Origin of the sequence: Shewanella jiangmenensis (genome assembly GCF_018596335.1) — a bacterium.
GTDB lineage: Bacteria > Pseudomonadota > Gammaproteobacteria > Enterobacterales > Shewanellaceae > Shewanella > Shewanella jiangmenensis.
Genome location: NZ_JAHEPS010000007.1, coordinates 57,672 through 115,342, shown reverse-complemented (window position 1 = coordinate 115,342; position 57,671 = coordinate 57,672). Strand labels below are relative to the sequence as shown.

Sequence of the window (57,671 nt, the reverse complement as noted above, 5' to 3'; positions counted from 1 at the left end):
CCCCAAACCGGTTATCCGGTCCCCACTGCGCCGCGCTCAGTCACTGTGCTTGCACCAAGCGCATCGGCGGCGGGGATGCTGTCAACCTTGGCGATGCTTAAAGGTGAGGGCGCAGAGGCGTTTTTGGACGCCGAAGGGCTGGTGTTTATGGTGCAGCGCGGCGAAGCCGTCTCTAATTAATTCAGCACAAATAAGCTCATCAAAAAATCCAGGCACAAAAATCGTCTAAAAAGATCTTCATCAGAACGCGCCGATAAAAACACAGCGATAGAAAAATAGCTTATAAAACAGCGCTAAAGAAAAAGCAGCCCTGGGGCTGCTTTTTGCTGGCGGAGCACTGAGTTTTATATAGTCCCGAGCTGAGTGTTTGGCACAGTCTTGAACCCTGAACCCTAACGCTAAGCAGGAACCAGAAGTTAACTGCCTCGTGCTATCGCATTCAACTGCCTGATTTGGATGAATTCACCATCACGGTCAGTGTCTGGCCCGGGGTCAGATTGTTGCCTGACAACTGGTTCCAGTGTTTCAAATCCGATACCCGCACATTGAATTTATCGGCAATCACCGACAGCGAGTCGCCGCGCTTAACCTTGTAGGTCATGGCGCTTGCTTTGGCTGCGCCTGCGCTGGCGCTGGTTTTGGTAGCCGCATTGGCGACCTGCAAAACCTGGCCCGGACGAATGACACTTGCTGACGATAATCCGTTCCAACGCAGCAAATCGGCAGTTTTAACCTGATGCTGTTTGGCAATTTTCGACAGGCTGTCGCCGGACTTTACCTGATAGGTGCTGTTGGCGGCCAACTGGGTTGTGGCTGAGTCCAGCAATTCGGTAGCGCTGTTCGCCGGCACCATCAGGGTTTTACCCGCTGACAGGTTATTGTTTTTCATGTTGTTGGCCTGCTTGAGTACCTGTGGTGTGGTACCAAAGCGGCTGGCAAGCATGTTCAGGCTTTCCCCGCGCTTAACTTCGTATTTGCGCCATTGCACCCGCTCTTCAGGCGGCACCTGCGACAGGGCTACCACAAAGTTTTCGGCCTTTTCTACAGGCAACACCAGACGAAATGGCCCCTTGGGCGCCGTTGCCCATTGGTTGAAGCCGGGGTTTAGTGCCTTGATTTCGGACACAGGTAACTCGGCAAGCTCGGCGGCAAGCTTAAGCTCAATCTGGCTGCCGACGTCGACCACATCGAGGTAAGGCTCGTTGCTGACAGTGGGCAGGGTAATGCCGTATTTGTCCGGATCTTTAATCAGATCGGCAAAGGCCAGCAAATTCGGTACGTATTTGCGGGTTTCCTTTGGCAGTGGCAGTGCCCAAATGTCGGTGGATTTCCCTTCACGCTCGTTGCGCTTGATGGCGCTCAGCACCCGACCTTCACCGCTGTTGTAGGCGGCGATGGCGTAATACCAGTTGTTACCGGTTTTATCGTACAGGTATTCGAGTAAATCGGCGGCGGCCTTGGTGGAGGCGACTATGTCGTTGCGACCGTCGTACCACCAGTTCATCTTCAGGCCAAAATAGCGGGCCATGGGCGGCGTTAATTGCCACAGGCCTGATGCGCCGGCATGGGAAGTGGCTTCGGGGTCGAAGGCACTTTCAATAGCGGGCAGCAGTGCCAACTCCAGCGGCAGCTCGCGGCGCTCGAGTTCATCTACTATGTGGTACAAAAACGGCTCGGAGCGGGTGAAGATCTGCTCTAGTAACCTCGGATCGGCCAGCAGCCGCTTACGATACGGTGCTATGTAGGCTTCGTTTTCCAGATCCAGCTGCATGCCGTTTTGAATGCGGCTCCAGAGATCTTCTGATCCGGTCACCACTTCATCGTGGTGCAGATCGTCATGGTGAATTTTGTCCACCAGAAGCGGCTGCTCGCTCGCCACTTTGGGCTCGGCGGTCGTTGTGACGGCCGTATTCTGACAGCCGGACAACACCAGAACGCCCCCGGCTAAAAGGTAAGTGATATATCGCATTAAAAGAGCAACCCTCGTTTTTTTATTGCTATTCTGATGCCCTGCCTGGCTGGTGCGCGGCACGAGTGTGCGTGTATCGAACGCTGTGGAACAAATCCTTGTGGAACAAAATTGGCGGCTATCGTACCCGAAAAGTTAAAAGTTGTCTTTCCATTGGCGCAAAAGCGTGAAGCACTCAAGATCGGAATCGATCGTTTTTTGGAAGCGATCGCCCACCGAATGCCTGATAGTTGGCGAATTTGTGCGCAAAAATGGATTGATGGCGCGTTCTCGGCCAAGGGTGCTGGGAAGGCTTGGAATTCCCATTGCACACAATTTATCCACCTCGGCGGCATATTCTGTCAGCGCTGCATTATCGGGCTCAGCGGCCAGGGCAAACTTAAGATTGGCGGCCGTGTATTCGTGGGCGCAAAACACCCGAGTGGTGTCAGGTAGCGCTGCAAACTTTTGAAGTGATTGATAAAGCTCACAAGCTGTACCTTCAAACAAGCGGCCGCAGCCACCGCTGAACAGGGTGTCACCACAAAAAAGCGCATCATCAATCACAAAAGCGAGGTGATCCAGGGTATGCCCCGGCACTTCAAGCACCTGCAACGTTAAGGTATCCGCCGCCGTATCGCCCGGTTTGCTGTCGCCAAGGCTACTGTTGTCAGCAAGAGGGATAGCAATCCGCTCGCCGTCCTGGCAGCCATGGTCACTGTGCTTTGATTGCGTTGGGCCATAGACGGTCAGAGACTGTGCCATCCCAGCCGCGCGGGCTTTAAGCGCAGCTATGCCACCGGCGTGATCGCTGTGATGATGGGTCAGCAAAATGCCTTTAAGTGTCAGGGCGCGCTCTTCCAGCACAGCGATAACAGGCGCCGCATCACCCGGGTCAACCACCAATGCCTGGTTATCTGCCAGTGTGATGAGCCAAATGTAGTTGTCGCGAAATGCCTTGATGGGACTGACGCTGAACATAAGTGCCTCCGTAACGCTGAATTCGGGCCGAAGTGTGGCATCAAGACTTGGTCAGGTACAGTGAAAATCTGTTAACGCGACAGTTTTCAACTTTCTGCTAACGGCTATCTGACTGACATCTGCGGAAAAATTAAGATATGCTACAGACACCCGCCACTCAGATACGCTTTTGGATATGGTTGAGCAAACTAGCCCCTGGCAAGCCTTACCGGCTCATCCCCATGTGCGGGACGCCGTAAACCAGACGCTGGCGCCCTGGTGGCCCAAGGTGTTTGGCTATCACTTGCTTAAACTGGGGGCGCTGGCCGCGAGTCTGGATTCGTCCGATTGCAGTATTGGCCATCAAATAACCCTCGACAGCGCGCCGGGCTTTGGGGTGCAGGCGAGCTTTTCGCAATTGCCATTTCAGAATGCCTGTATCGATGCGGTGCTGATGAGCCTGCTTTTGGAGCAGGAGAGTGACCCTTATCGGGTGCTTCGCGAAGCAGATCGGCTGCTTATCAGTGGCGGATACCTGTTTATTGTTGGCTGTAACCCCTTATCGACACTCTTTACCGGCAAGTTGCTGCCATCGTATCGCGAGCGCTTTCCCTGGCAGGGACGATTCTTTTTGCCCTCGCGGGTGCGTGATTGGCTGGGGCTGCTCGGTTATCAGGTCATCAGCGATGAGCGCTTTTTTTATCATCCCATGATTGGCTCGCCCGAGCGGTTTGGCTTTTGGCAGGATGCATTGCAGGCCTGGCTGCCGGGCGCGGGCAGTTTGTATCTGCTGGTGGCCCGTAAAATTGATATTCCGCTTACGCCTGTTGGGGTTAAACGCAAAGTGTCACAGCCAAGTTGGTCCACGGCCACCAGCGCCGGGCGCAGCAGCCGAAGCCTGAATAAGCACAGCAGCTCTAAGTTAATCAGCGCGGAGTTAATCAGCTCTAAGTTAATCTGCTCTGAGTTGATCAGCGCGGAGTTAATCAGCACTGAGTTAATCAGCGCTGAGTTGCAGGGCAACCCAACGGGAGAACAAACCCGGTGAAAATGACCCTTCGGCAGCTTGAAGTATTTGAAGCTATCGCCCGAGCCGGTCAAGTTGGCCGTGCCGCGACGCTTCTTGGCATGACCAGCCCTGCGGCGTCCATGGCGCTTGCCGAGCTTGAAAAGCAGCTTTCGGTGCGGCTTTTCGAGCGGGTCGGCAACAGGTTAAGCCTTAATGCCCAAGGCGCCCAGCTTTTGCCCCTTGCCACGGATTTGCTGCAGCAGGCGCAAAAAATTGAAGGCCTTTTCAGCGGCGCAGCCTCAGTGCTTGCCGGTGAGCTTAAGGTCGGTGCCAGTACCACCATAGGTAATTATCTGCTTGCCCGCGCTGCGGTGGCCTTTGGTCAGCAGCATAACGATGCCATGGTAGATGTCTCTATTCACAATACTCAGCAAGTGATTGAGCAGGTTGCCAACTTTGATGTGGAGCTTGGCTTTATTGAAGGCCACTGCGTGGACAGGCGCTTGCACGTGACCCCCTGGCATCAGGACAGCCTTAAGGTGTTTTGCCATCCGGCCCATCCGTTTGCCAATGCCGTGGTAAATGCCGCTGACATCCGTCATCAGCCCTGGGTACTCAGGGAAGAAGGCTCGGGCACGCGGGAGTATTTCGTCAACGCCGCCCACGAGCTTGGGCTGCACCCCGAGGCGCGGTTTTGTTTTTCCACCGCCGATGCGATTAAGCTTGCGGTCAAACAGGGCGCCGGGCTTGGGGTGCTGTCGGATCTGGCGCTGGAGCGGGAGCTGCTCAGAAAGGAGCTGGCGCTTGTGGAGGTGGAGGGGCTTGCATTACGGCGCCAGTTTTATCTTATCCGCCATAAAAGCCGCCAGCCCACTGCGCTTGCTGAGGCGTTTGTGGGCTTTTGTCAGAACTTTTTTGATATTCGCTCGCCGTTTTAAGCCCTGATAGAGCTGCAGTAGAGCAGTGCCATGGCAAATGGCTTACGCGAGATAGCGTTTACGGCGTATAGCCTTCATCCACCGTGGTGGGGTTTGCTTCGGCGGCGCTGCGGGCGAGGGTGTCACAGCGCTCGTTTTCTTCATGGCCGGCATGGCCTTTAACCCAGCGCCAGTCTACTGTGTGCTTGGCAGAGGCGGCATCGAGGCGTTTCCATAAATCGACATTTTTGACCGGGGTTTTACTGGATGTCACCCAGCCTTTTTTCTTCCAGCCGTGGATCCACTCGGTGATCCCCTGGCGCATATACTGGCTGTCACTGGTGAGAACCACGTTGCAGGGCTCTTTAAGGCTCTCGAGCGCCACTATGGGGGCGAGCAGCTCCATGCGGTTATTGGTGGTGAGGGCAAATCCGGCGGATAACTCCTTGCGGTGCTCTTTATATATCATCACCACGCCATAGCCGCCGGGGCCGGGGTTGCCCAGGCAGGAGCCATCAGTGTAAATCCGGATCTGTTTCAGTTCGCTCATCAAGTTGTTACCATAGTCGCGTTTTGGCATAGTCGCACTTTGGCGCGAGTATAACTGTTTTTTGCCTGATAAAGGCCAGAATTTCCTATGAATATCATTTCGAACGCCGAAAGGCAGATCATTCTCGATACCGAAACCACGGGTATGAACCAGGGGGCAGGGGCGGTGTACCTTGGCCACAGGATCATTGAAGTGGGCTGTGTGGAAGTCATCAACCGCCGCCTGACCGGCCGCACCTTTCATCGCTACATCAATCCGGGGCAACTGATTGATGAAGAAGCGATTGCAGTACACGGGATCACCAACGAGCGGGTGGCCAACGAGCCACGCTTTCATCAGATAGCTGCCGAATTTATCGAGTTTATCGACGGCGCAGAGCTTGTGGCACACAACGCCTCGTTCGATATGGGCTTTATTAACCACGAATTTTCGATGCTTAATCCCCGTGGCCCGGTGGTTGAAGACATCTGCAACGTGGTCGATACCCTGGCGGTGGCCAAGTTTTTACACCCCGGGCAGAAAAATAACCTCGACGCCCTGTGTAAGCGCTATGGCATAGACAACAGCCGCCGTACTTACCACGGCGCATTGCTCGACGCCGAAATTCTGGCCGACGTCTACCTCATCATGACCGGCGGCCAGACCAAGTTTAACCTGAACGCCGATGAGGGCGGCCAGTCCGATGGCGGCATCATTCGTCTTGATGCCAACCGTCCTGCCCTTAAAGTTGTCCGCGCCACGGCCGATGAAGAGGGATGTCATGAAAAACGGCTTGATTTGGTAGGCAAATCGGGCAAATGCCTCTGGCGGGGATAATCACCTTGTTCAATACAGTGCGCGCAGTCGTGTTGCTCGGTCTGCTGGGATTGCCAACCATGGCACCGGCGGCAGATGCTGTCCCCAAAGAGCAGGCGCGGGAGCTTAAAAACCGTTTTCGCATCGACCATATGGTCGAGAGCATGACACTGGTGGTGCAGCGCGAATACGGCTCGGCGCCTGTGGTGGTGATTTTGCCTGATGGCAGTAAATGGTACGCCAATCGTCACCCCGACACGGTTAAATGGACCGATGGCGTGACCGGCGACATCATCAGCATTGAGCATCCACAGCCTGGGCCCTGGCAGCTCACCGGAAGGGTTGTCGAAGGCTCAACGCTTAAAATGCTGAGCAAATTGTCGGTTGAAATCGACCCGCTGCCGCAGCCGCTGTTTCAGGGCGAGCGAGTGAAGATTTTTGCCCGCTTGATGGGCGATAACGAGCGGCTTCGCATGCCCGGGCTTGATTATCTGGTGGAGTGGACAGCCCGTTTTGAGAGTAACCATCAGCCGGGAGATGAAAACTTTGCCGCCGGTACTATTACCGTCGGAAGTTATAAGGACGACGGTGAAGCGCTCGATGAAGCGCCGGACGACGGGGTGTTCACCGGTAAAATCAATCTGAGTCAGCCCTGGGGCCACTATAAATTTATGGTGCGGGCCCGTAACAACGTGTTTGAGCGCGAGCAGGAAACGGAAATTGTACTGTCGCCTCATCCGATTTCAGTGTCGCTGATTGAACCTGAAGATCCGCTCACCCAGCCCTACAAGCTTGATATCAAGGTTAATGCCGAGGCGCTTAAGCTGGAAGAGACTCACCTTGAGCTTGAAATGGTGGGGCCGGCGGGCTTACAGCTGCCCTTGAGTATTGCAGGGCTCACCGAGGGGCAAACCGAATTCACCCTGCCGGATGCGCACGAATTTGGCAGTTATCGCATCAAGGGGGATGCCTTCAGCACGACCCTTGGCGGGCGCGAAGTGGTGCTCAGTCTTCCGGAGCAGTTTTTCAACCTGATTGAGCCGCCGGCGCCGCCGCCAAGCCCGGAAGAGATTGCCGCCAAAGAGGCCGCCATCGCCGCCGCCGAAGAGGCCAAGGCCAAAGAAAGCGCCATGATGGTACTAATAGGCGTGAATCTGGTGCTCTTGCTGCTCGGCATTGGCGCACTGATTTTCTGGCGTAAACGCCAGGCGCTGAAAAAGGCCCTTGCTGCAGCCGCCGCTGAAGCCCGAGCCGAAGAGGCCAAAAAGGGCGTAAAAGAGACGCTGGATGACATAGATTTAACCCTGCCAGATGACTAAGTCAGGCAGCCAACTGATTGAAAACCTGAGCTAAGATTTTGTGCTGCTCAATAATTGCGCGCTTGATTGCGGAAGTGTAAAAAAGCCATTGACCGGCGAATTCTGCCTCAGTAATATTTCGTCACCGATTGGGGAGCGGTAGTTCAGTCGGTTAGAATACCGGCCTGTCACGCCGGGGGTCGCGGGTTCGAGTCCCGTCCGCTCCGCCAATACTAAAAGAGCTCAAGCTATTAAACGCTTGGGCTTTTTTGTTTTTCCCTCCTGTGTTTTTGTCGCTTGATTTTCATTCCCCAGTTCTCATTTTTCATTCCTAATTCCTTGGCACCTTATTACTCAATCATTTTCTCTACTCGCTTGTTCCCGCTTGCTGTGACCATCCATAAACCCAGCCTCAGTGGCTTTCTTGACCGCGTCAAACCAGCAAGCCTGTACCGTGATGTGCTGCCATATTCCGCCGTCATCTTTGTTGATGAATTGGCGCTATGCTGTATCAAGCTGTTAATTTTTAGCGCTAAAGCGGCGCTGTGCGGTACAAGCTGATGGCAGTTCATTAAAAAATCGTTAAGATGGAACTGGCACAGATGACTGCCCCGGCGGTTGTTGTATTTCATGGAATTCTGTTCAAGGACACTTTTATGGTTGAACATATCACCGGCATTCTGGCACTGATTGGGGTGCTGTCGCTGTTTTGCCAGTGGCTGGGTTGGAAACTGAGGCTACCGGCCATTTTACCTTTGCTGCTGTGCGGCCTGTTGCTGGGGCCTGGGCTTGGTTTTTTAACCCCGGATGCCGTGTTTGGCGATCTGCTGTTTCCGATTATCTCTTTGGGCGTTGCCATTATTCTGTTTGAAGGTGCGCTCACGCTTAACTTTAAAGAAATCAAAGATATTGGCCGAATGGTAACCCACTTGGTCACCATAGGCATGGTGGCGACCTGGGTCGCAATCTCCCTTGCTACTCACTATTTTATGGGCTTTGACTGGGCGCTGGCCTGGCTTTTTGGTGCCCTGGTGGTGGTAACCGGCCCGACGGTAATTGTGCCTATGCTGCGAAGCGTGCGGCCCAAGTCGCAGCTTGCCAGTATTTTGCGCTGGGAAGGGATAGTCATCGACCCGATAGGCGCGGTACTGGCGGTACTGGTGTTTGAATACATAGCTGCGTCGCAGGATGCCACTGGCCATATTCTGACGTCTTTTGCCTCAATTCTGGCGCTCGGTTTTGGTTTTGGTGCTGCCATGGGCTATGTGGTGGGTTGGGTACTTCGTAAAGATCTGCTGCCACATTATCTGCGTAACACCGCGGTACTGACCGTGATGCTCGGCACCTTCGTCGGCTCAAACCTGCTGCAGGAAGAGTCGGGCCTCCTTACTGTGACCGTGATGGGTATTTGGCTTGCCAACATGCGCGGGGTGGATATTGCCGATATTCTTGAATTTAAAGAAACCCTGACGGTGCTCCTTATCTCGGCTTTGTTTATTTTGCTGGCAGCACGGCTTGATTCCTCGGCGATGCTCGATTTGGGCTGGGGCGGCATAGGCGTACTTGCGGTCACCATGTTGGTGGCGCGTCCCTTGTGCGTGTGGATTTCGGGCATAGGCACCAGTTTAACCAGCCGCGAGAAGTGGTTTTTAAGCTGGATGGCGCCGCGGGGGATTGTGGCGGCGGCAGTGTCATCGCTTTTTGCCATCAAGCTTGAAGAGCAGGGCGTGCCGGGGGCCGAGAAGATTGTGCCTTTGGTGTTTACCATCATTATCGGTACTGTGGTTATTCAAAGCCTGACCGCCGGCACCTGGGCGCGCATTTTAAAGGTGAAGGCGGAGCCTGCGCAGGGGCTGTTGATGTTTGGCGCATCGGCGTTTTCACGTGAGTTTGCCAAGCAGCTTAAGGCTAAGAATATTAAGGTGATTCTTGCCGATACCAACTGGGACAACATTCGTCTGGCGCGCATGGACAATATTCCGGTGTATTTTGGTAATCCCGCCTCTGAGCATGCTGAAACGTATCTTGATTTGACCGGCATAGGTCGGGTACTGATTGTCTCGCCCTACCGGCAACTTAACCCGCTGGTGAGCTTTTATTATCAGGACTATTTTGGCGCCGAGAAGGTCTTTGGCCTGAATAACATGGAAGGGGCGACCAGTGCCCGCCATCTCGCGTCCGAAGAGTACATGAAACGGCTTTGCTTGTTTGGCGATGCGGTGTCTTACGCCAAAATCGCCAGCCAGATGGCCAAGGGCGCGGTCCTCAAAAGCACCACACTGCGGGAAAGCTTTACTATGGTGGAGTTCACCCGCCGCTATGGCGATAGTGTGTTGCCGCTGGTGTACATTAAAAATGAGCGGCTGCACATCATCACCGCCTCTACTGAAATCCCTGCCACCGGTATTGAGCTTATCAGCCTGATCCCGATTGAGGCGCAGCTGCACGCCAAACTGTCACAGGAGCGCGAGCAGCAGGAAAAAGAAGCCCGTGATCAGGCCGCCCGCGAAGAGGACGCGCGCCAGCAGGCTTTGGCGCAAACCGAGTCGCCGCTAGAGGGCGACGACACGCAGAACACTGAGAGTGGTTCACCCCAGCCCGATACGCCCGACAACAAGCCCGTCGGGGCCTGAGCTCAGTAAGCTTGAGTACCGCAGTAATATGGTAACGACTCAAGCTGTGGTAACTCAGTTGATGGTATTAATGCCCTGGATGTTGAGCGAGGACATTGAGCGACGAAATTGAACGAGGGTCATGATCCTGAGTCTGGATGTATGCGGCGTTGATGGCCGGATATCGTTGATGATTGCTGGTATCCGTGCCCCGAGAGTAGACCACTCAAGATAGAAAACCCTGAACAGACAAAAGGCGCCCTTAGGCGCCTTTTTCATTGGTATTGCGGTTGGCTTATGCTGCCTGCTCGCGATTGCTGCGCGCTTTGGTCATGGCGGTCAGCTCGATTGGGTCGAAGTCATCCACGTTGATGGATTTCATGCGGCCAATCTCGGCTTTTTCCAGCAGGGCGATTTCGGCATCGGACAGAATACCCAGCGCTTTGCCTTCGCCGGCCACTTTATCAAGCCACATAAAGGGCAGACGCTTACCGGATGCCTTGCAGACTTTGTCGTACAGCGGCTCAGCGGCGAGGATGTCCTTGAAGGTCTGTTCCTGCACACCAACGGCGTTGTTATCACAGGCTTCCCAGAATTGACCCTGACCGAGGCGCTCACGGCTGGCACACGGGGTTTGCATGATTTTGGCAACCTTGTGATCCAGCACATCGCTTGGGCGCTTGATAGGGCGGCCAAAGGGCAGCAGCAGCACGCGCAGCACGCCGCCAAGACCGGCCGGGAAGTTATCCAGCAGCTCATCCAGAGACGCTTGCAGCTTGAACAGCGCATCTTCCACAGCCCACTGCAGCAGCGGCAGATCTTCAGTCTGACGACCTTCATCCTGATAACGCTTCAGCGTGGCAGAGGCCAGATACAACTGGCTCAGCATATCGCCAAGACGGGCTGAAATACGCTCTTTACGCTTGAGGTTACCGCCAAGGGTGGCCATGGCGAGATCCGACAGCAGTGCCAGGTTGGCGCTGAAGCGGTTCATGTGCTGATAGTAACGCTTGGTTTTGTCGCTGTAGGGCGCGTTGGAGAAACGGCTGCCGGTCAGGCCCATCCACACACTGCGGATGAGGTTGCTGATGGTAAAGCCGATATGACCAAAGAGGGCGGCGTCGAAGTTATTAAGACCCTGACGCGCGTCTTTATCAAACGCAGACTCCATTTCGGCCAGCACATAAGGATGGCAGCGAATGGCGCCCTGACCATAGATGATCATCGAGCGGGTAAGGATGTTCGCGCCTTCCACGGTAATGGCGATAGGCGCTGCCTGATAACCACGGCCCAGATAGTTGTTGGGGCCAAGGCACACGCCCTTGCCGCCGTGGATATCCATGGCATCGATAACGCATTTTTGCATGCGATCGGTGAGGTGATACTTAACTATGGCCGAAATCACCGATGGCTTTTCACCGAGATCAATACCCGTGGTGGTCAGCGAGGTTACCGCGTCCATCAGGTAGGCGTTGCCACCGATGCGGGCCATTGGCTCTTCAATGCCTTCGAGTTTACCGATAGGCAGCTTGAACTGACGACGGATGCGGGCATAGGCACCGGTTGCCAGCGCGGCGGTTTTCACGCCACCGGCAGAGTTGGATGGGAGGGTGATACCACGGCCAACCGACAGACATTCCACCAGCATGCGCCAGCCTTGACCGGCCATTTTCGGGCCGCCGATGATAAAGCTTAAGGGCACAAACACGTCTTTACCGCGGGTCGGGCCGTTTTGGAACATGCAGTTAAGCGGGAAGTGACGACGACCGGTTTCCACGCCTTCCACATCGGTCGGAATAAGGGCGCAGGTAATGCCAAGCTCTTCTTCGCCGCCGAGCAGACGCTCAGGATCGCGCAGTTTAAACGCCAGACCCAGCACAGTGGCAACCGGCGCCAGAGTGATGTAGCGCTTGTTCCAGGTGAGCTTCATGCCGAGTACTTCTTCGCCTTTCCACATGCCTTTGCAGACAATGCCGTAGTCAGGGATAGAGCCTGCGTCTGAGCCGGCTTCGGGGCTGGTCAGGGCAAAGCAGGGCACTTCAAGGCCTTTGGCGAGACGTGGCAGGTAGTGGTCCTGCTGCTCGGGCGTGCCGTAGTGCTGCAGCAGTTCACCAGGGCCCAGGGAGTTGGGTACGCCAACAGTAGAGGCCAGTTCACTGGACACACCGGCAAGCTTTTGCAACACGCGTGACTGGGCGTAGGCAGAAAACTCAAGGCCGCCGTATTTCTTTTTGATGATCATCGCAAAGAAACCATTGTCTTTCAGGTACTGCCACACGTCAGCGGGCAAGTCTGCCAGCTCATGGGACACCTGATGCTGGTTCACCATGCGGCAAACTTCATTCACTGGACCATCAAGAAACGCCTGCTCTTCGGCAGAGAGACGGGCAATCGGGTAGTTGTGCAGCTTTTTCCAGTTCGGGTTACCGGCAAAGAGATCGGCTTCCCACCAGGTGGTACCGGCGTCGATGGCTTCTTTTTCGGTAGAGGACATTTCAGGCATGATGCCACGGTACACTTTAAGCAGTGGTCGTGTGAGCAGGCTCTGACGAATGCTGCTGATGTTCAGGGGCAGGGCGAGGGCCAAAAAGATGATGCCGCCCCACAGGCCAACAACATCCAAGGTCCATCCAGCGGTCATTACGATTGCAGCTGCAGCGGTGGCGGTCATCAGCGAAACCCGCAGATAAGCGCAGGCTCCGAGCACCACAAGCAGCGCAATACTCCAAAGTAGGGTAGTCACTCTCGTTCTCCTTTATTCATAACCCTTCTCCAGACGGGTCATATGCAAGCGATCCTGATCACAAGTATAGTGTGTGGTCAGACCTGTGTCGCATAAAAAAGTAAATCCAAGCGCCACCGAATACAAGCATTTTTCAAACAAATGTTTAAATATTTTCCGCGCCGGTGCCATTCCCAATACCAAGGGCCAAAGTTACAATCAGTTAGTTGTTGTTTGAGCGTCTTTTTGAGTGCCTTTGTTATGTGCGAATTACTGGCCATGAGTGCCAATGTGCCGACCGATATTGTGTTCAGTTTTACCGGCCTTGCCGAGCGCGGCGGGGTAACCGGCCCCCACGTGGATGGCTGGGGAATTACCTTTTACGAGGGTAAGGGCAGCCGTACTTTTAAAGATGCCTGTCCGTCGAGCCAGTCTCACATCGCGCGGCTGATTAAGTCCTACCCCATCAAAAGCGAAACTGTTATCAGCCATATCCGCCAGGCCAATCGCGGCTGTGTGGCGCTGGAGAACACCCATCCCTTTGACCGGGAGCTATGGGGCTTTAACTGGACTTATGCCCATAACGGCCAATTGACCGATTACAAAGAGAAATTTGCGCTGCGCCGTTTTCGTCCGGTTGGCGATACCGACAGTGAAATGGCCTTTTGCTGGCTGCTGGAGCAATTGGTTAAGCGCTTTGGTGATGAGCGGCCCGGTGATATGCCTGCGGTGTTTGCCTATGTGGCGAGTCTTGCCAACGACATTCGCGCGCTGGGGGTGTTTAATATGATCCTCTCCAACGGCCATTACCTGCTCAGCTTTTGCACCAATAACCTGTGTCACATCACCCGCCGGGCGCCGTTTGGCAAGGCAAAATTGATTGATACTGAAGTGGTGATTGATTTTGACAAAGAAACCACCCCCGACGATGTGGTGAGTGTAATAGCCACCCGGCCACTGACCGGCAATGAGGCCTGGCAAATCATGCAGCCCGGGCAGTGGCAGCTGTTTTGTAAAGGCGAGATAGTGGCAGGCGGCCAGTTTGGCGCGCCTGACGCCGGGGCTTGAGTCTGACGTTCACCGCAGTTTGCGGCCGCGTGTTTTGCGGCTGTTTTTTTGAGGTTGCGTGTTGATTTGTGCGTTTGCGCTGCCAAGCTGCATTGCTCACACTTGAACCGCTCATACTTGAACTGCTTAAACGTGAATTGCCAGCGCGTGCCTGACTGACTTAAACAACAAAAAGCAGACGACAAAAAACAGTCAACACTAAGTCGATAACGAAAAGTAGACAGTAAAAAGGCCGGGTGTATATCCCGGCCTTTTTGTTGTCGTGCTACGGCAAAGAACGCTGTTCAGATAGCCTTACTTATTAAATAAACTCTTTTAATTTGCCGAGACAGCTGCGGGCGTCTGGGTAAAGCGGTAGCCGGTCAGCTGCACGTCCAATTGTTTATCGCCTTTTTCGAAGTGGGTCATACGAACCGGCAGATACGCCAGCTCCGGCGCCATCCACACCACGGTTTTCCGTTTGTTATTGTCGCGGATAACCTCAAGTTTCAGGGTGTTGTAGGTTTTGCCGTCAATGGTGATGGCTTCTGGCCCAACCCGCTTGAAAGAGTATTCATCCACTTCGTTGTCTTTGACCATGTGATACTCAAGCTTTTCGCTGCCGGCGAGCAAATCCATCCGGAATTGCAGCTGCACCATCATGGTATCAAACAGTTTGTCGGTAAAAGGCAGCTCCACGTGCTCGCCCTTGTAGTTGCTGCGCACGATGGATTTGTCTTTCAAAAACGCCACCTGCTCGCTGAAATCCGGTCCGGTGCCGGTGCGCTGATGGTTAAACACCATGGGTTCGAGGCCACGTTCCGTCAGGCGGAATTTACTTTTGATGCTGCGCTCGTCGCTTAAAATCAGCAGGCTCAGCTCGCTGGTAAACAGATATTCGTAATAGTTGTCTTTGCCTTGGGGCAGGCTGAAGTGCGCTTTACCAAGCCCGATATCCCCATACATCACCCGGTAGTCGGCTTCGAACGGGGTGAGCGCACTTTGAGGCTGTGCTGCGGTGGTGCCAAAAGAGAGACTCAGCAGAGGTAAGGCAAGAGAGTATAAAAATGTACGCATAACATTCCTTGGCGTTAAAAAGAGAGTTGCAGCATCAGGGTTGCCAGACAAGGCTGCCACTCATATTCAGACAACGCAATCTTGCCCTGGTTCACTTGCACGCCATCCAGACGCAACAGCTCCTGTTGCTCACGAAAAGCGGGGGTGTTGACTGCAAAGGAGATTTTGCCCTGACTGTTGATGACCCTGTGCCAGGGCAGGTTAAGTGAGTCCGGTGCCAGCTTGAGTGCACGGGATACGTAGCGGGCGCGGCCCGGCAATCCGGCCAGATCGGCCACCTTGCCATAACTCAGCACCTTGCCCGCGGGGATAAGGGTCACAATCTGCCAAATTCTTTGCGGTGAGAGCGATTTGTTGCTTTCGCTTTCGGCTTCACTATCTATTTTATCAGCGCCGTGCGCCAGGCGGCCCTGTGCCTTGCTGCGCTTATGCGCTGCAGGCAAGGCGTCTGGGGCAATCATCTGGACTCGCTGACGTCGCATGGGCTGCTCCGGGTTAGATGCAATAAGGCCGCAGGAAAAGTGCGGTAAATTGTGCATGCTTTCATGGGGCTATACTAATCTGCCCGCCGCCCGCACGCCAAGCCTTAGTTAATAAGCCGTTGTTAGGGCTTGTTAAGCGCCCAGCGCCTTAAAGCGCCGCGGCAACATCAAACATACCTGCAGCCCGCCCTGCGGACTTTGCGTGGCGCTTGCTTCACCGCCAATCACCCGCATGCATTCGCGCACTATCGCAAGCCCAAGCCCATAGCCGCCCTGACTTTGATGGCGCGCCTCATCAAAGCGGGTGAAGGGATGAAACAGCGTCTCGAGTTTGTCGCGGCTTATGCCCGGGCCGTTGTCGCTCACCAGGATCCGCAGCCAGTCATCATGACTCTCGGCACTTATCTCAATCCGGCAGGGCTCGCCTGTGGGCGGCGCGGCGTATTTGAGGCTATTGCGGATAAGGTTTTCCAGCGCCCGGTGCAGCAGGGTGCTGTCGGTTTCAAGCATCAGGGGCGGCTCGCAAGCAGGCTCAGGCGCTTGCTCTGGAGCAGACACTGGTCCAAGCGTGGCACTTTTAATCCCCAGCCAGTGAATTTGTTGTCCCTTGGTGGCTTCAAAATGGCCGTTATGGAGCAGCGTCTGCATCAGGGTGTGCAGGTCAAAACGGCTTGGCTTGGGCTGCTGGTAACCACTGGCAAGGCGGCTGTAGCTTAGCAGGGTATCGATAAGTTGGCTGAGTCCCTGATTTTCATCGAAGATACGCCGCAAATACGGCGCGCAGTGGCTTGGTGTGTTCGTGCCGGGCTTGCTCTCTTCAAGCTTGCTCTTGCTGGGCTTAGTCTCGGCAAGCATGCGCTTGTTTGTTGCATTGTTGCTGGGCTCAGGGGTAAGGTCGGCCATCAACAGCTCACAGGCCAGTTTTTGCCGCGCCAGCGGGGTTCTGAGTTCATGGGAGATGTCGCGGATAAGCCGCTGCTGGGTTTCCAGAGTGCGCTGGATAACGCTCGCCATATCATCAAAATCCCGCGCCAGCTGATAAAACTCCGGCTCGGCGGTAGAAAATTGCTCACCGATGCGACAATTAAGATTACCACCGGCCAGTGCCCGGGTGCCCTGCTGCAGGGTTGACAGCGGCCGGATGAGGTAATGTCCCAGCAACCGGCTGAAAAGCCACAGCAAAACCAGACCCACACTCACTCGTATCGCCCACAGGCTGTAGTGCAGATCCCGCGCCGGATGCAGCTCGGCATTAAGCTGCACCGCCAGCAGCAGTGGCCCACTGTCATCGAAACTGGCGTAAATCGGCAGTCCTATCAGGGGTTTTTGTACCCGATCACCCAAAGCCTGTTCCGGCCCGAGTAAAAACTGCAGTTTGAACACAAAATGCGGGTGAATGGGCCTGCCGCTGACTCCCTCGAGCCTCGCATCAATCACATGCAAACTGAATGGCTGCGCCGCTTCCCAGCGCGCCAGCGCCGCCTTGTCACCGGCTTTCACCAGGCTTTCGGCCTGCTGCGCCAGTTGCTGCAATTGATGTCGGGTCTCTTTTGGCAGCATCAGCAGTTGTTGCAGCACCAGCGATTCTATCAGGCTTGCCAGCAGCAAAATCACCAGCAGTGAGCAACCAAAATAACCGAACAGACGCCATTGCAGACGGGCAAACGCGGGGTGATGGGGGAGTTTCATGAAACTGGGACTTGTCAAATAAAAACTATTCTCATTATACACCCATAGATCCGCTTCCCAAAGGATTGGCAAATGGCAAAATCCAGCTATACTGTATAAATATACAGTTATTGGGCTTATTTTGAGTTTTGTTTGAGTTTAGTCTGAGTTTGAACTGAGTTCTGAATTGAGTCGGCGCCGAGTTTGACAGCTAGGTAACTGCTGTAGCACATGCCTGAATAGCAGCGAGGTGGCCTGCCTGAACATGCCGCAGGCGGCTGGGGGATGACATGTAACTGTTGTTCAAAAGATCAATTAGCGATGTCGTTTAAACCTGCGGTGTTAAAGATGCGGCATTAAATATGCGGTTTATCAATGCCCTCGGCAGCGCAGTAAAAAAAGGTGAGCCATGAAAACCAGTGCAAAAGATCTCCCCGGCCAACTGGGCCGCGCCGATATCTGGCTTGGGCAGGAAACCTGCCGCGAGCCCGGATATTCCACCGGCATTGCCGCTCTGGATGCGGCCTTGCCCGATGGTGGCTGGCCGCGTCATGGGGTGTGTGAGCTCAGTTGCCCCGTTGCTGGCTCCCAATCCTTGCTGCTGCTGACGCCGCTTTTGCGCACGCTCACCAGGGAGCGTGACTGCCCGGTGCTGCTTGTCGGTGCCCCCTGGCAACTTAACCCGGTGTATTTGCTGCAACATGGGCTCAGGCCTGAGCATTTTTGTCAGGTGTCGCCTGCATCACGCAAAGATACCTTGTGGGCGATGGAGCAAAGCCTTGGCAGCGGTGGTTGCCGCTTGCTGCTTGGCTGGCTCGACAGGCTGACGCTGACCGAAGCTAGGCGCCTGCAACTGGCGGCTGAAAAGGGCGCTTGTTTGGCCATCATTCTGGTGGATGAACCGACCGCGGGTAATCCCTTGCCGCTGCGACTGGGGATAAGCCCCGCAGGCGGCACGCCGTCTCTGCTTAGCAATAGGCGCAGCAGCTTGCCCACGCACCCCGGGCAGCTTGAACTTAAGCTGCTTAAACGGCGCGGCGGACAGGCACAGGAGAGCCTGCTGCTTGATGGGCTCTCGCCGCTGCTTGCCCGATATTTGCCCGAGCAGGGTTCGCCGCGGGTGGTGCAGGGCCCTTGGGGCGTGCACTGATGCGTTGGCTTGGTGTATGGCTGCCCCAGTGGGAGCTGGATTATCTGCGCCATATTCACGGCTTTTCGAAGGAGACGCCGCTGGTGCTGTACGATGTTGCCCGCGCGGGGGTGATAAAAGCCTGTTCGCAGGCGGCCCGCTTTGGTGTCAGTAAAGGGCAGAGCATGGGCAGCGCAGCCCAGCTTTGTCATACACTGCAGCCTTTTCGTGATGAGCCATCGCTGCATCAGGCGGGTTGTGACTGGCTGTGCCTGCATGGATACAGTTTCAGCGCCAGGGTCGTACCGCCGCCGGCATCTGAGCTGATGTTTGAGCGCTGCCACGATGTGCTGCTGCTTGAAAGTGGCTCGATGGCGCAGCTGTTTGGCGGTGAGGAGGCCTTTGCAGCGGCCTTTGCCTCTGCGCTCTCGGCGCTGGGGTGCCAATTTTCCATGGCATTTGCCGATACGCCGCTGGCGGCCGGGGTACTGGCAAGGGCTGCTGGCAGCAGCAACAGCAGCAACAGCAGCAACAGCAGCAAAGATAACGACAGACACCGCAGCAAAGATAATGGCAAGTACCAGGGTAACGCAGATAATCGCCGTCACAACCGGGGCGATAGCCAGAGCCAGAACGCGAGCCTGAGACAGAGCAAGAACGCTAGCCTGAAGCCTACGTCTGCCACACTCGCCGCGCTGGCGCCATGTCCACTGGCCTTTTTGCCGCTGCCGGAAGCATTGCTCATGCGTCTTGAAGGCATGGGGCTTGATGTTATCGGCGCGCTGCTTTCCCTGCCGTCATCTGAGCTTGGGATCCGCTTTGGCAATGAATTGGTGCTGCTGCTTTCAAGGCTTGTCGGCAAGCAGCCGCATCCGCAGCCCTTTTACAGCCCGCAGGAGCAATATACTCAGCGGCTTGAGTTACTGCATGAAGCCGAAAGTCTGTCTGCGCTGGTGTTTGTGCTTGGGCGTATGTTTACGGAGCTCGCGCTGTTTTTACGTCAGCGGCAACTGGCGGTGTCGATGCTGGAGCTGGTGCTGCATTACCGCGCTGTAGAGCATGTTGACCGCCAATATGACATGCAGGGGCATGAGATTGAAGGCTTAAAGATTGAGGACCTAGAGACTGAAGGCTCAGCTATATATCCTGCGTCCCACAGCCGTATTGCGCTGGCGTACCCTTTTGCCGAATACAGCGCCGAGGGGCTGCTGGCTTTGTGCCGCTTGCAGTTGGAGCGCTTTTCGCTGGCTGCGCCTGTGATGGCACTGACCATACAGCGCTGCCATTTTGTACCGCGAAGTGCGGCGCCTGGCAGCGCACTGGAGGACAGTCACAGGGCGAGTCTTAGCCTGCTGGCAAGACTGGAGGCAAGGCTTGGGGCAAGCAGGATAAAACGCCTCGGCGCGCGTTCGGCGCTGCTGCCGGCCCAGTGCGTTGAGCTTCATCCCATGGCGGCCGGAAAAACGGCGGATAACGGCTTCTTGCTGCAGCATATCGACGGGCTGGGGTTTGCCTGTCGCCCACCCTGGCTGTTACCCACGCCGCTGCGGATTGATGAGGAAAAGGTGGTGCTGCTGCGCGGGCCGGAGCGGCTGCGTGAACCCTGGTGGCAAGCTGCGCCCAAGAATGACGGCTGCGGCGACAAACATGCCGATGCAATTGGCGCTAACATCGGCGTTACAAGCGGCGCTCAAATCGACGATACAAGCGGTATCGAGCGCGGCGAAACAGCCAGTGCAAGCATTAGCGAAAGAGATAGCGAAAAAGCCAGCACAAGGACTGGCACAAGGCACAGTGAAGGCAGTCGTGGAAAATCCGCTAAACGCAAGGGTAAAAACGTCTGTCACCAGTTGAGCGAATGCGCGGGTGGCCAAAGCAGTGGAAATGCCTGTGACCAGAGCTGCGAATACTCAGGTGTCCAAAGTCTAGAAAACTCAGTTGTCCAAAGTCACAAAAACTCAGGTGAGAGCCGCGAATACTCAGTTGTCCAGAACCGTGAACACTCAGTTGTCCAGAGCCTCGGAAGCACTGCTGAAAGGTGCGGCGCTGCGCGGGATTATTACCTTGCCCGTCACAGCGATGGCGGCCTGTGCTGGGTATTTCGCCGCGAAGGTGAGCCCGGGCTATATCTGCAGGGGTGGTTTTGATGTACGCCGAGCTTCATGCCATCAGCAATTACAGCTTTTTGCGCGGCGCATCGCACCCCCACGAGCTGGTGGAAAGTGCCGCTGGCCTTGGCTATCAGGCCATCGCCATTACCGATGAGTGTTCGGTGGCCGGCGTGGTGAAGGCCCATGTGGCGGCAAAGGCGGCGGGGATCAAACTGATTGTCGGCAGTGAGTTTCAGCTCGAGGAGGGCACCTTTGTGCTGCTTGCCCAAAGCCGGGCAGGCTATGGCGCGCTGTGCGAGCTGATAAGCCGCTGCAGGCGCCGGGCGCCCAAGGGCGAATATCGCTGCATTCTCGATGATTTGTTAACCCCCATTTCGGATTGTCTGCTGCTGTGGCGCCCTTCGCGGCTGCAAAACCCGGCGGGTGATATTGCCGATGCAGAGCGGTGCTGGCTGGATACCCAAACGCAGCTCGCGGCGCGGCTTAAGCCCTGGCATGGGCGGTGTTATCTGCTGGCAGAGCAGCACCTTGAGGCCGGCTGCAGTCTGTGGCAGCGTTATTTGATGCTCCTGTCAAAGCGCTGCGCCATTCCCTGCGTTGCCGCTGGTGGCGTGCTGATGCACAGTGCCACTCGCCAGCCACTTTTGGATGTGCTCACCTGCATTCGCTTAGGCCTCAGGCTCGATGAGGCCCAAGGGCACTTATGCCAGAACGCTGAGCATTACTTAAGGCCGCTTGCCAGTATTCAGCGCCGCTATCCCAGGGATTGGATTGCCAATACTCTGGCAATTGCCAGCCAGTGCCACTTTTCGCTCGATGAGCTCAGATACGAATACCCGGCCGAGCTGGTACCCGCGACCTTAAGCGCCAGTGAATATCTTGCCCGTGAGGTGGCCAAAGGCGCGCGGCGCCGCTACGGTTTAGCGGTACCTGCTGCGGTAAAACGCCAGTATCTGGCCGAACTTAAGCTTATCCATGAGCTTGAATACGAGTACTTTTTCCTCACCATTTACGACATAGTCCGCTTTGCCAGACGCAAACGGATCTTGCATCAGGGGCGCGGCTCTGCAGCCAATTCGGTGGTGTGTTTTTGCCTTGGGATCACCGAAGTGGATCCCACCCGGGTCAATATGCTGTTTGAGCGCTTTATTTCCAAAGAGCGCCATGAGCCGCCCGATATCGACGTGGACTTTGAGCATGAGCGCCGCGAAGAGGTTATCCAGTACCTGTACCGCAAGTATGGCCGGCAACGGGCGGCGCTGGCTGCAAGCGTTATCACTTACCGGCTGAAAAGTGCCATAGGCGAGGTGGGTAAGGTGCTGGGGATGGACAGAGAGCTGGTGGCAAGGCTGATTCAGGGCATCGACAGGCGCGATCCGAGTCACCCCTGGCGCGAGCAACTGGCGGCGCTGCTGCCCGGCGCCGACATCTACCTTGAGCTGGTGCAGTCGCTGCTCGGGTTTCCGCGCCATTTATCCCAGCATGTGGGCGGCTTTGTGATTTCCGCCGGACCTTTGTCTGAGCTGGTGCCGGTAGAAAACGCCGCCATGGATAACAGAACCGTTATTCAATGGGATAAGGACGATTTGGAAGCGCTGGGGCTCCTTAAAGTGGACATTCTGGCGCTTGGCATGCTGAGCGCCATCCGCCGCTGTTTTGAGCTGATTTCGCGCCACCAACAGCCCTTTGGGATGCGGTCAATCAAAGCCGAGGATCCCAATGTCTATCGTATGCTCTGCCGCGGCGACAGCATGGGGGTGTTTCAGGTCGAATCCCGGGCGCAAACCGCCATGCTGCCTCGGCTCAGGCCCGCCTGTTATTACGATCTGGTGATCCAGATTGCGATTGTGCGCCCGGGCCCCATTCAGGGCGACATGGTGCACCCGTTTCTTCGGCGCCGCAAAGGATTGGAGGCGGTAACTTACCCCAGCGACGCAGTCAAAGCTGTGCTTGAGCGCACCATGGGGGTGCCGATTTTTCAGGAGCAAGTCATTAAACTTGCCATGGTGGCCGCAGGTTTCAGCGGCGGTGAGGCGGATGCGCTGCGCCGGGCCATGGCCAGTTGGAAACACACAGGCAAGCTGTGGCCCTTCGAGCAAAAGCTGCTTGATGGCATGGCCGCGCGGGGTTACAGCCAAGACTTTGCCCGGCAGATCTTTCGCCAAATTCAGGGATTTGGCGAATATGGCTTTCCGGAGTCCCACTCGGCAAGCTTTGCGCTGTTAGCCTATGTCTCTGCTTACCTTAAGTTTTATCATCCGGCGGCCTTTTGCTGCGCGCTGCTGAACAGCCAGCCGATGGGGTTTTACAGCCCATCGCAGCTCCTGCAGGACGTGCGCCGCCATGGGGTGGAGGTGTTTGATGTGTGTATCAATCACAGCCAGTGGGACTGTGATCTTGTGAAAACCGCCACCGGCTTTGCTATCCGGCTTGGTTTTCGGCAGGTAAAGGGCCTGAGAGAAAGCGCCATGCAAAGGCTGGTTGCCATTCGCCCAGCAGCGGGATTTGCGCACTTGAGTGAGGTGAGTGCCTTGCTTGACCGCCATGCACTGGAGCTGCTTGCCGCTGCCGATGCTTTCAGGCTGCTGAGTGGCCATCGATTTCAAAGCCGCTGGCAACTCTCGGCCCGTCAGGCAAGCCTGCCGCTGTTTGATGACTTACCTGAGCCGCTGCAGCCGGGCGGCGCAGAGCCAAGCCTTAGTGCCCCCAATGCGGTGCAGTGTCTTAAGGCGGATTATCGCAGCAAGGGCTTAAGCCTTGGGCAACATCCGATGGCATTACTGCGAACTGCCGGTTTGCTTGGAAAATCTTTGACAGCAAAAGCGCTTGAAAACACCCGCCATGGGCAGCTGGTCACTGTTGCCGGTGTGGTGACGGGCAGGCAGCGACCCGGCACTGCATCGGGCGTTACCTTTATTACCCTTGAGGATGAAACAGGTAACACTAACCTGATTGTGTGGATGGGCACAGCAAGGGCGCAGCGAAAGCCCTATCTGACATCAACAATTTTGAAGGTGAATGGCACAGTGGAGCATGCCGATGGGGTGACCCATGTGGTGGCCGGACGGCTTGAGGATATCTCCCATCTGCTCGATAGCCTCAAGGTTACCTCGCGGGACTTTCACTAGCGCTCACTGGGCTTAATCTTGGGTCTGAGTTATGTGGAAACAGGCAAAAAGAAACGCAAGGATAAAGCCAACGGCAACGCTAACGCGAAGAGCAACCAGCTATAGGCGGCGCGGATTAACCCCAGTGTGATGGCTGGTAAGCAGCTTTAAAATAGCCTTGGTGTTAGCCCCTGCAGCATTTGCGCTTTACGAATCAGCCTTTAGGGATCACCGTGAGGTAAATACACAGGAAGTGACTGATGGCGCCGCCAAGCACAAACAGGTGCCAGATAGCATGGTTAAAGGGAATGCGTTTCACCGCATAAAACACCACGCCGAGGCTGTAAAACAGGCCGCCGGTGAGCAGCAGGGTAAAGCCGGTGTCGGTCATGCCTGCGATCATCTGGTCGAGCACCGCCACACACAGCCAGCCCATGGCAAGGTACAGCACCAGGCTGAATGCTTTAAAGCGATTCAAAAACAAAAGCTTGAATCCAATGCCGCCGAGTGCAAGTAACCAGATGGCACCCAGTACCCAATCGACACCGGCTCCCTCCAGAGTAATGAGTACAAAAGGCGTGTAAGTTCCTGCAATCAAAAGATAAATGGCGCAGTGGTCATAAAGTTTGAATCTACGCTTAAGCGCAGGAGACTTGGCCCAGTGATACGCAGTAGAGCAGGCAAACAGCAGCACCATACTCAGGCCGTAAAGACCAACCCCTAAGGTTTGCAGCAAACTTAAATGGCCGATGCTGTCATACAACATGGCCGCCGTGCCAATCAGCGCCGCCAGCACGCCAATGCCATGGCTTAAGGTATTGGCCAGCTCTTCACGCGCACAATAAGCACCCAGCGGCTGTTGTCTGCCCGCATCGGCAGCTGTGTCGGGGATATTGCCTGAGGTGTGAGTGGGCGCAGTGACCGCTGCGCTGCTGACTTGCATTGACGACATGGTGAACTCTTAAGTGATCGGGTTTGGCTTTAGAGTGGTTAATCTAACATCGGCATTCGGCAAACTCCACAAAAAAGAGTACAAGTGTACGCTTAAATTTTTTTTGATTCTTTATATTTCTGTATTTATTGGATAATAATTTTTTACCCATTCGTTTTTTAAATTTCCAGGCCATTACCCCAAACTCGATAATGACGGTCTGCTGCCGCGTTGTAGCTGTTCCTATGTTGCTTTGATGCTGCTTTTTTGATGAAGGTTTCGGGAACTTAGTCGCCCCTGCGGATTCAAAAAGAGCGTCGCCCTTGCTGATTCAAAAAGAACATTGTCTGCGGGATTAACTGACGCCTTTGACTTAACAGGCTGCTAACTTTAGGGCCTATTGCTGCGTCTACAAAAGCTGCCGGAACCACTGCGGCAGCGCGAGCAGCCGTGCAAATCGCTGTGACACTAATCGCTATGAGATTAAAAGGAAGGATATAGGTTTGCCGGAAAAGGACGACCAAAACCCATCAGCCGTGGGCAAAGAATGGATTGCAGCATCAATGGAACCCCAGCACCGTCCTGCTGGGGCTTGGTTTTTGGCCAGCAATTCGTTTTTTGACGAAGAAGAGCCGGTGAGATTAAAGTCTGATGAAGCAGTCAGTACTATGGTCGGTATTCAGTTGCCGTTGGTGGCTCTAGCCGCGCACCGGGAAGCACACACTGCGACAGACAGCCGCGTTGGGCGCACATTTTTGCTTGGCCACTTGTTGCCGGTGGCCTTAATCCACTTGGCGCTGCTTGCCGGTGCCATCTACTTTATGGCGCCGGCTCTTACGGCGCTGGAAAGTCGAAAATCACCCAAAGCGCTGCAATCCTATCTGGTTTTCAGCGCGCCAAAACAGCCGATTGAACTGCCGCCAGAGGCAAATCCCTCCAAGCCCGCAGCAATCAAACCCGAACCTGAAGCCGAAAAAGTTAAGCCTGAGCAAGGTAACGAGCAAAAAGCGCCCATCGAGCCAGCCTTGGCTGCAGCGCCAAAAGAGCCTGACCCTATAAAAGATGAACCGCTCCCTGCAAAGCCTGCAGTCGAACCGGCTCTGACGGCCCGGCGCGAATCTCTGCCGCCAATAGAGGCTCCAGCACCATCTGAGCAGAGTCAGCTTGATTTCTCAACGCCTGCCAGCCGCTTTATGGCGCGCCAGAATGCCAATGCACTCAATGCCTTGACCGAAAGTTACGCCGAGCAAAAGACGGCCCATATCAATCGCAGCGGCCGCAGTATGTCGGAGCTTCTGCCGGAGATGGAAGTGCTGCTGGTGCCGGATGCCGATGATTTTTACAAACCCAATACCCTGGATTCGAAAATCGACCCCAATCGTATCGTCAAATCCGGCGATACCTGCTATCGGGTGGTCAAGGTACCGACGCCACTAAATCCCCACGCCGAAAATCTTGGATACCCGTTTCGCTGCGGTGAAGACAGGGTGAAAAAGGCGCTGAAGGAGGGCATCAACAAGTACCTTGCGCTGATGGGTAAGCAGGATTTGCGTTGAAATAATTTCAGCTGATAGCCGCACGTTACATATATGGTATTGTTATCCAGTAGAATAATTACTCATGTCTTGATTGGTGTTTTTCGCTGTTTTTCCCAATTTGGCCTCTTGTTTTCGCCTGCGGCTTACGCCTATACTGCCAGCACTTGTCGGAGTGCCTTAGGGCTGAGACCGTTTATTCGGGATCCGTTGAACCTGATCAGGTTAGAACCTGCGAAGGAAACAAGCATCAAATCCACCCCAGTTAATGTCAGCAGTCTAAACCAGAAAATAAGCCGGAAGATAAACCGGAAGCTAAGCCGGAAAACGAGGCGAAAGCCCGCCGAAAGCTGATGACAAAAGTGGCCAGCAACGCAACATCTCAGCTGAAAAACGCGGAGAGTGTGCCAGGCAAACGGGGTGAATGAGACGCCAGACAGCGCTGAAAACACTGTAAAAACTGTCGTCGCCGCTGATTCAACTGCTCAATTTTCTCCCCCGACAAGCAACTCCATTTTGAAACCAAAAGTGAGATTGCTGATGTCAAACCGCCGCGAAACCCGTAAAGCCGCCCAGGACTTTATCGATAACTTAAAGCCGCTGCTGCACCCCAATTCCGAAAAGATTTTTATTGAAGGCTCCCGGCCTGATATCCAGGTGGGCATGCGCCAAATTCATCAAACCGATACGCGCATTGTAAATACCCGCGGCGAAGAAACCTTTGAGGCCAACCCGCCCATCAAGGTGTACGACTGCGCCGGACCTTACTCAGACCCCGATGCCGACATCAATGTGCGCCACGGCCTGCCAAAACTGCGTGAAGGCTGGATATTGGAGCGTTCTGATACCGAAGAGCTTAACAGCGCCTCATCCAATTTTACCCAGCAGCGCCTCGCTGATGAGGGGCTTGATCACCTGCGCTTTGACGTGCTGCCAAAGCCGCGCCGCGCCAAAGCTGGCAAGCGGGTCACCCAGCTGCACTATGCCCGCCAGGGCATTATTACCCCAGAGATGGAATACATCGCTATTCGCGAAAACATGGCCCGCGATGAAGTGACCGACGAGCAGCTAAACCGTAAAAAGCCAGGCGAAGCCTTCGGCGCTCTGGTTGGTAAGCCCATCACGCCGGAGTTTGTCCGGGACGAAGTGGCCCGTGGCCGGGCGATTATCCCCGCCAACATCAACCACCCCGAAGCCGAGCCTATGATCATTGGCCGCAACTTTCTGGTGAAGGTGAATGCCAATATCGGCAACTCGGCGGTGACTTCCTCCATCGAGGAAGAGGTGGAAAAACTGGTGTGGTCCACCCGCTGGGGCGCAGATACCGTGATGGACTTGTCCACCGGCCGTTATATTCACGAAACCCGCGAATGGATTGTGCGCAACTCGCCGGTGCCCATTGGCACAGTGCCCATCTATCAGGCGCTGGAGAAGGTCAACGGCATCGCCGAAGATCTTAACTGGGAAGTGTTCCGCGATACCCTGATTGAGCAGGCCGAGCAGGGGGTGGATTACTTCACCATCCACGCGGGCGTGCTCTTGCGCTACGTGCCCATGACCGCCAAGCGGGTTACCGGCATTGTGTCCCGCGGCGGCTCCATCATGGCCAAGTGGTGCTTAAGCCACCATCAGGAAAACTTCCTCTACACCCATTTCCGTGATATCTGCGAGCTTTGCGCCGCCTATGATGTTTCGCTGTCGCTTGGGGATGGCATGCGCCCGGGCTCCATTGCCGATGCCAATGACGAAGCTCAGTTTGCTGAGCTCGAAACCCTTGGCGAGCTTGTAAAAATCGCCTGGGAATACGATGTGCAGACCATCATCGAAGGCCCCGGGCATATCCCCATGCAGCTCATCAAAGAGAACATGGACAAGCAGCTTGAGCACTGCGCCGAGGCGCCGTTTTATACCCTCGGCCCCCAGACCACCGACATTGCCCCGGGCTACGATCACTTCACCTCGGGCATCGGCGCGGCCATGATTGCCTGGTACGGCTGCGCCATGCTCTGCTACGTAACGCCCAAGGAGCACCTCGGCCTGCCCAACAAGGAAGATGTAAAACAAGGGCTTATTGCCTACAAGATTGCCGCCCACGCCGCCGATGTGGCCAAGGGACATCCCGGCGCGCAAATTCGCGACAACGCGCTTTCCAAGGCACGGTTCGAGTTTCGCTGGGAAGATCAGTACAACCTCGGGCTCGATCCCGATACTGCCCGTGCTTATCACGATGAGACCCTGCCGCAGGAGTCGGCCAAGGTGGCCCACTTTTGCTCCATGTGTGGCCCCAAGTTCTGCTCGATGAAAATCACCCAGGACGTACGCGACTACGCGGCTAGTTTAGAGAACGCAGCCAGCTTAGAGAATGCAGCCAATGAGCAAAAAGCCGGGGTTGGTGTGCAAACGGTAGAAATAGGCGCGGCTGAAAGCTATTCCAAAGCCGAAAGCTATGCCAAGGCGGGTATGGACAAGATGTCGGCCACCTTTAAAGAAACCGGCAGCGCGCTTTACAGCGAGGCCCACGTCGATGCGGCGCGCAAGGCCGAGCAGGAACTGGCATAAATGGGCAAGGCTATGGCTGCAAATCCCTTGGTTGAAAGTGAATTGGCGGCAAGGCCAGTGGTCTGGACCATCGCCGGCTCCGACAGCGGCGGCGGCGCCGGTATTCAGGCCGACTTGCTGACGCTGCATGACCTTGGCTGCCATGGCTGCAGCGTGATAACCGCCATCACGGCGCAAAATTCGGTGGCGGTGACGGCGGTTGAGCCGGTAAGTCCGGCCATGCTTGCGGCTCAGCTCGAGGCATTGAAGGCGGATTTGTACCCGGCTGCGGTCAAAATTGGCCTTATCGCCAATCAGGCGCAGCTTGAGTTTCTTGCGCAGTGGCTTGGCGATAATCTGCCGGGCGTGCCGGTTATACTCGACCCGGTGATGGTGGCCTCCTGCGGCGATGAATTGCAGCATGCGGCATCGCGCGCTCAAGGCGCGGCGACTGTAAGCACGCTCGACTTCAGCGGGCTCGACTTCAGTGCATTTGCTGGCCGGGCAACGCTTATCACGCCGAATGTGACTGAAGTCGCTCGTTTGGTCTCTGGGATAGCTGTGCCTTATGCAGGCGAAAGCATTGGTGAAGAAGCAGAGTCAGACTGCACGCGCTGGCGCCTGGCGGTGCGTGCTGTAGCGAGACACTTCGGCGTAAGCCTGCTTGCCAAAGGTGGCGATGCACGCTGGCAGACGCAGCATGCCAGCGATCTCCTGCTGCTTAGCGATATCGGCAATATTTCAACGCTTTATCGGGGCGGCGAGTTCTACCTTGAAAGCCCCAGAGTCGATACCGCCAATAACCATGGCAGCGGCTGCACCCTTTCCAGTGCCATCGCCGCCTTTATGGCTAAAGGCATGGTGTTGCCCGATGCGGTGATGATGGCAAAAGCCTATGTGTATGAGGGCCTTAAGGCATCATTTCAGCCGGGCAGTGGCCCTGGGCCCTTGGCCCGTACCGGCACGCCGGCAAGCTTGTCTTCACTGCCGAAGGTACGTTGGGTAAAAGAGCCATCGGCAAAACTGACGAAAAGCGCTGACGATATGCCCGCGGGCCCTTTCCCGGCGCTGCCCAGGGATTTGGGTGTCTATCCTGTGGTGAGTGATGTAGCGCTTTTACAAACCCTGCTTGAAGCGGGCGCGAAAACCATTCAGCTCAGAATAAAAACCGACACGCCGGATAGTCCAGATGACGCTGCGCTGGAAGCTGCGATTGTTCGGGCCATCGCCCTTGGCAAGCAGTATCAGGCGCGCCTTTTCATCAACGACCACTGGCAGCTTGCCATCAAACATGGCGCCTTTGGGGTGCACCTGGGGCAGGAAGATGCAGACAGCGCCGCACTTGAGCGCATTGTCGCAGCCGGGCTTGCCCTGGGGCTTTCAAGCCACGGCGTGTTTGAGGCGCGCCTCGCCCTTGAATTGAAGCCAAGTTACCTTGCGCTTGGGCATATTTTCCCGACCACCACCAAGACCATGCCATCGCCGCCCCAGGGGCTGTCGATGCTGACCACCTTAAGCCGCCTGTTTTCTAAGTCACTGCCGACGGTGGCAATTGGTGGCATTGATGGGACAAATCTTACCGATGTGGCCGCCACCGGCGTGGATAATATCGCTGTGGTGCGGGCCGTGACCCAAGCGAGCGAGCCTGCGGCCGCTTACCGCGCCCTCGCGGCAGCATGGGAGGCACGACATGCTCGCTGATAAAGACTTTATCCGTTACTCACGGCAGATTTTGCTGCCGGAGTGCGGCGAGGCAGGGCAGCAAAAGCTGATGCAAAGCCGGGTCGCTGTCATCGGCGTTGGCGGGCTTGGGTGTCAGGTGGCGCAGCTCCTTGCTGCTGCAGGTATTGGCGAGCTTTGGCTGTTTGACCATGACATGGTGGAGCTCTCCAACCTGCCGCGCCAGCTGTTGTTTTCGGAGGCCGACATTGGCCAAAGCAAGGCCCGTGTGGCGGCCGATTTGCTTTCGCGCCGCTACGGCACTGCCGTTCGTGCCCTAGGTAAACTTGATGATGCCAGCATCAACTTACTCGATGATATTCATTGGGTTGTCGATTGCAGTGACAATTTTGCGACCCGGCATCTTTTGGCCTCTTTTTGCTATACACAGCAGAAAACCCTGGTGAGTGGCGCCATAGCTGCCTTTGAGGGATTGCTGTTTTTGCAGGCCGCGAGCGGCGCATCGTCTGTCAAATCAGGCTGCTATCACTGTTTGTTTCCCAAGGATACCGAGTCGGCGAAGCGCTGCGCCTCCCAGGGTGTGCTTGGCAGCGCGGTTGCCGCCATCGCCGCCTTGCAGGCGCAGATGATCCAGCAACTTATTTTGGATATGCCGCTGCCGTCAGGACGATTGCAGCGCTTTGATTTCAGGCATTTTCGCTGGCATGAAGCCCGGGTGCCTGCCGATCCGCACTGCGCTGTTTGCGCCACGCGCGGGGAGACAGACCCATGTTGAATATTCAGTTAAATGGTGAGGCGCGCCAGGTTGATTCGGCGCAGGATTTGGCAAGCCTGGTTCAGGCGCAGGGCGTTAAACAAACCCAGGTGGCGCTGGTGCTAAACGGTGAACTGGTGCCGCGCCATCGCTGGCCACATATCCATATACAAGATAATGACAACCTTGAACTTTTTTCCGCAGTGGCAGGAGGCTGACATGCTGAAGATTGCAGATACCGACTTTAGCTCGCGCCTTTTTACCGGTACCGGCAAATTTGCATCCGGGCGCGTGATGCAGGACGCGATTGCCGCCAGCGGCAGTGAACTTGTCACACTCGCCATGAAGCGGGTCGACTTTAAAGCGGGCAGCGACGATATCCTGGCGCCGCTGCTTTCGCGTGGGGTGCGCCTTTTACCCAACACCTCGGGGGCGCGCACCGCCAAAGAAGCGATATTCGCCGCCGAACTCTCCCGGGAAATGCTTGGCACCGAGTGGCTTAAACTGGAAATTCATCCGGATCCCAAGTACTTGATGCCGTGCCCGATTGAGACATTTCTTGCCGCAAAAGAGCTGGTGAGCCAGGGCTTTAAGGTGCTGCCCTATGTGCATGCCGACCCTGTGCTGTGCCGCCGCCTTGAAGAGATTGGCTGCGCAGCAGTCATGCCCCTTGGCAGCCCCATAGGCTCCAATCAGGGGTTGGTTAGCCGTGAGTTTTTGAAAATTATCATCGAGCAGGCCGGTATTCCCGTGGTGGTGGACGCGGGTATTGGCGCGCCGTCCCACGCCTGTGAGGCGATGGAGCTTGGCGCCGATGCTGTGCTTGTAAATACCGCGATTGCATCAAGCGCCGATCCGGTGCGGATGGCAAAAGCCTTTGCCAAAGCAGTGGAAATTGGCCGCGAAGCTTATCTTGCCGGCCTTGGTGCCACCAGTCACCATGCGGTGGAAACGAGCCCACTGACCGGCTTTCTTGGAACGCATCCATGATGGCAATCCAATCGCAACATCAGGCGTCCTTGGGTAACGAAAAAGACAAGCTGATTGGCAAGCTTTCGGGCGACGTGACGGGCAATTTTACGGGCAAGGCCACGGGCACTGGCACTGGCAGCGTTAAAGGCAACTTCTCTGAGGTGTTTGCAGCGCTTGACATTGACCGCTGGCGGCTTGGGCTCTACTCGGCCACTGCTGCCGATGTAGAGCGGGCACTCAGGGCGCCGGCCGGTCGGCTCGACGCGCTGATGGCGCTGCTGTCACCCGCTGCTGAGCCGTATCTTGAGCAGATGGCACAACAAAGCGTGCGCCTTACCCGCAAGCGCTTTGGTGCCAATATCGGCATGTATCTGCCACTTTATTTATCGAACCTGTGCGCCAATGAATGTGACTACTGTGGTTTTTCCATGGTCAATAAAATCAAGCGCAAAACCCTGAATGACGCCGAAATCGGCCGTGAAATCGCGCTTATTCAGGCCATGGGCTATGACTCAGTGCTGTTGGTGTCGGGGGAGCATGAAACCAAGGTGGGGATGGACTATTTTCGCCGGGTGCTGCCCCAGGTGAAATCGGCGTTTTCGTACCTTGCGATGGAAGTTCAGCCCTTGTCAGAGGCGGACTATGCCGAGCTTGTCTCCCTCGGGCTAGATGCGGTGATGGTGTATCAGGAAACCTATCAGCGGCGCACTTACAGCGAACACCACACCCGCGGCAAAAAGACCGACTTTATCTGGCGTCTTGATACCCCCGACCGGCTCGCCCGGGCCGGCGTGGATAAAATTGGCCTTGGGGTGCTGCTGGGTCTTGATGACTGGCGCCTCGATGCGCTGATTATGGGGCATCACCTGCAGTACCTCGAAAACCGTTACTGGCGCAGCCGTTACAGTATTTCGCTGCCGCGGCTTCGGCCCTGCACCGGCGGAGTTGCACCCAAGACCGAAATCAGTGACCGGGGGCTGGTACAAATGATTTGTGCCTTTCGTCTGTTCAGCGAGAGTCTGGACATCAGTCTCTCAACCCGCGAGCGGCCGGATTTTCGCGATAATCTGTTTGCACTTGGGATCACCCAAACCAGCGCCGGCAGCGCCACATCGCCGGGCGGTTACTCAGAGCCGGACACCCATCTCGATCAATTTGAGATAAGCGATGAGCGCAGCGCGGCGACCATTGCGTCAGTGCTTAAGTCCAGGGGCCTCAATCCGGTATGGAAAGACTGGGAGAGCGGCTGGCATGGCGAGTGCGCCTGACGTTTGGGCAGTGCGTTGTCGCCGGGGTGATGGGCACTATTTATTATGGCAGGTTAAGTGCGGCTCAGTGTACTGTTGCAAGTAATGGCTTAATCAGTAACTTTCGCAATAGTTTAAGCAACAACTGATACAGCAATTTGAACCATGACGCAGGCGCCGAATTTACTGGCTTTTACGGGTGTTTTGGCCAATAATTGACCTGTTGACCACAGGCTTTTTAAAGGAGGGAGTTATGCAAATTCCACCTGCGTCCGTTTCAGGCGTGAATGGCTTTAACAGTGCCCAATCCGGCTTGACCCAGGCGACCATAGACGTGGCCCGCGCCCCTGCCGCCAATCAGGTGCAACAGGGCAGTGACACGGCAGCCCTTAAGTCTGAGGCGCCGGATACCGCAGATGCGCTGGTCAAAGCCACCGAGTCGGTTCGTCAGGCTGAGGCCTCTACCGAGGTGATTAAGGCAGCCGATGAAACGGTTGGCACCATCATCGACATTAAAGTGTAATCACCATGGCTTTAACGACGCTGTCTGTTCAAGCGGCGTCAGTTGCTCCGCCCGTCAGTCGTCAGTACGGGCGAGGTGAGGGCGCCAATAACCTTAACGGTGAAGCCGCTGTGGCTTCATCTTCAGCAAGTTCTGTGCAGGCACAAGCTGCATCTTCATCCACGCCTGCATCTGCATCAACGGCTGCATCGCCTGCTTTAATCAATTCACCCTCAAACTCGCTATCAGCGCCGAGCTTATCAGCGCCGAGCTCGGCGGCTTCCCCGGCGCTTGCCGCCACATCCCAAACAGCCTCAGTGTTTGGAGCTTCGCATACTAAGGGCATTGAGATTGCAGCGCTGGCGTTTGAATCCTCAGCCGCGACTCAGACGAGCGTGGCACCATTACCATCGGCAAAACCGGTAACGTCACAGGCCAGCCTGCAGGCAAGGAGCAGCGCTGGGTTGCCGTCCGGATTTAATCTGTTAACCGGAGCGCAAACAATCTCGGCTATGCCGTCCGTTATGCCGTCTGCTCTGCCGTCCGGAATGAGTGCTCAATCCAGCGCCTTTTCGGCTTCGTCTGCGACCGGCGGGGAGCTTGCTATTAGCCTTGGCGGCAGCAAGGCAGGCCCGATTTTGACCCCGGCGATGTCGACAAATGCAGCACCGACCGCTTCGGGATTAACGCCGTCAGCGCCAATCAATACAAGCGCAGCAGCGCCCTTAGTTGGCGCTGAGCCCAGTGCGTCGTCTGCACTTTTTGCTAATGGCAGTGGACCTGCTTTGGATAGTGGATCACCTCTTAGTCGTGGACTTGCGCTTGGAAATGGACTTGGGCGCGAACCGCTCGCTGGCAGCGGCAGCAGAGTGCCATCAGCAGTCACCCAACCCATGCTAGGTGAAACCACCTCACCGTCAGCAGGAAATCCGGCGTTAACTCAAGAAGAGCAGGGAATACAGGCGTTTTCTGGCCAGCCGCAGGCTAAACAAGTGCAGGCCGGACAAGTGCAGGCTGAGCAAGCGCAAGCAGAGCAGGACAGAGCGCAGCAACGTCAAGCAACTGAACGCCAGTCACAGGCCGAGGAGACCCGGCAGGCAGAGGCCAGGGAGCAAGCGGCTGAAAAAGATGCTAAACGGCGAGAAGTGCTGGCGCAGGTGTTTGGCGGAAACGATGCCAAGAATGCAGCCACTGGCACTTCTGTTAACAGCGATAAACGAACTGACAGACAAGCGGCCGCGGCAGCAGACCAACAAAAAGCGCAGCAAGCCCAGCAGCAAAGAGAGCAGCAACGAGAGCAGGCACAGCAACAGGCTGCGGGTAAGCGAGAGGCGCAGGCCGCCATGAAAATTGCCGCTGAAGTCGAGCGTCTCGAAACCCGGCAAAAAGAAGTGCATGCCCACGAGCGGGCCCACGCCGCCGTGGGTGGGCAATATGCCCGCGCGCCCAATTTTGAATATGAAATGGGGCCGGATGGCAAGCGTTACGCCACCGGCGGTGAGGTATCCATTGATATCGCCCCTGTCCATGGCAATCCCAGGGCGACAATCAATAAGATGCAGCAGGTCTATGCCGCTGCCATGGCGCCGGTTAATCCCTCCCAGGCCGATTTGATGATAGCTGCCGAAGCCCAGCAGAAAATCAACGCCGCCAAAGAGGCGTTGACAAAGACACGCCAGGAAGCCATGCCAGAGCCGCAAGAGCTCGCGCCGCTGCTTAATGCAGGCAACGCCATTGATGAGATCCCGCCGTTTGAGCCTGTCACCCCTAGCATAGGCGGACGACTTGATGGCGCTGGTGTTGATAGTCCAGGCGATAACACGGCGCGGGAAGGCAACGCTGCGCTGGTAAAAGATGTGGTCGATAACGCGCCGGTGCGTGATATAGCCGAGCGCCTTACTGCATCCCTTGCCCAAACATTGACCCTGAGCGGCGATGGGTCTGATAGCGCTGCTTCTGATGACTCTGGTTCGGAGGAGAATGGAGCAACTGAGCGCAGCGCTTCTGAGGATAGCGCGAGTGATACTGGAGAAAACCTGTCGCAGGGACTTTCACAAAACAGCGATGCCAGCGACACCACGGCTTCATCCGATCCAACTTCCGCGAAGAAAGCCGTGGATATCAGCCTGTTTGGCCCGCCTCGGGCGATTTTGGCTTATCAAAGCAATTACTTGAGCAATGACCAGGGCGAACAATCGTCCAGCGCCGCCAGCACAGAAGCGCAGGATAATGATGACCCATCTGCCAAGCGGCAAGGCTATTTAGCCGCTGGTCTGTCACTTAGCGTGTGAAATGCCGTGCTCAGCCAGAATCAGCTGCTCAAGATGCTTTGACGCCGGCCCTTGCTCATCTCGATTGGGAACAATTAAATTGATTGGAATGCGGCGATACTCACTGCCGGTGATATAGAGTCGCGTCAGCTTACCTGCATCAAGTTCGCTGGAAACCAGCTCCTGCGGCAGCCAGCAAAACCCGCTGCCGGTTGCCAAAATCGCTTTTGCCTCGTGAAAGTTATTCACAGTCCAGCGCTGCTCCGCTTTAAGCCAGCCCATGTCCTGATTGGTTTTGGTACCTGTATCCCGAATCACGATTTGCAGATGCCGCGCCAGTGACTTGTCATCCAATTCCCTGGGGTTAAGCGCAAGTTCGTGGGATGGGTGACACACGGCCACCAAATCGACGGTGCACAGGGGCTGCGCCAAATGGCCCTTGGGCGGGTTTCCGCCGCATAGTGCCAAATCCACCTTTTGGGATTCAATCAGCTCGTGGGTGCCGGTCAGTACCGAGTCTATCACCGATATGCGGGTGCCACGGCAATTGGGCAAAAAGGCATTGATCGCGGCAATCAGTTTATCCATCGGATAAATGATTTCCCGCGCTATGGTGAGGCTTGGCTCCCAGCCGCGTTCAAGGTTGGCGGCCAGTTGCTCAAGTTCGGCAACCGATTGGGTAATGTAGCGACTGCGCCGCAGCAGTACTTCACCCTGGTCGGTAAGGTACGCCTTGCGGCCGCGAATGGTTAACAGCTCAACCCCGAGCTGATGCTGCAGCTTGGCGACGGCATGGTTCAGCGACGACTGACTTTTGTTAAGTGCCGCAGCTGCCTGAGCATAGCCGCCATGATCTACCACGGCCTGCAGTATGCGCCACTGCTCCAGGGTCGATTTTGCTCTGTTCATCATCCAATTTCCGTTTAGTGCCGCGATGCAGCTTAAATTCCCAGAGAGTATATCGAAAGGTATGCCTTAAAACAGCGGCTGAATGTTCGATTTTTTGGGCTGAAAAACCGGCGTTCTGTGCCATACACGAGGCTTGGCTGGTCGGGGCTTAATGACGAAATCAGCGATATTTCAGCGATATATCCATAAAGGAGTGAGGCTTGATATCTATTATGGTTTGGTATCAAAGGCTCGATATTAAAGGCCTGGATTTGATGCGAGCAGGCTAATCAACTGCTCCGGCGATGCTTCCTGCCCGAGCAGCAAGGCAAGCTGCGACTTGGCATCAAGGCGGTCCGGGTTTTCAAGTAACAGGGTGAAGGTTGTCGCATCATCAAGCGCAGGCTTATCAATAAGGTAGTCGGCAAGCTTTTCGGCAAGCAGATGGCGATACAGCAAGGGGCCTTCCTGCAGCGGCGCGTTCACGCTTTGATACTGAGCGTCAGTGTCATGCCAGTGGCCGTCAAAATAGTCGCCAAAATGGCTGCCTGCCTCGGGCGTTACCTTAAAAAATCCAAGCGCGAGTGAGGCGCGATAATAAGCCTGGCTTGCAGAGTAGTGGTTTGCGATGCGCTCCCGCGGGGTAAGGGGCGGCAGCTGTGGTGCGAGCGACTTTTCAAGCCTCGCGCCAAGCCAGCTTTCCGGTAAGGAGTCAAGGTCGCTGTCCAGCGGCTTACGCGCCAGCAAATAATGGCGGCGGGTGTCGCCAAGCAGCGCGATTGCACTTGCGACAGCATTGATGGCTTTGGCGGCGTCACTGCGGCCGCGAAGCGTGGCGGGCAAAATAAGTGAAAGCTGGGCAAACTGATGGGTAAATACGGCGCGCCGGGAAAGTGAAAGCCCGGGCTCGCCTTCAAACGCGATCATCAGCTCGCCAAGGAGCCGGCCACTGCGCCAAAGCCGTAAGTGATTGTCCGATAAGCGGTCAACATGGATGCCAAAGACGCTGAGCTCCTCCAAAACCTGTTCGAAAAGCACTTTGGATGATAACTCGCCGCGCGCGCCGTCGGCTGCTTTAAGCATCGCGGCAATGTTCCATGGCGCCGGAGATGTGGCTGGTTTAGTTAGCGCCAGGAAGAGCTCGGCGTTGGCAATCGTGCCCAGGTACGCATTTGCGAGCTGATAATCGCTGAAGCTTGCAAACCCCAGCCGATTGGCTTGCTCCGTGCGTATGCGGTGCACCGCGCCAAGCGCAGCGTCTGCGGTTTCTTTATCCCGCTGCTGGAATGCTTTCCATACCTTTTCGCGGCATGCCGTATCGGTTTGGCGGCTTAAATAGGTCGCCACCTGCTGGGCTATCGGTATTTGGATTTCGCTGCTATCTGTCGCTTTTGAACTATCTGCCGCTTTTGAGCTGTCAGCCGCGTCCGGATTGTTTAAGGGAACATCGTTAAGGGTGCATTCAGGGCCGGTTTTAAGCTGAAATCCGCCGCGTTTACGGCCGGTGAAAAAGGCGGCTTCGGCGCTGTGAAGCCGTGCCTTTGCTTCCTGCGGTAACTGCTCGGTTATCAGACTGCCAAGCACGGCGCCAAGTTGGTGAAGCTCCCGATTTTGAGCATTGAGCGCTGGGGCCGACTCTCCCATGGCGCCGGAAAGGCGATTCAGCCCTGTGTCTTCTACGCTTACGCCGGCAAACCTTAACTTTGCCGACAGCGCCCGCAGCGCTGGCCGCGCGCTGATGCGATTGACCTCATCGGCAAGGCGAATTTGGCAGTTAAGCAACAGCTCCCGTGCTTCGGGGGCAAGCGGCTGGTGCAGATAAACGCCAAGCTGATCGCTCAGGTTATTTATCCCCAGGGTCAACTGCTCAAAGCGCAGCGCAAGCTCTGCTGGCGGGGTGCTGTCGATGATGCTTTGGCTCATGCCTTCGGCAAATGCCGCATCGAAGCTTAAGGTTTCGCACTGTTTGGCAAGTAGCACGATGGGATTAGCAAAGGCGGGCGCAGGAAAGACGATGGCGGCCAAGATGCCGCCCAGGGTCAGACTTAAACAACAGCGTATTGTCAGCTTTGAGGTACGCCGCTTGGCCATATGCAACATCCTGATCCAGTATCCTTTTATGCCAGAGCGGCGCATATTAACGGTCTTTCCCTATTCCACATTAACCGTTAGCTTTTAGCCTCGAGGCTTTACCGTTAATTACGGCTAGCCGCCAGCTGTCAGTCTTCAGTGGTTTGGACGCGGTTTTTCACCGCAATAAAGGTTGCCCGTTTGGGGGCGGGGTAGCCTTCAACTGTCAGGCTGATGTCATTGGGGTCAAGATAGTCCACCAGTGACTCGTTTTGCATCCATTCGGTGCGCCGCTGCTCAGCAAGGGAGGTAACATCCACATTCACGCAGCGAACGTCGGTGAACTCGCACTTTTCGAGCCACAGTTTAAGCGCCGCAATCGATGGCAAATACCAGACATTGTTCATTTTGCCGTAGCGGTCACGGGGTACCAGCACAGTGTTTTCGTCGCCATCAACCACCAGGGTTTCAAGAATGAGCTCGCCGCCCATTCGCAGCTGGTCACGAAGCTGCAGCAGATGATCGATGGGTGAGCGGCGATGATACAGCACGCCCATGGAAAACACGGTATCAAAAGCATCGAGCGGCGGCAGCTCTTCAATGCCAAGGGGCAACAGATGCACCGGCGCCTCAACATCAATCAGGCGCTTGATGGCTTCAAACTGGCATAAAAACAGCGCCGACGGGTCGATACCCACCACCCGTTTTGCGCCTTCGCCGTACATGCGCCACATGTGATAACCACTGCCGCAGCCCACGTCCAGCACGGTGCGGTTGGCAAGCGGGCTGATGTGCGGTGACACCCGATCCCACTTCCAGTCACTGCGCCATTCGGTATCGATATGAATACCGTGCACATGAAATGGCCCTTTTCGCCAGGGGCTTAAGATTTTGAGCAGATTCTCAAGCTTGTCGCGCTCGCCGCTGCCAAGCTGCTCGCCTGAGCCTATGGTGACACTGTGGAGCAAATCCAGGTTATCCGGCGCTGGATAGTTAAGCTTGGCAAGCACCTTTTCCCACTTGGGCAGGTTGCCGTGTTTGTGGCTGCGTTGCCACTGGCCAAGAATTGCCGGCAGCGACTCGAGCCAGTGGTTTAGGTTGGAATCGGCAATTTGGCGATAAAACTGGGAAAAACTGATCACTTGATGGCCACCATGGAGACAAAGTTAAAGCACTGGAACCACAAATCGTGGGCGGCAAACCCGGCGCTGCTGAGGCGCTCACGGTGCTGCGCCAGGGTATCGGGAATGAGCACGTTTTCAATCGCACTGCGCTTTTGGCTGATTTCAAGTTCACTGTAACCGTTGGCGCGTTTGAAATCCAAATGCAGTTCATCGAGCAGGGTCTGAATTTCACCTGAATCGAACTTAAGCTTTTCGGACAGCACCAGCATGCCGCCCGGATTCAGGCCTGCGTAAATTTTGCGGATAAGCGCATCGCGATCGGCCGGTGGCAAAAACTGCAGGGTAAAGTTAAGCACCACCAGCGAGGCGTTTTCAAAGGTTACGTCGCGGATATCCTTGAGCATCAGCTCCACCCGGGTGTCGCTGACATAGGCTGCGAGATTTTCGCGGCAGCGCTCGAGCATAGGCTCGCTGTTGTCCACCGCGATGATGCGGCACTGCCGACCTTCAATCCGGCGCCGGATTGACAGGGTCGCGGCGCCAAGGGAGCAGCCAAGGTCATAAACAGTTGAGCCCGGCGTCACGGCGCGATCTGCAAAATCGCCCAGAGTGGCGATAATTTGGCCATAGCCCGGCACGGAGCGGCGGATCATATCGCCAAACACACCGGCAACGCGGCTGTCGAATTGAAAGTTGCCCTGATGCTCACCCGGCTGGGCGAACAGGGTATCCTGTGAGTTGGTCATGAAAAATGGGTTCCCGCAATACAGCCTTATATTTTAACGAACTGCATTTCTGAGCAGCAAGGGCAGGCTGGCTATTTCGGCCAAATTTATGTCTAATATCGAGCTTAATAACAATCTGTTTACCCCTATTTCGCGCTGCGGGTGTCAATTGAAGTTTATCCAGTCACTGCTGTTATCGCTTTTTCTGCTGTTTTCTTCGGTGGTTTTTGCCGCTGACAAGTCCATTACCCTGGTGATGGGGGAGGACAGCTATCCTTTTCAGTTTATCGATGACGAAGGCACGCCCCAGGGGCTGTTGGTTGAGCTTTGGAAAGAGTGGGCCAGGGTCAATCGCCGCGAAGTGGTGTTTGTAGCGCGGGTCTGGCAGGACTCACTGGATCAATTGGCCGATGGCCGCGCCGATGTGCATATCGGCATGGCGGCAAACCCAAGCCGTGAAACCCAGTTTGAGCTGGCGGCGCCGATTTCTGTGGTCACCACCTATGTGTATCTGCATAAAGATTTAAGCGACAGAACCCGCCTTGAGCAGCTGAAACCCTTTCAGGTTGGTGTGGTCAGCGGCTCTATGTTTGAGCACGAGCTCAGCATGCGGGTGCCGGGCCTGACGTTTAAACGCTATCCGACCCGCGAAAGCTTGCTCGATGCCGCCCAGCGCGGTGAGCTGGTTGCCTTTGCCGGTATGGAAGGCTACATGCGCGATCAGCGTCTGCAGCAGCAATTATCGGCGGTATTCCCGACCCACAATCGCATTTTGGTGCGCCAGACCGAATTACACCCCGCGCTCAGTAAGGGCAATGTGGCGCTGAGGCGCGAAATCGATGAAGGCTTTGCCAACGTTTCCGCCGATGTTATCCGCAAAATTGAGCGCCGCTGGCTTGGTTATCAGCGTGAGCAAAGTGGCCTTGCCATCGCCATGCAACTGGGGGTTGAGCCCTACGTGGATATCGGCGTGGATGGCTTGCCCCATGGCATGTACGTCGATATCTGGCGCTTGTGGTCACAAAAAACCGGCATTCCGATAAATTTCATCCCGGGCGATATGAATGGCAGTCTTGAGGATGTGCGCTCGGGCAAGGCCGATGTGCATATCGGCTATCCGGAGAGTGATGATATCAACACCGGCCTGCACCGCGCCTGGCATATGTATACCGTCAAAAGCCGCCTGTTCATACACGGCGAGCAGCGCACGGATGCCGCTTCACTTAAAGGCAAGCGTATAGGGATTTTCCCGACCGCGCCCTATCTTGCCAAGGTTAAGGCGGCGCTGCCGGATACGCAGTTGCGCTTCTACTCCGGTATGGAAGAGATGCTGCAGGCGGTGCAAAAGGGCGATATTGTCGGCTTTGTGGCCTCGGCGGCCTGGACTCAGCACTATTTATTGCTCAACAAGAGCTGGGCCGAATTTACCCAGGTGCCTGAGTACGAGTACGAAACCGACATTTTCTCGCTGATCCGCAACGGCGATGAGGGCCTTGCGAGTCGCATTGCGTCGGGATTCAACATGATTTCCCCCCGCGAGCTTGCCGAAATCGAGCAAAAATGGATCCTCAACAGCCGCGACCATGTGTTTGTGAATGTTGAAAAGCAGCTTGAGCTGTCTGCCACCGAGCGCGACTACCTGAAGGGTCTTGGCACCCTAAAGCTTGGCTACCTTGAAAACTGGGCGCCGATGGAGTTTCGCGACCCATCGGGCAAGTTTTCCGGCGTTAATGCCGATGTGGCGGCCATGATGGAGCAGCTCCTTGGGATAAGCATTGAGCCTGTACCTTTTAAAGAGTGGAGCGACCTTATCGCAGCGCTTAAAAACGGTAAAATCGACCTTGCCGGCAGCGTCGCCAAAACCCCGGAGCGGGAAGGGCAAATCCACTATTCAGAGCCCTATTGGCCATCGTCATGGGCGCTGCTTAGCCCTATAGGTGAAGTATCTGCCTTTAACCTTGAGCAGATTGAAGGGCGGCGCCTTGCGGTCACTGAAGGCTATCAGATGATAAGCAAGCTTATGGCCGAGCACCCCGGCATTAAACTGGTGCTGGTGCCCGACAGTGTCACCGGCATTGAAGCTGTGGCCCGCGGCAAGGCCGATTTTTATGTGGATAAAGTGGTGGTGCTCGCCAGTCAGCTTAAAAGCGGGCAGTACCAGCAGTTCAAGCTGTCGCTTTTGACGGATTTTGCTGAGCAGTACAGCCACTTTGGCGTGAGTCTGCGCCACGGTAATTTTTTGCCGCTCCTGAATAAAGTCATCGCCAGGCTCGATAAAACCAAGGTGCAGGAAATTCATTCCCGCTGGATGAACTTTGAGCTTGATACCGGCGCGGCCCGTTATAAAAACTACTTACGCACCGGCGTGATTGCACTGGCGTTACTGCTGATTACCACCCTTATCGTAATGGTCATCAATCGGCGTCTTAAGGCCGAAATTGCCGCCCGCGAAAAGGCCGAGGCCCGCATCGCCCATCTGGCAAGTCACGATCCGCTGACACAGCTGCCAAACCGGATGCTGCTGGATGACAGGCTCAATCAGTCGGTGCTGCTGCACCTGCGCGAGCAGGCCAAGTTTGCACTGCTGTTTGTGGATTTGGACGGCTTTAAGGCGGTAAACGACAGATTCGGCCATGCGGTGGGCGACCGCTTATTGGTGGATGTGGCAGCTATTCTTGAAAATTCGCTGCGTAAATCCGATACCGTCGCCCGCTTTGGTGGCGATGAGTTTGTGATTGTGCTCAATAAAATCGTTGACCTTGACAGCGTGTGTCAGGTGGCTGAAAACCTGATTTCGCGGCTGTCGCAGCCGATGGACGTTGGCGCTGACACAGTCAGGATCTCCGCCAGTATCGGCGTTGCCATTTTTCCGTCTGATGGCGATAACCCCATTGCCTTGCTGCAAAAAGCCGATCGTATGATGTACCTTGCCAAGGACGCCGGCGGCCACGGCTACCGAAGCAGCTGATGTGTGGGCAAATTTTGGTCATTTGCGGTGAAATGACCCGCTTGCCCTCTGGTCTTTGGCAAAATCTTGCTGGATACTTCACCGACCAAAAGCGAAGTGCTTTGGCTGGCGTCATTCTTTCTCTATAATGCCCAGTCACTATTTTTAACGAACTTTCCGCCGCACCGGTGCCGGAAAAAGGATAACTCTCAATGCGCAGTCATTATTGTGGAGACGTCAACAAGTCTCACGTCGGACAAGAAGTCACTCTCGTAGGCTGGGTCAACCGCAGCCGGGATTTGGGCGGTGTGGTCTTTTTGGATCTTCGCGACCGCGAAGGTTTGGTTCAGGTGGTTTATGACCCCGATCTGCCAGAGGTATTCAATGTAGCCAGCAGCCTGCGCGCCGAGTTCTGCGTTCAGGTTAAAGGTGTGGTGCGTGCCCGTCCTGACTCTCAGGTCAACAGCCAGATGCGTACCGGTGAAATCGAAGTGCTCGGTAAAGAGCTCACCATCATCAACGCCGCCGATCCGCTGCCGCTGAGCCTGGATAACTTCCAGAACAACAGCGAAGAATCGCGTCTGAAGTACCGCTATCTGGATCTGCGTCGCCCCGAGATGGCCCAGCGCCTGATTTTCCGCGCCAAGGTCACCAGTTTCGTGCGCCGCTTTATGGATTCCAACGGCTTCCTCGACATCGAAACCCCCATCCTCACCAAGGCCACTCCGGAAGGTGCCCGCGACTATCTGGTACCAAGCCGTACCTACAAGGGCCAGTTCTTTGCCCTGCCACAGTCGCCACAGCTGTTCAAACAGTTGCTGATGATGTCTGGTTTCGATCGTTACTATCAAATCGTGAAGTGTTTCCGCGACGAAGATCTGCGCGCCGACCGTCAGCCTGAATTTACCCAGATTGATATCGAAACCTCGTTCATGACTTCGGCTCAGGTGATGGAAACCACCGAGCGGATGATCCGCAGCCTGTTCCTCGAGCTGATGAACGTTGACCTTGGCGACTTCCCGAAAATGACCTGGGATGAAGCCATGCGCCGCTTTGGCTCCGACAAGCCTGATCTGCGTAACCCGCTGGAGCTGGTTGACGTAGCCGATCTGCTCAAAGCCGTGGACTTTGCCGTGTTCTCAGCGCCTGCCAACGACGAAGAAGGTCGTGTAGCTGCGCTGCGTATTCCCGGCGGCACCGAGCTGTCACGCAAGCAAATCGACGATTACACCAAGTTTGTCGGTATCTACGGTGCCAAGGGCTTGGCGTGGATGAAGGTCAATAACCTCGCCGCCGGTTTTGCCGAAGGTATCCAGTCGCCGGTTGCCAAGTTCCTGACCGAAGAGATCATCAAGGAAATTATCGCCCGCACCGGCGCCGCCGATGGCGACATCATTTTCTTTGGTGCCGACAAAGCCAACGTGGTGGCCGAGTCCATGGGCGCGCTGCGTCTCAAAGCCGGTGAAGACTTCAAACTGCTGCAGGGCGAGTGGCGCCCACTGTGGGTGGTTGACTTCCCGATGTTTGAAAAGGCCGATGGCCGTTTCTACGCCGTCCACCATCCATTTACTGCCGCTCGCGGCGTGACTGCGGCTGAACTTGAAGCCAACCCTGGCAAGGCCGTGTCTGATGCCTACGACATGGTGCTCAACGGTGTGGAGCTGGGCGGTGGCTCGGTTCGTATCCACAACGGCGACATGCAGTCTACCGTGTTCCGCATTCTTGGCATCAACGATGAAGAAGCCCGCGAGAAGTTCGGCTTCCTGCTGGACGCGCTGCGCTTTGGCACACCACCGCACGCGGGTCTGGCCTTCGGTCTTGACCGTCTGGTGATGCTGATGACCGGCGCAAGCTCCATCCGTGACGTGATGGCGTTTCCGAAAACCACCACCGCCGCCTGTCCGCTGACCAACGCGCCGGGTTACGCCAACCCTGAGCAGCTGCAGGAGCTGGGGATTTCGGTCGTACCGAAAGACGACGCCAAACAAGGCTGATAAGTCAGAAAAATACCGGGGCGAATGCCTCGGTATCTTTTTCAGGGTTTGATAAATTTGCTCTGCGCATCAAGCTAAAACACTGCTAACGCTGGCGGCGCAGGCAAGTCTGTCGGCCACGGCCACGGCTACGACAAAAGCAAAAGACAGCAAAAGCCAGCAAAAGACAGGCAAAGCAGGCACAGGCTAAGGCAAAGATAGCCAACAGAGCGCCAACAGGGAGGCAGCATGGCCGGACACAGCAAATGGGCCAACATCAGGCATCGTAAAGCGGCGCAGGATGCCAAGCGCGGCAAGCTCTTCACCAAGCTTATCCGCGAACTGGTGGTAGCGGCCCGTGAGGGCGGCGCCGATCCCGATGCCAACCCAAGACTTCGCGCCGCCATCGACAAGGGCCTTGGTGCCAATATGACCCGCGACACGGTCGAGCGCGCCATTAAGCGCGGTGCCGGCGAGCTTGATGGCGATAACCTCGAAACCCTTATCTACGAAGGCTATGGCCCGGGCGGCACGGCGGTGATGGTCGAATGCATGACCGATAACCGCAACCGCGCCGTGACCGGCGTTCGTAACGCCTTTAACCGCCACGGCGGCAATCTTGGTACAGACGGCTCAGTCGCTTATCTCTTCAGCAAGCGCGGCGTGATTATGTACGCTGCTGATACCGATGAAGAGGCGCTGATGGACGCGGCGCTGGAGGCGGGCGCTGAGGATGTAATGACCCTCGATGATGGCTTTGAGGTGTACACTACGGCGCAGGATTTTGGTGCGGTGAAAGATGCGCTCGATGGCGCCGGTTTTATCGCGCTGTCGGCCGAAGTCACCATGGTGCCGGCCACCCGCGCCGTGCTCGATGCTGAGGCAGCCGCCGACTTTTTAAAATTGATTGACCAGCTTGACGATCACGATGATGTGCAGGAGGTTTACCATAATGCCGACATCAGTGACGAGGTGCTGGCACAGCTCGAACCCTGAGGAACCAAAGCGTTATGGCAATTATTTTGGGCGTTGACCCGGGTTCAAGGGTCACCGGCTACGGCATTATTCAGTGTCAGGGTAGGGAGCAGCGCTATCTTGGCAGCGGCTGTATTCGCACCAGTGGCGATGAGTTGCCCGAGCGGCTCAAGCAAATCTTCGATGGGCTTCAGGAAATTATCCGCCAATACCAGCCAAGCCAGTTCGCCATCGAGCGGGTGTTTATGGCCAAAAACGCCGATTCGGCGCTAAAGCTCGGTCAGGCCCGCGGCGCCGCGATAGTCGCCGCCACCGTGGCAGGCTTGCCGGTGGCTGAATACAGCGCCACCCAAATCAAAAATGCGGTGGTGGGCACAGGCCGCGCGCAAAAGGCGCAGGTGCAGCACATGGTGACTCAGCTTCTTAAACTGCCGGCGGCGCCGCAGGCCGACGCCGCAGATGCGCTGGCAGTTGCCATGTGTCATTATCACACCCATCAGAGTCTCGCGGCCCTTGGCGGCCGTGCCAGCGTCAGAACTTACGGAAGATACAGATGATAGGTCGTTTAAAAGGCATTTTGATTGAAAAGCACGCCCCGGAAGTGCTGCTGGACGTGCACGGCGTAGGTTACGAGCTGCAAATGCCGCTGACGTCCTTTTACGAGCTGCCGCTCGCCGGTAACGAGGTGGTGCTTTATACCCATTTTGTGGTGCGTGAGGATGCACAGCTCCTTTACGGCTTTATCAGCAAAGAAGAGCGCTCTCTGTTCAGGCTCTTGATTAAAGCAAACGGCATTGGCCCTAAACTCGCGCTGACGATTTTGTCCGGCATGACCGCCAAAGAGTTTATAGGTTGCCTTGAGCGTGATGATGTGGCGACCTTGGTGAAGCTCCCGGGCGTAGGTAAAAAGACCGCAGAGCGACTGCTGGTCGAAATGCGCGACAAACTCAAGAGTTTGATGGAAGCCTCCATGGGCGCCGAGCGCGAGTTCGTGCTTAAAAGCAATTTCACCCCAGCGCCGGTGGAAGCAAGTGCAGAAGAAGATGCCATCGCGGCGCTGCTGGCGCTTGGCTACAAGCCACAGCAGGCCAGCAAGGCGGTATCAGCCGCCTACCGTGATGGCATGGATCCCGAGCAGCTTATCAAGGCTGCACTCAAGTCGATGATTTAAGCTGTAATGCTTACGCAAGCGTAAGTTAAAGGAGCAAACACAATGATTGAGGCCGACCGCCTTATTCAGCCCCAGAGCCTGGGTCAGGAAGAGCTGATTGACCGCGCCATGCGGCCAAAGCTGCTCGATGAATACACCGGCCAGGACGATACCCGCGCCCAGCTCAAAGTGTTTATCGAGGCGGCCAAGAAGCGCGGCGAGGCGCTGGATCATATGCTGATCTACGGCCCGCCGGGGCTTGGTAAAACCACCCTTGCCAATATCGTTGCCAACGAGATGGGCGTGAATATCAAATCCACTTCGGGCCCGGTGCTGGAAAAGGCCGGTGACTTGGCCGCGCTGCTCACCAATCTTGAAGAAGGCGATGTGCTTTTTATCGATGAAATTCATCGTCTAAGCCCGGTGGTGGAAGAAATTCTCTATCCCGCGATGGAAGACTATCAGCTCGATATCATGATTGGCGAAGGGCCAGCCGCGCGCTCCATTAAACTTGATTTGCCGCCTTTTACCCTGGTTGGCGCAACGACCCGCGCAGGCTCTTTGACGTCACCGCTGCGGGCCCGTTTTGGTATTCCGCTTCGGCTTGAGTTTTACAACGTGCGCGACCTGTCCACTATCGTGGGGCGCTCAGCACGGGTGATGGACGTTCCCATGGATGAAGGCGGCGCCGAAGAAATCGCCCGTCGCAGCCGTGGCACTCCGCGTATTGCCAACCGGCTGCTGCGGCGGGTGCGCGACTTTGCCGAGGTTAAACACGATGGTGCCATTAGCCGCGCCGTTGCCCAGTCGGCGCTCGATTTACTCGATGTCGACAGTGAAGGCTTTGATTACATGGACCGCAAACTGCTGCTGGCCATTATCGACAAGTTTTCCGGCGGCCCGGTGGGGCTCGATAACCTTGCCGCCGCCATCGGCGAGGAGCGGGAAACCATTGAAGATGTGCTCGAGCCTTTTCTTATTCAGCAGGGCTTTATTCAGCGCACCCCAAGGGGGCGCATTGCCACCGCACGGGCCTACAAGCACTTTGATCTTTTGATGCCTGATTGAAGAAATAAGTACGCATCAAGCAGGGCGAGAGCCAGTACGATATGCGCTCAGCCATAAAAGGACCTTCGGGTCCTTTTTTGTTGTCTGCCATATTTGTTGTCTGCCATATTTGTTGTCTGCCATATTTGTTGTCTGCAAAAGCAGCCCGCGCAGGCTCAGTGTGCAATTTATCAAGTTTTAAACCTCAATCTCACCCACTCACTCACTCTGTCTGCCGACAGGCATCGATGATACAAGTGAAAGCTAAAAGTGAATAAAACGGCGGAAATAACTGCATGAACGGAGCGTTTTTTGAATCTAACGGCGCGTTTTTCGGATAGGGATTTTGCCGTCGTGGGCTGGCTTTACTGGCTATATGGCAAAAGTTCTGGCAAGCGATATGGCAAAAACGGCAATTTATTGGGTATGGGTCACAAAATAAGTGTGATATAGATCACATTAAGCGCCTTTACTATGTTAATTCGCACAAGTCCTTGATTGCTGCATAGCTCGCCAGCTGTATCACCATGTATCTGCATAAATGAATAAAAATGCACTTAAGCGCGCAAGAGAAACATTTAAGGTAAATTTAATAAATAATCTCATAACAAGTCAGTAATTAGTATGATGTTTTGTTAATGGTTTGTGGGTTTGACGATTGATTTCTGCTTGGACAGTATCGGACAGCGCCAATTTTTTAAAACTACAGGCGTAGTCGAAATAAGCAGGGAGAAAATTGTTAATGTTGAAGAGCAAACCTATTGCGTGGGCTGTTAAATCTGCACTGCTGGCCTCTGCCGCCAGCTTGATGGCAGGACAGGCTGTCGCCAATGAAACCACCAACGAGAGCGCGCCTCAGGCCAAAGACGTTGAGCGTATTGCCGTTACCGGCTCGCGCATCAACCGTCAGGATATGGAAACCGCGTCGCCTGTAACCGTGATTGATGCCGGTGCTATCCGCGCCGAAGGTTACACCTCGGTAGATCAGCTGCTGCAGGCTCAGCCTGCCATGGCAGGTATGGCGGTGGGCGGTACCACCAACAATGGCGCCGATGGCGTGGCGCAGGTGGATTTGCGTGGTATGGGCGCCAACCGTACTCTGGTGCTGCTGAATGGCCGCCGTATGGTGAACTCAGGCTCAGGTGCCGACAGCGCGGTGGATCTGAACACCATCCCCGTGGCCATGATTGCCCGGGTTGAAATCCTTAAAGACGGCGCCTCGGCTGTGTATGGCTCCGACGCCATCGCCGGCGTGGTTAACATCATCACCAAGAAGGATTTCGAAGGCTTCCAGTTTGATGTTAATGGCGGCGTAGCCGGCGAAGGCGACGGCGAAAACCTGGAGCTGTCAGGTTTGTACGGTTTTAACACCGACAATGGCAATTACACCTTTGGCCTGTCTTACTCAGACCGCGGCGGCGTGATGCAAAAAGACCGCGACTGGGTAGAGAAGGGCGCCAGCTCTTACATTCCGGAAGGCACCCTCGGCGGCAAGATGCTGGATGACAATGGCAACTGGGTTGCTCGCAACTACGGTTACGATTACACCCAGGACAGCTGGTTGCAAACCCCAAGCACCAAATACAGCTTCTTTGCCAACATGACCCAGGAGCTGGGCGATGAGCTGGTACTGAGCGGTGATTTGCTGTACACCAAGCGTAAGTCCGAGCAGATGATGGCGGCGCAGCCTGCCTCTGTGATGCTGGGCGTGTGCGGCGAGCCAGGCGTTGATCCGGCCAAGTGTATTACCCTCGACAAGGCTATGCTGGATGGCGGCGTAAAAGCCGACGACACCGGCCGCGTTGAATACCGTCGCCGCACCAACGATGTGGGCAGCCGTGTTTACGAGCAGGATACCGATACTCTGCGTGCCTCGGTGGCGCTGGCTGGTACCATGGACATCAACACCGGTTTTAACTGGGATTTGTCTTACACCTACGGTAAGAACGATGCCACCACCTGGGTTAATAACTCCATCAACGCCAAGAAGATGGAAGAGTCGATTTATGCCAATCAGGATGCCTGGTTTGGTGGCGACCCCTTAACTCAGGCCATCATCAACGACATCAGCTACCTTGAGCAAACCGATGGCGGTAACGAGCAGCATCTGGTGTCGGCGCTGATGAGCGGCGAACTGTTTGATGTGTCTGCAGGCTCAGTGGGCTATGCCCTCGGAGCTGAATACCGTTACGACAGCGGCTATTACAATCCTGATCCTGTGATTGTGGCCGGCGAGGGCACCGCTGCCCAGCAGGACCCAACCAAGGGCAACTACGATGTGTTCTCGATTTATCAGGAAGTCAGCGTGCCCTTTACCGACAAGCTGACCGGTGAATTTGCACTGCGCTTTGACGAATACTCGACTTTTGGTAAGGCCACTACCTGGAAAGTGGGTCTGACCTACGAGGCCACCGACGAGCTGATGCTGCGCACCGTGGCGGCAACGGGTTTCCGCGCCCCGAACGTCAGTGAGCTCTTTGGTGGTAACACCGGCTCCTACGATTACCTGAATGACCCCTGGGGTAACGAGCAGGACCCACAAATTCTGGTGAACTACACCTCAGACGCGAACCTGCAGGCAGAAGAGTCTGAGTCGTACACCGCCGGTTTTGTTTACTCGCCTTCTTACCTTGACGGTATGTCTGTGACCGTGGATTACTGGCGCTTCAAGATTGATAACGCCATTTCCCGTCTGGACGTGCAGGCCGGTCTGGATGCCTGTTACGCTGGGGATGCCACAGCCTGTGAAACCTTTAAAATCACTCAGGATGGCAATCTTGAGAACCTGACCAACCCGCTGACCAACGTGGGCTACCAGGACACCAGCGGCGTTGACTTTAACCTGGCCTACAGCTTCGAAGGTTTGGGGCTGGATTGGAAAGTGAACAACGACGCCACTTATCTGGTGAAGTTTGAGCAGGATGGCGTGGACTACACCGGCACCATCGGCGGCATGTTCGGCGGCTATGCCAAGTGGAAGAACTCATTCTCTATCCAGGCAGGTCAGGGTGACTGGAGTGTGATGTACTCCAACCGTCTTATCGGCGCTATGGAAGACATCAACTACGGTGACAAGACCGACGCCGTGCTGTACCACAATGTGTCTGGCATGTACCACATCACCGACAGCATCAGCGCAACCCTCGGCATCAAGAACCTGACCGATGAAGCGCCGCAGATGGTGGCGAGCGGCAACGAAGCCGGCACTGTGCCTGAGGTGTACGACACCATTGGCCGTCAGTACTACGGTGGCGTGACCATCAAGTTTTGATAAGCGCGTCAAGTTCTGATTAGCGCGATTAGCGCGACCAAAACGCCCGCCATGCAGCGGGCGTTTTTTATGGCTGGCGTTTGTCGCCCGGGCGTGAAAAACAAAAAAGCCAGCGTGATGCTGGCTTTTAAATCGACCTGACGTTTACCGCGTCAGAAATCGGGAAGGGCGATTAGTTTACGCGCTTCTTGAATTCACCGGTACGGGTGTCGATTTCAATCTTGTCGCCTTCTTTAACGAAGTCAGCAACCATGATTTCGATGTCGCTGCCAACAATCTTGGCAGGCTTCATGACTTTACCAGAGGTGTCGCCACGGGCGGCTGGCTCGGTGTAGCCCACTTCACGGATGATGGTGGTTGGCAGTTCAACAGAGATAGCTTTGCCGTCGTAGAAAGTTACCTGACAGGTCTCTTCCATGCCGTCAACGATGTAACGGGCAGCGTCGCCTACGTTTTCAGCTTCTACGTCGTACTGGTTGTACTCGGCATCCATGAATACGTACATTGGATCGGCAAAGTAAGAGTAGGTGCAATCCAGACGCTCAAGAATGATAACGTCCATCTTGTCTTCACCCTTGAAGGTGGTCTCGGTAGATGACTCGATGAGCAGGTTTTTCAGCTTCATCTTAACGATGGCAGCGTTACGGCCTGAACGGGTGGTTTCAGTCTTCTGAACAACCCATGGGCTGTCGTTAAACATGATCACGTTACCGGGACGGATTTCATGAGCAGTTTTCATTACTAAATTTCCTATATCTTGGACGTTTTACTTTAAGGCGCTATCTTAACGATTTTTTGACGAATTGCACTAGCCTTGTGGCCAGATCAGCCGTCTTTAGTGCATCAATTGGCCATTGCTTGGCGTGAGCCTCAAGGGCGCTATCGAATTCAGTTAACGCTTCCCAGTGCTGTTGCACTGCTTGCGGCAGCTGCTGATTGAACGCCAGGTTCAGTTTCTGCCAGCAGCTTGCCAAATCAGGAGCAAGATTATCGCAGTAAAGGCGCATAAAAGCTTCTAATTTTACCAGATGATAATCATCTTCCTGCGGATAAATGTGCCAAATGAAGGGTTTGGCGGCCCATTGAGCCCGAAGGAAGGAGTCTTCGCCGCGAACTATGTTGAAATCGGCGCTCCACAGCAGCTCATCGTAGCCTTGCTGATCTGTCATCGGCAGCACATGAATGTGTAAATTGCCGCTGTCGATGCGCATGCCCGGGCGTAGCTCAGATACCGGGCAGGGCAGGCGCGGCAACAGACTGTTGAAGCTGCGCCCTTTGGGGATAAGAAGATGCACAGGATTTGGCTGCTGCTCGAAATACTCGCAAAGCGCGCCCAGCGCTTCGGTTTCGTAGCTGAATACCGTAATCACCTTATCGCTCGCCGCAATGCCTTTAAGCCCCAGCTTTTCAAATAAGGCAAGTTTGTTTTCGCTGCTGGCCTGCCAGGCATCACGGCGGGCAAACAAATCCTTTTCACAAATCAGCCCGCCGCTTTGGGCACTGAAGCCCGGCATATAGAAATACTTATTGATCCCGCCTGGCTGAAACGATGGTAAGCCATGGCAGCCATCGACCCAGTCTTCGGCGCTGAGATACTCAAGGTTAAGCCAAACGGGGCGCACACTGGCATCCTTTACCGCCGCTTTAACGTCATCCGGAAGCTCGCAGGCAAAGGCTTCAATCAGCACTGCGCCCGGCGTATAGGCAACCGGCAGCGGCGTGCTCCATTTAAGAATGGTCACGCCCTGATGCTGCTGCGAGCACGCTTCAGGGTCAAGGGATGGCAGAATATGGCCAAAGCTTTTTAAATCATCGACCCACAGATTCACCGGTAATGCATATTCGCCGGCAAGCTGTTTGGCCAGGCGCCAGGTGACGCCGATATCGCCGTAGTTATCAACGACAGTGCAGAATATGTCCCAGTGCGGTGCGGCGGCATTCATAACCTTGGTATCCGTTGGCATCAGTTGGCATCACGTTATCGATGCAGCGTCAGTGGCAATTGGCATTCTTGGCAGAAAGGCTATCAGCGAATTCACTCAAGCCCTAAAAGCAAAAGGCGGCTTTAAAGCCGCCTCATTGCCGGGCTGGTTTCAGCGCTGAGTTGCCACGTTAAAAGCTGGCAACTCTGGCTTAACCAAGCCTTTTTTAGCCGAGCTCGGCCAGACACATTTCTTCGTAAACCTGCTTCACCCACTTGTCGACACGCTCTTCTGTGAGTTCTGGCTGACGGTCTTCATCGATACCCAGACCAACAAAGTGATCGTCGTCCACCAACGCTTTGGAAGCTTCGAAGTTGTAACCGGCAGTTGGCCAGTGACCTACGATGATGCCGCCGCGTGCTTCAACGATGTCGCGCACCATGCCCATGGCATCGAGGAAGTATTCGGCATAGTCTTCCTGATCGCCGCAGCCGAAGATGGCTACCAGTTTGTCAGTAAAATCAATCTGCTCGAGCTCAGGGAAGAAGTCATCCCAATCACACTGGGCTTCGCCGTAATACCAGGTCGGGATCCCGAACAGCAGCAGGTCGAATTCGGCGATCTGCTCTTTGGTGCTCTTGGCGATGTCTTTGACATCGACCATTTGCTTGCCGAGTTTTTTCTGGATCATCTTGGCGACGGCTTCGGTGTTACCTGTATCGCTGCCGAAAAAAAGACCTACAGTAGCCATTGTCTTTCCTTAAAATATCAATTGCGCTTATGCGCCACCCACGACGACTGATTTAGGCATCAATCGCCTGCTTGAGAATGTCTTCGATTAATTGGCTGCGGCTGATGTTACTTTCCACTGCCTTATCGTTCAAGGCGTCGTACAAATCTTGTGACACCTTTAACTCTATTCGTTTGAGGCCCTTTGCCCGGTCGCGCTGGATCTGGTTACGTTTATTCACCCGAAGCTGCGCCTCACGGGGCAGCGGATTGCTTCTTGGGCGTCCGCGGCGCCTCTCATCGGCAAAGAGATCGATTGTTGTTCTGTCTGCTGCTTCTTTTGCCATGTTACTGCTTAACCTACACCGGTGCCTTCCCAGGTCATTTGAATAATGCCTTTGGCAACAAAACCGGCACACCCGAGAAATAATACCAACCACACGATATAACGGCCAAATTTAGGCACGTTGCCTTTTTTAAGCACATCGTGGATAGCCATGCCGATGAAGAAAAATATCGAAGCAAAAAACAGATTCAGCCCTAAGGATTCAATCTGATGCATGTACTGGGATAACATCAGCAGTCACTCCGGTATCATTGGGATGGCAGGACCTGTCGGTTTACAAGTCCGGTCTTAAAAATGAGGCGCGAATATAACACAACATCATAACGCCTGCTATAGCCTTTACCTGCGAAGGTTTCAGGCGTTTCAGTTGCCGCTGCTGTCCAGAAAATTTTGCACCAGACGGTTGAATATCGCCGGTTTCTGGGCATGCAGCCAGTGACCTGCGCCGCCGATGGACTTAAGCTGCACCGCCGGGAACTGGGCCAAAATCGCCTCTTTATGAGCCGCCGTAACATAGTCAGACTCGTCACCGCGAATAAAGAGGGTGTCGCCGAGATAACGCTTGCCTTCAATGGGCCAGCCAATCAGCTCATCGTAGGCGGCAATGAGGCCGTCCAGGTTCATGCGCCAGGCAAACTGATTTACCTTGGTGCCGGTTTCACTATTTGAATCAGAACCTAAGCCCGTAGTGGCCTCGACACGGCGCAGGCTTTTTAACAAAAACTGGGCTGTGCCTTCATCAACACCCTTTGCCAGCATATGCGTAAGCGCCCCTTTACGATCGACACTGCCATCGAGGGGCAAAGAGGTCAGGGCATTGAACACGGTTTGATGGCGCGGAGGATACGCTACAGGCGCGATGTCGGCTGCGACCACAGAGGCAACCCGCTCAGGGAACAGCAGCGCCGTGGCAAGCACAATTTTGCCGCCCATGGAGTGGCCGACAAGGTGCGCCTTTGCGATATCCAGGCTGTCCAGCAGCGACACCAGCGCCCCGGCCAGACGCGGATAATCCATATGCTCCCAGTGGGGGCTCTGGCCGTGATTGGGCACATCGATACGGGTAACCCGAAAGTTTGCTTCCAGCGCCTGGGCTAAGGACTTGAGGTTATCCAGATCGCCAAAAAGACCATGAACCAGCACCACATCGGGCCCTTGGCCACGGGTTTGATAATGTATCGCCTCTGTCATCCTGCTTATCCTGCGTCACTAAACTTAAAAAGACTCATCCCTGGGTTAACGCGCGGCGCGATAATTCACGCAGTGCCTCACGCGTCACCTTGCACAACACCCAACGTCTAATGATTCATTACTGCCGGATTCATCACTGAAAAGTCCTCACGGCGACGGATGCGGCAGCGCTAATTGGCGGATGGTCTGTCTGAAATGCGCGTCATTTTGCCTATTTGCAAAGGCCTCGGCAAGCCGCGACGTCAGTCAGGATGAATGCAAGGATAAACGTGGGGAAGGCGCGAAGCCGCGGCCTTGTTGTAATTAGGGTTGCGATAAAGGCTATATACGCACCCAGCACGCACCCAGCACGCACCCAGCAGCGGTGGATTTTTGGTCGTTCGGTTCGGCTTGTTGCGACGGATGGGGAAATTGAGCACGGTTTTCATTTTGGAGCGCTTTATCAAACGCTTGGACTGACATACACTGGGCTTTCTTCGCGCACAGGCAGCCCGGGGCGGTGAACGTCCAGATGGACTTAAGCGTCTACCCGGGAAATGCTGTCACAGAACACAAGATGCTGTTACAGATTACAAAAGGAAAGCAGTGGTGATGAAATACATAGAAGTGGATGAAGAGCTGTATCGCTTTATTGCCGGTAAAACCGAGCGCATTGGCGAGAGTGCCTCCGATATTCTTAGACGTTTGCTTGGGCTGTCTGCCGCCGAGTCGTCTGCATCCGCCTCTGCGTCTGCCCCCGTTGCTATCAGTGAACCCAGCATGGAGGCTGCGCCAGCCCTCGCAGTACCGGCTGTTAAAGAGGTCGCGCCTGCTGAGCATGAAGCTGCTGCGGTTCCCGCCTCGCAGGAAATCGACTTTGCCAACCTGTTAAGCGTTGCCGGTTTAGATGCCCAAAAAGGGGCGGTAGGGCGCTTTTTGTTTGCGCTTGAGAGCCTGTATCAGGCGGCGCCGACCAGATTTGAGCAGGTTTTGCAAATTCAGGGCCGTGACCGGCTCTATTTTGCCACCTCAAAAGACGCGCTGCTCAAGGCCAGCAAGTCAGCCAATCCGAAAGAAATCGGCAGCAGCGGTTTTTGGGTGACCACCAATAACAACACCGCGAAAAAGCGCACTATATTGGAAGAGGCATTGGTACAGCTGGGCTGCAGCCCTGAGCGTGCCAAATCCCTGGGTGAACTGGCGCTTGCCTGACACCCGCATCATGACATTTTAAGGAAGATTGCTTTGGCTATTCATGCACGTGCAGGCCAGGTCGCAGCGCAGGCGGATCTGGTCAATATCCCCAAACTCATGAGCCATTATTATCGTTTGGTACCCGATGCCAACGATCCGGCCCAGCGCGTCAGCTTTGGCACCTCCGGCCACCGTGGCTGCGCGTTTCACAAGAGCTTTAACGAGCAGCACATCCTCGCCATTGCCCAGGCGGTAGCCGATTGGCGCAAACAGGCCGGA

45 protein-coding genes, 1 tRNA gene, 1 pseudogene and 1 riboswitch (2 of these 48 cut by a window edge) are annotated in these 57,671 nt (G+C 55.5%); of the genes and pseudogenes, 29 read left to right on the top strand and 18 right to left on the bottom strand.

Going from position 1 to position 57,671, the window contains the following annotated elements; all coding sequences use genetic code 11:
• Positions 1-180 carry the 3' end of an FAD:protein FMN transferase gene (locus KJI95_RS16010; RefSeq protein WP_214508192.1) on the top strand. The gene continues 777 nt to the left of window position 1, outside the view, so only the last 180 of its 957 coding nucleotides appear in the window; its start codon lies beyond the left edge, outside the window; its stop codon occupies positions 178-180.
• A 259-nt stretch (positions 181-439) separates the two neighbouring features.
• On the opposite strand, the gene KJI95_RS16005 is transcribed toward KJI95_RS16010, so the two are convergent.
• A complete protein-coding gene (locus KJI95_RS16005) occupies positions 440-1,969 on the bottom strand; it encodes a lytic transglycosylase (RefSeq protein ID WP_214508191.1) in 1,530 nt (509 codons plus the stop codon).
• Positions 1,970-2,104: 135 nt separating this feature from the next.
• Positions 2,105-2,929, bottom strand: coding sequence for a hydroxyacylglutathione hydrolase (gene gloB / locus KJI95_RS16000; RefSeq protein WP_214508190.1), 825 nt, complete (start codon positions 2,927-2,929; stop codon positions 2,105-2,107).
• 175 nt (positions 2,930-3,104) lie between these two features.
• On the opposite strand from gloB, the pseudogene KJI95_RS15995 reads away from it, so the two are divergent.
• Together KJI95_RS15995 and KJI95_RS15990 are read left to right on the top strand one after the other, a co-directional pair.
• Positions 3,105-3,821: pseudogene (locus KJI95_RS15995) on the top strand (class I SAM-dependent methyltransferase); the annotation flags it as partial.
• A gap of 131 nt (positions 3,822-3,952) precedes the next feature.
• On the top strand, positions 3,953-4,855 hold the full coding sequence (locus KJI95_RS15990; RefSeq protein WP_214508188.1) for a LysR family transcriptional regulator: 903 nt from the start codon (positions 3,953-3,955) through the stop codon (positions 4,853-4,855).
• A 58-nt stretch (positions 4,856-4,913) separates the two neighbouring features.
• On the opposite strand, the gene rnhA is transcribed toward KJI95_RS15990, so the two are convergent.
• The gene (gene rnhA / locus KJI95_RS15985) at positions 4,914-5,384 is read right to left on the bottom strand and encodes a ribonuclease HI (protein ID WP_214508187.1); all 471 of its coding nucleotides are present in this window, start codon (positions 5,382-5,384) and stop codon (positions 4,914-4,916) included.
• A gap of 87 nt (positions 5,385-5,471) precedes the next feature.
• Between rnhA and dnaQ the strand changes: the two genes are divergently transcribed.
• From dnaQ to KJI95_RS15965, 4 genes are all read left to right on the top strand, one after another.
• Positions 5,472-6,200, top strand: coding sequence for a DNA polymerase III subunit epsilon (dnaQ, locus tag KJI95_RS15980; protein WP_214508186.1), 729 nt, complete (start codon positions 5,472-5,474; stop codon positions 6,198-6,200).
• 59 nt (positions 6,201-6,259) lie between these two features.
• Complete coding sequence (locus tag KJI95_RS15975) at positions 6,260-7,498, top strand: TIGR03503 family protein (protein ID WP_250885896.1); 1,239 nt, start codon at positions 6,260-6,262, stop codon at positions 7,496-7,498.
• 132 nt (positions 7,499-7,630) lie between these two features.
• Positions 7,631-7,707 (top strand) — tRNA-Asp (locus KJI95_RS15970).
• 426 nt (positions 7,708-8,133) lie between these two features.
• Positions 8,134-10,110, top strand: a complete 1,977-nt coding sequence (locus KJI95_RS15965) for a cation:proton antiporter (protein WP_214508184.1) — start codon at positions 8,134-8,136, stop codon at positions 10,108-10,110.
• A gap of 274 nt (positions 10,111-10,384) precedes the next feature.
• Here the strand turns inward: KJI95_RS15965 and fadE are convergent, their stop codons facing one another.
• Positions 10,385-12,832: an acyl-CoA dehydrogenase FadE gene (fadE, locus tag KJI95_RS15960; protein ID WP_214508183.1), complete on the bottom strand. Its 2,448-nt coding sequence runs from the start codon at positions 12,830-12,832 to the stop codon at positions 10,385-10,387.
• Between the two features lie 240 nt (positions 12,833-13,072).
• Here fadE and KJI95_RS15955 point away from each other — a divergent pair, with 240 nt between their 5' ends.
• Entirely contained in the window at positions 13,073-13,879 is an 807-nt protein-coding gene (locus KJI95_RS15955) for a class II glutamine amidotransferase (RefSeq protein ID WP_214508182.1), read from the top strand.
• A 315-nt stretch (positions 13,880-14,194) separates the two neighbouring features.
• Here KJI95_RS15955 and KJI95_RS15950 read toward each other — a convergent pair whose 3' ends face one another.
• The 3 genes from KJI95_RS15950 to KJI95_RS15940 all read right to left on the bottom strand — a co-directional run bounded on the left by KJI95_RS15950 (position 14,195) and on the right by KJI95_RS15940 (position 17,106).
• A complete protein-coding gene (locus KJI95_RS15950) occupies positions 14,195-14,935 on the bottom strand; it encodes a DUF3108 domain-containing protein (RefSeq protein WP_214508181.1) in 741 nt (246 codons plus the stop codon).
• Between the two features lie 14 nt (positions 14,936-14,949).
• Positions 14,950-15,417: an MGMT family protein gene (locus KJI95_RS15945; protein WP_349356751.1), complete on the bottom strand. Its 468-nt coding sequence runs from the start codon at positions 15,415-15,417 to the stop codon at positions 14,950-14,952.
• Positions 15,418-15,549: 132 nt separating this feature from the next.
• Complete coding sequence (locus KJI95_RS15940) at positions 15,550-17,106, bottom strand: HAMP domain-containing sensor histidine kinase (RefSeq protein WP_214508180.1); 1,557 nt, start codon at positions 17,104-17,106, stop codon at positions 15,550-15,552.
• A gap of 388 nt (positions 17,107-17,494) precedes the next feature.
• Here KJI95_RS15940 and KJI95_RS15935 point away from each other — a divergent pair, with 388 nt between their 5' ends.
• Genes KJI95_RS15935 through KJI95_RS15925 form a run of 3 tightly spaced genes read left to right on the top strand, consistent with a single transcriptional unit; the run spans position 17,495 to position 23,453 of the window.
• Positions 17,495-18,235 (top strand): SulA-like leucine-rich domain-containing protein, encoded by a 741-nt coding sequence (locus KJI95_RS15935; protein ID WP_214508179.1) that lies wholly within the window; start codon positions 17,495-17,497, stop codon positions 18,233-18,235.
• Entirely contained in the window at positions 18,235-20,361 is a 2,127-nt protein-coding gene (locus KJI95_RS15930) for a Y-family DNA polymerase (RefSeq protein WP_214508178.1), read from the top strand. The genes KJI95_RS15935 and KJI95_RS15930 overlap by 1 nt, the downstream gene beginning before the upstream one ends.
• Positions 20,361-23,453 carry an error-prone DNA polymerase gene (locus KJI95_RS15925; protein ID WP_250885885.1) on the top strand — a complete coding sequence of 1,031 codons (3,093 nt, stop codon included), beginning with the start codon at positions 20,361-20,363 and terminating at the stop codon, positions 23,451-23,453. The genes KJI95_RS15930 and KJI95_RS15925 overlap by 1 nt, the downstream gene beginning before the upstream one ends.
• A gap of 193 nt (positions 23,454-23,646) precedes the next feature.
• On the opposite strand, the gene trhA is transcribed toward KJI95_RS15925, so the two are convergent.
• The gene (gene trhA, locus KJI95_RS15920; RefSeq protein ID WP_214508177.1) at positions 23,647-24,384 is read right to left on the bottom strand and encodes a PAQR family membrane homeostasis protein TrhA; all 738 of its coding nucleotides are present in this window, start codon (positions 24,382-24,384) and stop codon (positions 23,647-23,649) included.
• 614 nt (positions 24,385-24,998) lie between these two features.
• On the opposite strand from trhA, the gene KJI95_RS15915 reads away from it, so the two are divergent.
• From KJI95_RS15915 to KJI95_RS15875, 9 genes are all read left to right on the top strand, one after another.
• The gene (locus KJI95_RS15915; protein WP_214508176.1) at positions 24,999-25,919 is read left to right on the top strand and encodes a hypothetical protein; all 921 of its coding nucleotides are present in this window, start codon (positions 24,999-25,001) and stop codon (positions 25,917-25,919) included.
• A gap of 140 nt (positions 25,920-26,059) precedes the next feature.
• Positions 26,060-26,158, top strand: a riboswitch (TPP riboswitch).
• A gap of 280 nt (positions 26,159-26,438) precedes the next feature.
• On the top strand, positions 26,439-28,457 hold the full coding sequence (gene thiC / locus KJI95_RS15910; RefSeq protein WP_214508175.1) for a phosphomethylpyrimidine synthase ThiC: 2,019 nt from the start codon (positions 26,439-26,441) through the stop codon (positions 28,455-28,457).
• Between the two features lie 12 nt (positions 28,458-28,469).
• Positions 28,470-30,137: a thiamine phosphate synthase gene (thiE, locus tag KJI95_RS15905; RefSeq protein ID WP_214508174.1), complete on the top strand. Its 1,668-nt coding sequence runs from the start codon at positions 28,470-28,472 to the stop codon at positions 30,135-30,137.
• The gene (locus KJI95_RS15900; RefSeq protein WP_214508173.1) at positions 30,127-30,891 is read left to right on the top strand and encodes a HesA/MoeB/ThiF family protein; all 765 of its coding nucleotides are present in this window, start codon (positions 30,127-30,129) and stop codon (positions 30,889-30,891) included. Before thiE ends, KJI95_RS15900 begins: the two co-directional genes overlap by 11 nt.
• Positions 30,885-31,088, top strand: coding sequence for a sulfur carrier protein ThiS (gene thiS / locus KJI95_RS15895; protein WP_214508172.1), 204 nt, complete (start codon positions 30,885-30,887; stop codon positions 31,086-31,088). The genes KJI95_RS15900 and thiS overlap by 7 nt, the downstream gene beginning before the upstream one ends.
• Position 31,089: 1 nt before the next feature.
• Positions 31,090-31,860 (top strand): thiazole synthase, encoded by a 771-nt coding sequence (locus tag KJI95_RS15890; protein WP_214508171.1) that lies wholly within the window; start codon positions 31,090-31,092, stop codon positions 31,858-31,860.
• Entirely contained in the window at positions 31,857-33,110 is a 1,254-nt protein-coding gene (gene thiH, locus KJI95_RS15885; RefSeq protein ID WP_250885884.1) for a 2-iminoacetate synthase ThiH, read from the top strand. Before KJI95_RS15890 ends, thiH begins: the two co-directional genes overlap by 4 nt.
• Positions 33,111-33,342: 232 nt before the next feature.
• Positions 33,343-33,612, top strand: coding sequence for a chemotaxis protein (locus KJI95_RS15880; RefSeq protein ID WP_214508170.1), 270 nt, complete (start codon positions 33,343-33,345; stop codon positions 33,610-33,612).
• Positions 33,613-34,484: 872 nt separating this feature from the next.
• Positions 34,485-35,882 carry a putative metalloprotease CJM1_0395 family protein gene (locus KJI95_RS15875; protein ID WP_214508169.1) on the top strand — a complete coding sequence of 466 codons (1,398 nt, stop codon included), beginning with the start codon at positions 34,485-34,487 and terminating at the stop codon, positions 35,880-35,882.
• Here KJI95_RS15875 and KJI95_RS15870 read toward each other — a convergent pair.
• The 4 genes from KJI95_RS15870 to cmoA form a co-directional block, all read right to left on the bottom strand.
• Positions 35,868-36,770: a LysR family transcriptional regulator gene (locus KJI95_RS15870; RefSeq protein WP_214508258.1), complete on the bottom strand. Its 903-nt coding sequence runs from the start codon at positions 36,768-36,770 to the stop codon at positions 35,868-35,870. The two genes, KJI95_RS15875 and KJI95_RS15870, sit on opposite strands and share 15 nt — an antisense overlap.
• A gap of 237 nt (positions 36,771-37,007) precedes the next feature.
• Positions 37,008-38,774, bottom strand: coding sequence for a hypothetical protein (locus tag KJI95_RS15865; RefSeq protein ID WP_214508168.1), 1,767 nt, complete (start codon positions 38,772-38,774; stop codon positions 37,008-37,010).
• Between the two features lie 194 nt (positions 38,775-38,968).
• A complete protein-coding gene (gene cmoB, locus KJI95_RS15860; protein ID WP_214508167.1) occupies positions 38,969-39,961 on the bottom strand; it encodes a tRNA 5-methoxyuridine(34)/uridine 5-oxyacetic acid(34) synthase CmoB in 993 nt (330 codons plus the stop codon).
• Positions 39,958-40,689 (bottom strand): carboxy-S-adenosyl-L-methionine synthase CmoA, encoded by a 732-nt coding sequence (gene cmoA / locus KJI95_RS15855; RefSeq protein ID WP_214508166.1) that lies wholly within the window; start codon positions 40,687-40,689, stop codon positions 39,958-39,960. Before cmoA ends, cmoB begins: the two co-directional genes overlap by 4 nt.
• 148 nt (positions 40,690-40,837) lie before the next feature.
• On the opposite strand from cmoA, the gene KJI95_RS15850 reads away from it, so the two are divergent.
• The 7 genes from KJI95_RS15850 to KJI95_RS15820 all read left to right on the top strand — a co-directional run bounded on the left by KJI95_RS15850 (position 40,838) and on the right by KJI95_RS15820 (position 52,031).
• Positions 40,838-43,636: a transporter substrate-binding domain-containing protein gene (locus tag KJI95_RS15850; RefSeq protein WP_250885883.1), complete on the top strand. Its 2,799-nt coding sequence runs from the start codon at positions 40,838-40,840 to the stop codon at positions 43,634-43,636.
• A 191-nt stretch (positions 43,637-43,827) separates the two neighbouring features.
• Complete coding sequence (aspS, locus tag KJI95_RS15845; RefSeq protein ID WP_214508164.1) at positions 43,828-45,609, top strand: aspartate--tRNA ligase; 1,782 nt, start codon at positions 43,828-43,830, stop codon at positions 45,607-45,609.
• 228 nt (positions 45,610-45,837) lie between these two features.
• Positions 45,838-46,584: a YebC/PmpR family DNA-binding transcriptional regulator gene (locus KJI95_RS15840; RefSeq protein ID WP_214508163.1), complete on the top strand. Its 747-nt coding sequence runs from the start codon at positions 45,838-45,840 to the stop codon at positions 46,582-46,584.
• A gap of 14 nt (positions 46,585-46,598) precedes the next feature.
• Entirely contained in the window at positions 46,599-47,120 is a 522-nt protein-coding gene (ruvC, locus tag KJI95_RS15835) for a crossover junction endodeoxyribonuclease RuvC (protein WP_214508162.1), read from the top strand.
• On the top strand, positions 47,117-47,734 hold the full coding sequence (gene ruvA / locus KJI95_RS15830) for a Holliday junction branch migration protein RuvA (protein WP_214508161.1): 618 nt from the start codon (positions 47,117-47,119) through the stop codon (positions 47,732-47,734). Before ruvC ends, ruvA begins: the two co-directional genes overlap by 4 nt.
• A gap of 42 nt (positions 47,735-47,776) precedes the next feature.
• Complete coding sequence (gene ruvB / locus KJI95_RS15825; protein WP_214508160.1) at positions 47,777-48,781, top strand: Holliday junction branch migration DNA helicase RuvB; 1,005 nt, start codon at positions 47,777-47,779, stop codon at positions 48,779-48,781.
• 721 nt (positions 48,782-49,502) lie between these two features.
• The gene (locus tag KJI95_RS15820; protein WP_214508159.1) at positions 49,503-52,031 is read left to right on the top strand and encodes a TonB-dependent receptor plug domain-containing protein; all 2,529 of its coding nucleotides are present in this window, start codon (positions 49,503-49,505) and stop codon (positions 52,029-52,031) included.
• Positions 52,032-52,203: 172 nt separating this feature from the next.
• Here the strand turns inward: KJI95_RS15820 and efp are convergent, their stop codons facing one another.
• From efp to KJI95_RS15790, 6 genes are all read right to left on the bottom strand, one after another.
• Positions 52,204-52,770, bottom strand: coding sequence for an elongation factor P (efp, locus tag KJI95_RS15815; protein ID WP_214508158.1), 567 nt, complete (start codon positions 52,768-52,770; stop codon positions 52,204-52,206).
• Positions 52,771-52,810: 40 nt separating this feature from the next.
• A complete protein-coding gene (gene earP, locus KJI95_RS15810) occupies positions 52,811-53,974 on the bottom strand; it encodes an elongation factor P maturation arginine rhamnosyltransferase EarP (RefSeq protein ID WP_214508157.1) in 1,164 nt (387 codons plus the stop codon).
• Positions 53,975-54,179: 205 nt separating this feature from the next.
• Complete coding sequence (gene fldA / locus KJI95_RS15805; protein WP_214508156.1) at positions 54,180-54,704, bottom strand: flavodoxin FldA; 525 nt, start codon at positions 54,702-54,704, stop codon at positions 54,180-54,182.
• A gap of 52 nt (positions 54,705-54,756) precedes the next feature.
• On the bottom strand, positions 54,757-55,029 hold the full coding sequence (gene ybfE / locus KJI95_RS15800; protein WP_214508155.1) for a LexA regulated protein: 273 nt from the start codon (positions 55,027-55,029) through the stop codon (positions 54,757-54,759).
• Between the two features lie 8 nt (positions 55,030-55,037).
• Positions 55,038-55,259 carry a DUF2788 domain-containing protein gene (locus KJI95_RS15795; protein WP_214508154.1) on the bottom strand — a complete coding sequence of 74 codons (222 nt, stop codon included), beginning with the start codon at positions 55,257-55,259 and terminating at the stop codon, positions 55,038-55,040.
• A 132-nt stretch (positions 55,260-55,391) separates the two neighbouring features.
• On the bottom strand, positions 55,392-56,207 hold the full coding sequence (locus KJI95_RS15790; protein WP_214508257.1) for an alpha/beta fold hydrolase: 816 nt from the start codon (positions 56,205-56,207) through the stop codon (positions 55,392-55,394).
• Positions 56,208-56,810: 603 nt separating this feature from the next.
• On the opposite strand from KJI95_RS15790, the gene seqA reads away from it, so the two are divergent.
• On the top strand, positions 56,811-57,410 hold the full coding sequence (seqA, locus tag KJI95_RS15785; RefSeq protein WP_214508256.1) for a replication initiation negative regulator SeqA: 600 nt from the start codon (positions 56,811-56,813) through the stop codon (positions 57,408-57,410).
• 33 nt (positions 57,411-57,443) lie between these two features.
• Positions 57,444-57,671, top strand: partial view of a phosphoglucomutase (alpha-D-glucose-1,6-bisphosphate-dependent) gene (pgm, locus tag KJI95_RS15780; RefSeq protein ID WP_214508153.1) — the start only. It continues 1,422 nt past the right edge of the window; the window shows 228 of its 1,650 coding nt (coding positions 1-228); its start codon is at positions 57,444-57,446; its stop codon lies beyond the right edge, outside the window.

What these genes read in the sequence shown, in the direction of transcription:
- trhA (WP_214508177.1), bottom strand. Translation starts at nt 24,384, where the DNA reads ATGTCGTCAATGCAAGTCAGCAGCGCAGCGGTCACTGCGCCCACTCAC.
- KJI95_RS15945 (WP_349356751.1), bottom strand. Translation starts at nt 15,417, where the DNA reads ATGCGACGTCAGCGAGTCCAGATGATTGCCCCAGACGCCTTGCCTGCA.
- KJI95_RS15935 (WP_214508179.1), top strand. Translation starts at nt 17,495, where the DNA reads ATGAAAACCAGTGCAAAAGATCTCCCCGGCCAACTGGGCCGCGCCGAT.
- seqA (WP_214508256.1), top strand. Translation starts at nt 56,811, where the DNA reads ATGAAATACATAGAAGTGGATGAAGAGCTGTATCGCTTTATTGCCGGT.
- KJI95_RS15880 (WP_214508170.1), top strand. Translation starts at nt 33,343, where the DNA reads ATGCAAATTCCACCTGCGTCCGTTTCAGGCGTGAATGGCTTTAACAGT.
- efp (WP_214508158.1), bottom strand. Translation starts at nt 52,770, where the DNA reads ATGAAAACTGCTCATGAAATCCGTCCCGGTAACGTGATCATGTTTAAC.
- KJI95_RS15965 (WP_214508184.1), top strand. Translation starts at nt 8,134, where the DNA reads ATGGTTGAACATATCACCGGCATTCTGGCACTGATTGGGGTGCTGTCG.
- KJI95_RS15840 (WP_214508163.1), top strand. Translation starts at nt 45,838, where the DNA reads ATGGCCGGACACAGCAAATGGGCCAACATCAGGCATCGTAAAGCGGCG.
- KJI95_RS15930 (WP_214508178.1), top strand. Translation starts at nt 18,235, where the DNA reads ATGCGTTGGCTTGGTGTATGGCTGCCCCAGTGGGAGCTGGATTATCTG.
- thiE (WP_214508174.1), top strand. Translation starts at nt 28,470, where the DNA reads ATGGCTGCAAATCCCTTGGTTGAAAGTGAATTGGCGGCAAGGCCAGTG.
- KJI95_RS15950 (WP_214508181.1), bottom strand. Translation starts at nt 14,935, where the DNA reads ATGCGTACATTTTTATACTCTCTTGCCTTACCTCTGCTGAGTCTCTCT.
- KJI95_RS15955 (WP_214508182.1), top strand. Translation starts at nt 13,073, where the DNA reads ATGTGCGAATTACTGGCCATGAGTGCCAATGTGCCGACCGATATTGTG.
- fldA (WP_214508156.1), bottom strand. Translation starts at nt 54,704, where the DNA reads ATGGCTACTGTAGGTCTTTTTTTCGGCAGCGATACAGGTAACACCGAA.
- KJI95_RS15975 (WP_250885896.1), top strand. Translation starts at nt 6,260, where the DNA reads ATGGCACCGGCGGCAGATGCTGTCCCCAAAGAGCAGGCGCGGGAGCTT.
- KJI95_RS15890 (WP_214508171.1), top strand. Translation starts at nt 31,090, where the DNA reads ATGCTGAAGATTGCAGATACCGACTTTAGCTCGCGCCTTTTTACCGGT.
- KJI95_RS15900 (WP_214508173.1), top strand. Translation starts at nt 30,127, where the DNA reads ATGCTCGCTGATAAAGACTTTATCCGTTACTCACGGCAGATTTTGCTG.
- rnhA (WP_214508187.1), bottom strand. Translation starts at nt 5,384, where the DNA reads ATGAGCGAACTGAAACAGATCCGGATTTACACTGATGGCTCCTGCCTG.
- KJI95_RS15940 (WP_214508180.1), bottom strand. Translation starts at nt 17,106, where the DNA reads ATGAAACTCCCCCATCACCCCGCGTTTGCCCGTCTGCAATGGCGTCTG.
- ruvC (WP_214508162.1), top strand. Translation starts at nt 46,599, where the DNA reads ATGGCAATTATTTTGGGCGTTGACCCGGGTTCAAGGGTCACCGGCTAC.
- cmoA (WP_214508166.1), bottom strand. Translation starts at nt 40,689, where the DNA reads ATGACCAACTCACAGGATACCCTGTTCGCCCAGCCGGGTGAGCATCAG.
- ruvA (WP_214508161.1), top strand. Translation starts at nt 47,117, where the DNA reads ATGATAGGTCGTTTAAAAGGCATTTTGATTGAAAAGCACGCCCCGGAA.
- gloB (WP_214508190.1), bottom strand. Translation starts at nt 2,929, where the DNA reads ATGTTCAGCGTCAGTCCCATCAAGGCATTTCGCGACAACTACATTTGG.
- KJI95_RS15820 (WP_214508159.1), top strand. Translation starts at nt 49,503, where the DNA reads ATGTTGAAGAGCAAACCTATTGCGTGGGCTGTTAAATCTGCACTGCTG.
- thiH (WP_250885884.1), top strand. Translation starts at nt 31,857, where the DNA reads ATGATGGCAATCCAATCGCAACATCAGGCGTCCTTGGGTAACGAAAAA.
- KJI95_RS15875 (WP_214508169.1), top strand. Translation starts at nt 34,485, where the DNA reads ATGCTAGGTGAAACCACCTCACCGTCAGCAGGAAATCCGGCGTTAACT.
- dnaQ (WP_214508186.1), top strand. Translation starts at nt 5,472, where the DNA reads ATGAATATCATTTCGAACGCCGAAAGGCAGATCATTCTCGATACCGAA.
- ruvB (WP_214508160.1), top strand. Translation starts at nt 47,777, where the DNA reads ATGATTGAGGCCGACCGCCTTATTCAGCCCCAGAGCCTGGGTCAGGAA.
- thiC (WP_214508175.1), top strand. Translation starts at nt 26,439, where the DNA reads ATGTCAAACCGCCGCGAAACCCGTAAAGCCGCCCAGGACTTTATCGAT.
- KJI95_RS15870 (WP_214508258.1), bottom strand. Translation starts at nt 36,770, where the DNA reads ATGAACAGAGCAAAATCGACCCTGGAGCAGTGGCGCATACTGCAGGCC.
- KJI95_RS15795 (WP_214508154.1), bottom strand. Translation starts at nt 55,259, where the DNA reads ATGTTATCCCAGTACATGCATCAGATTGAATCCTTAGGGCTGAATCTG.
- KJI95_RS15925 (WP_250885885.1), top strand. Translation starts at nt 20,361, where the DNA reads ATGTACGCCGAGCTTCATGCCATCAGCAATTACAGCTTTTTGCGCGGC.
- aspS (WP_214508164.1), top strand. Translation starts at nt 43,828, where the DNA reads ATGCGCAGTCATTATTGTGGAGACGTCAACAAGTCTCACGTCGGACAA.
- KJI95_RS16005 (WP_214508191.1), bottom strand. Translation starts at nt 1,969, where the DNA reads ATGCGATATATCACTTACCTTTTAGCCGGGGGCGTTCTGGTGTTGTCC.
- earP (WP_214508157.1), bottom strand. Translation starts at nt 53,974, where the DNA reads ATGAATGCCGCCGCACCGCACTGGGACATATTCTGCACTGTCGTTGAT.
- ybfE (WP_214508155.1), bottom strand. Translation starts at nt 55,029, where the DNA reads ATGGCAAAAGAAGCAGCAGACAGAACAACAATCGATCTCTTTGCCGAT.
- thiS (WP_214508172.1), top strand. Translation starts at nt 30,885, where the DNA reads ATGTTGAATATTCAGTTAAATGGTGAGGCGCGCCAGGTTGATTCGGCG.